Below are 56,887 nucleotides of genomic sequence, written 5' to 3' on the forward strand. Positions count from 1 at the left end.
TTTCAATATCAATATCATTTGCAGCTGATAGCGGCTGCTCAACATCCCAACTGGGTGGTGGGAGTGCAGTGCTTAAACGTTTAAAGTCAACTGTATTTTCAGTATCTTGAAATTGACCACTAAGCTGCTTAACTTTTTCAACCAGTTCCGCCTTAAGATCAGTATGCTCTTTTCCAGTATAAGATAGCGTAATAATCTTTTCCAACTCAGCACAATAAGCTATTTGACTTGTTAGCTTATCGGTATTGATTAAATGTTCAATCCCCCGTTTCCTTTCAGTCGCATCAGTAGAGTAAAGATATCTGTTCTGTCCCTGCTCAAGGTAGTTCAACAGAGAGAAATTTTTTAGGAAATTATCACCAAGTACATCTTCTAATGCTTGAGAATCAAGACTCTTACCAAACTCATTGGAGTCGAGACTATTTATTTCGTAAAGCTTAAAAATAGAAAAATTATCAGGTGCATTATTATCTGGATTCGATAAGTCGGCCACGCTAGCAACACGAGCCAGAAAAATTGACTCTCCCGAGTCTTGATTTATAAGCTCCGCTCTAATCGCGATATCACCTTCTTTTTTTCTGTTCCAGTATATATTTTCTTCAAACTGTCTTTTGCGGGATCTTTTTGCCACTGTTGCTTCATTTGTATTTATAATTCGCTGTATGATGCCAGTAAACAAAAGCTCCAAAGCATCAAATATGCTAGTTTTTCCAAAACCATTAGGACCATCCAAGGTGATCATGGAGGCAGTTCGAAAATCGATCGATGTATTTTCGAATGGTTTGAAGTTTTCAATCTTAAGACTGGATATTTTCCACTTCTTCATGAATCAGACTCTCGATTAATTTGGCGGCATCAATCCCAGCTGCAGAATCATTAAAAATTCTGACATGAAGATCGGTCAATTTTTTCTCGGCAAGTGCTTCATCTACATAAATATCAAGCGGCTTCAGCGAACTTTCCTTAACCGGAACCTTTACAAAAGGAAGTTTTATAAAAATCCTCGCCGCGACACTATAAATAGTGGGCAACAACGGTTCATCTCGATAATCTGCAAACATCCTATCATCGACAACCACCGCTGAAATGCTGTCAAAACTGTGCCCCTCTAACAACCTAAGTTCTTCTTCACTATAATACAAAAAATATTTTTTAAAATAATATGGATTCTCTTCAATACCAAACACCTTACCCTCTATTTCATTAAAGTCAGCTCGGCGCTTCAGCTTATACAACACAATGAGATCGGTGTTTTTATCAAAAGCGGGATCAGACTTAAAAACTTCAGGAGCATGTAATAGCACTAATTTGTTCAGTACCTGCGGTGATGGAACATTCGTACACTCGACCACAGCGAGGAATCGTTTCCTATCTCCACTGTGTTGGCTAAAATAAGTTAAAGACTCATATCCGATACCCTCAAGGCTAGCTGAAATTCCTCCTGCCGAGTAATCTATGGCGTCATTCGGAATGTTAGAATCATCGTCGTTGTCAAATACAGTAAATTCGTGCCCTAAGGCAGCCTGTAGAACAATATCCTTAATCATTCAACTTCACCTTCGCTTCTTCCCTTGAAATAATTGTTGCATCAAAGGCCTTAGTAATTTTATTACGATCCTTACCCATCAACGAAAACTCTTCTTCTACCGCATCCCGCGAAGCTCCAGTAGCTGTACAAAAGCGCTCGGCGGGTGAAAAAATATTTGCTCTGGCTGCGATCAACCATTGATATTCAACTAATATATCTATCAATTCTGGATCGCTTTTTAGCTGTTCCATAAGATCTTCAGCAAACCTACTCTCCCGTCGAGCATTGTCCGCCGAAATTGCTGTCGGCAAATAAAAATCTCCAGCGGAGCACCTATAGTAAGGGGGTTTCTGCTCACTCAGTGGTGCTCTATCTATCTCGTAGATCACATCCACATAATCATACACACTGTTCTCACTTACAATCATTGTGGAGGACCCAAGACATAACGACTTCCACAGCCATGTAAATGGAGTATCACCCAATTCTTTAATTTGATCGTAAACAGCCGCAACTTTTCGGATAGCAGTCTTATCGGCTGTTTTTTCCATTGAATTGGTATACCCATACAACGATTTACAAACAGCCATCCGCGCCTGAAACATTTTGTATACAAGGTCGTCTTCATGGGTAGCGGAAAGACATAGTAGTTCAACGATTTTCGCGCTTTTCAACGTTTGAGTGAACGCTGCCTCGGCGGCGGTCATTAACCCATCCTGATTGCACGCATGTATATATATTACTTGAGCAGCGATATGGCTTTGCAGAGCTTCGAACTTTAACTTTATTAAAAAGTCACTACAAGGCAAGCCTACAGAGACCAAGTAATTCTCAATTTTCGATTTTATTTTTAATTCGACATCTTGAAGATGACAGTACGGAAGCCCATCGTAAGTATAAAATTTGACAACGTGCCCATTACCACCAATAAAGTCAGCGGCGTCATCAAGACGTACGGATGTATGAAAGTATCTTTGGGTAGTGTTATCACACAACTTAGAAGTGGACGCAGCTTTTTCTAGAGCCTCCTTATAGGCAGCTCTTTTATTATCTGCCAGTGCTTTTACCTGATGCGTGGAAACTGCGACGCCATTTTCAATTATCGCAAAATCATCAATGCTATCAATTTGCAATTCAAACGACATTTTATTAAGCAAGCATTCTATGGAATGGTAGAGAGCTAAATGCCCCTGGTAAATAAACCCACTCCATGTAGGCGCAGCTGTATGAGGGTGAGAGGCAGCCAATTCCGACATTTAATATGTCCCAGGCAAATTGATAGATAGAGTCAGAAGTTATTCTCTGACCTAATAAAATAAATCATATAGATTCTGTATCCGATGTTCGGACTTTTGTCGCGTGCGCCCAGCGGCGTTGTGAGAACGTCCTTAATTGTCATTTTTATTCATTCCTTTGTGCAATATCACTATGATATCACCAAATCTAACATACCTATCGGACAGAACAGAAGGGTAGGCCAAACTTCCGCACGGGGCTGCAGCATTTTCCTAGGTTGGGCTTACGCCCCTAAAATCGCGACTTTAAGGCCGTACCTCACAAGGCCTACTTCAGCGCACGGTCCCTGCCGAGCATGTTAATAAACTCTGAAGCAACAAGTATTGGAGTGGAGCCCCTCTTCCAATTCCCACGCTCTACGGGGATAGAGTTAGAGGTAGAGAGCTAAAAACCTATAACAAAACTTCATATTAAACATATAGTTGACTCATGATTCGACTCCTGGTGCCGCACCATACGCAACACCGAAAGAGGCTCACCGCAAGGTGGGCCTTTTTTGTTTCTGGGGTTTAAGTCCTGATGGGCAACGGCTAGGTTTGTCAGCACGGCTTACATCTGAGCAGCAATGCGATGTAGTGCAGGTTTCTATCTCGGGGACATTATGCTCAAGCAGCTCAACATGCTCCGCGAGTTGGAAATATTGCTGGCCGACAAGCCGCTCGACACCGCCTTCTTTGGCCTGCATGCCAGTGACAACGGCATTACCGTGCAACAAGGCGCCAGCCTTTATGACATTGGCGACATCACCGCCCTGGAAGAAAGTCTTCAGCAGTCCGACCGCTATCTGGCGCTGGAGGATTAAACCTGCCGGTACTGGATGTCGACGGCTTGACCTTCACCTTCCCCGCCACATGGCAAGCCAGCAAGTTTGATGAATGGGCCTTTTACAGGCAACACTTCCTCAAACTGCGCGATCACTTGCAAGCCGTGGATATTCTGGTGCTATCGCCAGACCAAATAGCCTTTATGGTGGAAGTCAAAGACTACCGCCATCCTGAGGCTGGCAAGCCTTCAGCGTTAGCAGAAACCATCGTCAATAAAGTCTTATGCACCTTGGCTGCGCTGCTTCCAGCCAAGCTGCATGCCAACACGCCCATCGATGAAAAAAACATGAGCAGTGCTGTGCTGCGTTGTGAAAGGCTCCAGGTCATTGTTCATATAGAACAACCGGCTGCCCGCCCACCACGCGTCGATCTCGCCGATCTAAAGCAAAAACTCAAAAGCAAACTGCGCGCCATAGACGCTCACCCAAAGATAGTGAGCATGGCCAAACCTCTTGCAATGGCCTGGCACGTAAGCTGATGGCGCATTTCCATGTCCAGCGCAGGCCAGTCGGGCTGCCCCGTTCAGCGGGCTAATCCAGCACCATCAAAGGTGTGCGCAACTCACGAAGCGGCGTTCTGCGGTGTAGGCGGCCGCCAAACGGTTCAGTGCCGTATTGGCAGCAGCGGCCAGAGGCTGAATTTCGCTCACTTTTCACCTTTGCGCGGCTTGATCCACGCGCCCCCCCCCAAGGCCGCAGAAGATGGTTATCGCCATTCAATAGTGTTAATTAGCCATCACCTCCTTTACTATTCCCGCGCTTTTATGCGTGGCGCTTGGCCATCATCCGGCACAGAAAAGATCACGCATGGAAGCGCCTGGATTATCAGCCGATGTTTAAGGAAGAATTTGTGTCCCCTGTTCTATTCCGTAAAAGCCTGCTTGCCCTCGCCATCACCACCTGCGCCCTGCCTGTTTACGCGCAAACGCTGCAACTGACCGATGCGGGCCTGACCCTTGAGCGCCAGCAGTTCAGCGATAACGTCGAAATCACCGGCGCGATGAATCACACCCAACGCGATGCCGAAGCGATTCACGTGCTGGGGTCGGACTTCGCCAAAGACCTGGTGTTCAACGCCACCATCACCTCCAGCAACAGCTCGGGGGGCGGCATCGACATGGACAGTTGGTACAACCCGAACCCTTCGAACGGGGACGTGGCCTGGGCCAACAATACGATCGGCGGCAACCTGATCAACAAAGGCAGCATCAGCTCCCAAGGCAACGGTTCCACCGGTTGGTTGATCGACCCGGCCGTGGTCGGCGGTGATGTGATCAACGCAGGCTTGGTGAGCGCCAAGGGCGATCCTGAGGTGGGCGTGGATTATCGCGACGTAAGCCGTGCCGTCTATATTTCCGGCTCGACGCACATTAAAGGCGATTTCAAAAACACCGCTTCGGGCCAGATCATCGCCCAAGGCACTGACGCCAAAGCCCTGCAAATGGAAGGCGGCCAACTCGACGGACGCCTGATCAACAACGGCCTGATTCAGGTGACCGGTGAAGGCAGCACGGCCATCGACGTGACCAGCTCCGAACGCTGGAACGGCGTGAATAACATCAATGACCGCGCCGACGTACGCGGCATCGAGAACAACGGCACCCTCATTGCCACTGGCGAAGATGCAGAAGGCATCCGTGCCGATGGCGTGAGCTTTGCCAGCGAAGACGCGCACATCGTCAACAATGGCCTGATTCAGGCGCAAGACGCTGCCATTGTGATCGGCGGTTTCGACATTGATGGTGCCCATCAGGGCGGCGCGCTGCGCGTGGTCAACAACGGCACCCTGGTGTCGCAAGACGAAGCCGTAGACGCTTCGGAAAGCGACGGCCGGGTGTTCTTGACCCTGGGTGACGGCAGCAAGACCACCGGTAACCTGATCGACCTGAGCCTGATCGAAGTGAGCGGCAATGCCGCGTTCACCGGCACCGACACCACTGCCGATGGCGCCAATATCCGCATGAAAAATGGCGGCTGGATGGATGTCGGCAGCCAGGCGGCGCCCGCGCACCTGGACCTCGGTCTGCCCCACACCACGCTGGATGGCAACCTGTACGTGGCAGGCAACTCCTCGTTGGGCCTGAACCTGAGCAGCGCCACCGACGCCAACCGCGCGGTACTGGCCGTGAGCGGCACAGCTGAATTCGGCAAGGGTTCGCAGATTCAACTGGCCGCCAAAGGCAACGACTTCCGCGCCGATGGCACCACCTACACGCTGGTTCAAGCCAAAGACCTGCAAGACAACGGCCTGACGGTCACTAGCAGCTCTTCGTTGCTCAATGTCGACAGCTACGTGGTTGAGAACAACCAGATCGTGAGCAAAGTCACCGCCAAAGGCGCGGCTGAAGTGGGCAACGTCATCGCTGACATCGGCGGCTCGCACAACGCGCAGCAAGCGGGCGCCGCCTTCACCGAAGTCACCCGCCAACTGGCACAGTTGAGCCCGCAAGACCCGTTGTTCCAGCACTACGTCAACGCCTCGAACAACCCTGAAGCGTTGAAAAAACTGGCCGAGCAACTGGCACCTGAAGTCAACGGCGGCGCGACGCAAGCTGCGACCACCAGCCAATCGTTGATCAGCAACGTGACGGGCAACCGTACCGGCGGCGGTCGCGGCCTGTCTTCCGGTGACACCCTGAAAGACACCGGCGTATGGGTGCAAACCCTGTACAGCGACGCCAATCAGGGTATGCGTGATGGCGTGGCCGGGTTCAATGCCTACAGCCGCGGTATCGCGGTCGGCGCTGACGGCAAGGTCAACGATCAACTGACCCTGGGTCTGGCGTACAGCTACCTGAACACCGATGTGAACGGCAAGGCGGGCAGCAAAACCGAAGTCGATAGCCACGCGTTCACGCTGTACGGCGGTTTCGAGCAAGGCAACTACTTCGTTGACGCGGCGCTGACCTACGGCATGAACGACAACGACAGCCAGCGCACCATCGGCAACACCAAGGCCAAGGCCGATTACGACAGCAACCTGTTCGGCGTGAACCTGGTCGGCGGTTACACCTACCACATCACCCCCGACCTGCTGATCGAACCTCGCGTCGCCGCCCGCTACAGCCTGGTCGACATCGATGGCTACCGCGAAAAAGGCTCCTCGGCAGCGCTCAAAGTCAAAGACCAGCGCTACGAAGTGGCTGAACTGGGCGCAGGCTTTCGTGTAGCGGCCAGCTACCCGCTGGGCCAAGGCACCCTCACCCCGCAAGCCAAACTGATGGCCTTCCACGACTTTGCGGCAGACGAAGCCAGCAGCACCTCGACGTTCACCCTCGGCAACACGCCGTTCGTGACCAGCGGTGCCAAAGCCGTGCGCAACAGCTACGAAGCCGGCATCGGCGCCGACTACCGTCTGGGCGCTGTGACCGTGGGCCTGAACTACGACTACGTCGGCAAATCAGGTTTCGACGCCGACACCTTCTCGGCCAAAGTGCGTTACGACTTCTGATGACCCGTACCGACCTCAACCCGCACTCGCGGGTTGGCGTCTGGCTGCAAGGCTTGGCGCTGTTGATCAGCGCCTTGCTCAGCGGCTGCCAGTCGCCGCTGCAAGCGTTGCAGGATCAAGCCTTGATCCGGCATCAACACCTTGAAGTTATCCACACCCCCACTTTCCCGCTGATGCTGGGCATGCCTTCGCCAGCACCGGTTTCACCGCGCCTTCGGGTTTATCTGGAAGGTGACGGCCATGCATGGGCCACGTCCCGTCAACCCAGTCTGGACCCCAGCCCACTCAATCTGATGATGGCCAAACTGGCCTTCAGCGACCCCACGCCCAGTGTGTACCTGGCGCGCCCGTGTCAGTTTGTCAGCAGCCAAGCCTGCACACCGCTGATGTGGACCGACCGGCGTTTCAGCCCCGAAGTCCTGGCGAGCCTCGATCACGCGCTGGATCAAATCAAAGCACGACTGGGCAATCAGGACTTTGAGCTGGTGGGCTATTCGGGTGGCGCGGCGTTGGCGTTATTGCTCGCCTCTCGACGCGATGACATTGCGCAAGTGCAAACCCTGGCCGGCAATCTAAGCCCGCGCCAATGGGTGGCGCTGCACGACCTGCGCCCGTTGACCGGTTCGCTGGAGCCACTGGATGAACGCCAGCGTCTGGCGCACGTGAAGCAGCGTCATTTTGTCGGCAGCGAAGACCGGGTGGTGCCGCCCCCGTTACTCGACCGCTACCGTCGCACTCTCGGCGAGGCGCGCTGCGTGCAGTCTATCGTGGTACCCGGCGCCCGCCACGGCGAAGGGCTGGAGCAGGCATGGCGCACGTGGCGCAATCAACCCCTCGTGTGCCAACCCTGAACGGCGCATGCAAAAACGCCCCGACCGGTGATCCGGCTCGGGGCGTTTTTCGTTCAGCTGTCCGGCCTGTTCAACAGGCCGGTGGCATCAGAACACGTTGATCGGGTAATCAACGAACACGCGCAACTCGTTACCTTCTTTGTTGTACTTGTCGGCGTTGTTCGACACGCGCAACCAGGAACCGCGAACCCGCACGCTCAAGTCTTTAACCGGGCCGCTTTGTACAACGTACTTGGCCTGGTTGTAGATTTCGCGCTCGGTGCCACGGCCACGGTCGGAACCGTCGTCGATGTTACTGCCGCGCACGTAGGCGATGTTGTAGGTCAGGCCCGGAATGCCCACGGCACCGAAGTCAAAACCATAACCGGCTTGCCACGAACGTTCGTCCTTGGCGTTGAAGTCAGACCAGTAGGAGTTGGCCAGCAAGATGGTGTTGCCACCGTCACCCACGCCGCCCGCGTTGCGGTAGCCGCCGTACGGGTAGCCGATTTCACCGGTGCTTTGCTGGTACGCCAGGATCAGCGAGTGAGCGCCAAACGCGTAAGTGGTCGCCAGGCTCCAGATCTTGTTGTCCTGGCCGTCGACTTCCAGCACGTCGCGCGCGTAGTCGGAGTTGACGTGGGTGCGGTAGCCATTGAAGTCAAACTTCAGCGACTGTTTGTCTTGCAGTGGCAGCACGTAGGTCATGCCCAGGTATTGCTTGCGCAGCACGTCTTCCATGTCGGAGGCGTACAGCGAGGCCGAGAAATTGTCGGTGAACTTGTAGCTGCCGCCGAACACGTTGATGCTTTTCAGGTCGCCGCTGTCACGGGCCTCAGCACTCTTGCGCGACTCCGCCGTGAAGCGACCGACGTTGATTTCCAGGCCGTCGATTTCTTTGGAGGTCAGCAAGGTGCCGGTGAAGCTTTCTGGCATCAGACGCGAGCTGTCATACATCAGCACCGGCAGCTCAGGCATTTGGTCACCGTACTTGAGCACGGTGTTAGAGATGCGGAACTTGACCGCAGCGCCCGCTTTGGCAATGTCTTTGGCCGCTTTGCCGCTATCGCCCACTTTGAAGAAGTCGATACCGCCCGCGCCGCTGAGGTTACCCTCGCTGCCCAAACGCAGTGCGTAGATGCCGAATGCATCCACACCCACACCCACGGTGCCCTGAGTGAAACCGGAGGTGAACGTACCGAGGAAGCCTTGGCCCCACTCAGCTTTACGGTCCACACCGTTTTTGTAGTCACGGCTAATGTAGGCGTTACGCGCCAGCACATTCAGATGGCTGTCTTCTACAAAGCCTTTTGCGTCAGCTTGATCGTTAGCCATGGCCTGGGTAGCACTGAGTACGCCCAAAGCGAGAAGACCTATCCGTTTGTTCAACATATTATTTTCCTTATTGCTGGATAAAGGCGCGCTGTGGGTTTCAAGCTGAAACATTGAGTGGTGGTTGCTTCACATAAACAAAAAAGGCCGACATGAGGGTTTCATGCTGGCCTTTCAAAGAGTTGGTGTATGGCTTAGCACCACAGGCGTTGGCTGGAATCCTAGCCGCCGTTACATCTTGGTGTCAATTTGATGAAACTTCTTTGATCTTCCAATGTCTGGCGCAGGCTTGACCCTCGCATCAGTATTACGCATCACAGCCCGTCGGGCCGCAGGCGGGCGACGGGTTGGCAGCGTCATTGCCCGGGGTCGCGTCCTGTTGTCGCAGCCAGGCTGCAAACGCCTCGGGCTTGCCCAGCCAAGGGTTCAAATCGACCACTTGATACTGCCCCGCACGCTCCAGCACCAGTGTGGGAAACCCTTGCCCGCCGACCTGCGCCAACAACCCGCGACTGGCCTTGAAGTGTGCCTGCGTAGGCGCTCCGTTGACCGCGTCATAGGCCGCTAAAAACTCATCGGCTTGCAAGCCCATTTCTGCGGCCACAGCCATCAGCACATCTTCATCCGCAATGCGTCGGCCTTCGACGTAGTGCGCGGTCTGCAAGCGCCCCAGCAGTTCAAGGCCGCGGCCTGCCAACTGTTCAGCCGCCAGCACCGCCGTGGTCGGCGGGGCCGAGTCAAACACCGCCGTGGTGTCACGCAGCAAGCCTTCAAAGTACGCCTGGCCGAAGGGCTGGCCGGTGTATTGGGCAATGCGCCGGTCGTGCGGCATCACATAGTCACGCAATTGCGCTGACACCGGGCGCCGGTGCGCGCCGGTCATCATCCCGCCGCCATGACCCACCACGGGCAAGGTCTGGCGGGCTGCGTCGATCAAGGGCTTGGCGCCGTAGCACCATCCGCACAAAGGGTCGTAAATGTAATGCAAGGTTGTAACAGCGGTCATGAACAGTTCCGAGAGGGAGAGGTAAAAACAGCACGCAGACTAGCGCCGCAGAAGGCCCAGAAAAACGCTGGAATCCTGTTTAGAGTGTTTCGCGGATCGTGCAGATCCCGTGTTTATAGGCGGTTTAACGTTTAAGTAATATTTAGAAACATACTTTCCGGCGAAGCGACTGGTAATGATAAACATCCACTAACAAGAACTATTACCATTCGCACCCTAAAAAATAGAACCCGCCTTAACCTTCTCGGAAGTTTCTCAACCATGCGTTCTCCCTGCCGCTTCACACCCCTCAAACTGGGACTGTGTGCCTGCCTGTACGTCGGTTTCAGCTCCGCTGCCACCACCCTTCCCGAAACCTCGGTCAATGCCGCTGAAGCCGAGGCGGATGACCCGCGCGTCAAAGAGGTCACCACCGCAACCCGCACCTCAACACCGGCGCGTTATGTGCCGCAGGCCATCGACTCGGTCAAAACCAGCAACGTGCTGGATTACGGAATCAACAGCCTTGGCCAAGCCTTGAGCGGTATCCCCAACGTCAGCAGTACCGCAGACACCCGTTTCGACAGCCTGCGCATTCGCGGCTTTGACGCCAGCAACGATTTTTATCTGGATGGCATTCGCGACGACAGCCAGTACGTGCGCGACCTGCACAACATTGAACGCATTGAGGTGCTCAAAGGCCCGGCGGCAGTGCTGTATGGCCGGGGCAGCCAGGGCGGCATCATCAACCGCGTCAGCAAGATGCCGCAGTTCGGGCGCCGCTCAACCGTTCAGGCCCAAGGCGGCACGGACGATTTGCGCAGCCTGTACGCCGACCTCAGCGTCGACCCCAGCGACACCCTCAGCCTGCGCCTGAACATGGGCAACGAAGACAAAAACAGCTTCCGCGACAACGTCAGTGGCAACCGCCAACTGTTCGCGCCCTCGATGAGCTGGCAAATCACCCCCGACCTGAACTGGTTGGTGCAGTACGAATACAGCCGTTACAACCGCACCCCGGATCGTGGCATTCCAAGCGTTGGCGGTCGCCCTGCCGATGTCAGCCGGGGCACCAGCTACGGCGGGCAAAACGATTTCATCGACGACAAAACCCAAACCCTGCGCTCCAAACTCAGTTATGAGTTAAGCGATAACTGGCAACTGCGCCACACCTTGGGCATCTTCAAACTCGACAGCCAGTTCGAAAACACCTACCTGACCGGCTACGACGCCAAAACCCGCAAGGTCAACCGTCAAAGCTGGCAACAGGACATGACCACCCGCAACATTTTCAACAACCTCGAAATCGAAGGCGGGTTTGAAACGTTTGGCCTGGAGCATCGTCTGCTCACCGGTCTGGAGCTGGGCAGCCAGCGGCGTGATCCCAAGCTGTACAGCGCCAAGGGCGTGCCGGGGGTCGACTTGTACAACCCCGATCGCCGCCTGCGCCCTACTGGCGCAATGTTGATTTCCAGCGACAACCACACCGAAGTCGAAAGCCAGGGCCTGTATGTACAGGACCAGATTCGCCTCAACGACCAATGGCAAGTGCTGGCCGGTTTGCGCCATGACCGCTTTGAAGTCGACTCCACCAGCAACCTGAAACACCTCTCCGAAACCCGCAACAGCCAAGGTACCAGCCCGCGTCTGGGCGTGGTCTGGACCCCGTTGCACAATCACTCGTTCTACGCCTCGTGGACCAAAACCTTCTCCCCGGTGGGCGGTGGCTTGATCGGTATCACGCCGGGCGCCGCAGGCAACAGCAACGACCTGAGCCCCGAACTGACCAAGCAAAAAGAAATTGGCGTAAAAAGCGACTGGATGGACGACCGCCTGAGCACCACGCTGGCGGTGTATGAGCTGGAGCTTTACAACCGTCGTACCAAAGACCCTGAAAACCCGGAAATCACCCTGTTGTCGGGCTTGCAACGTTCACGCGGCATCGAGCTGACGGCCAGCGGCAAACTCGGCGGCAACTGGTACTTGCGCGGCGGCGTGGGCGTGCAAGACGCCACCGTGGTCAAAGACAACAACGGCTTCGAAGGCAAGCGCATCAATGGCGTGGCCAAGCACAACGGCAATGTGTTCCTGACCTGGAAACCGGAAATGGGCTGGTATGCCGAAACCGGCCTGACACTGGTGGGTCAGCGTTATGCCGACAACCAGAACACGGTGGTATTGCCGGGCTATGGCCGTTGGGATGCTCTGGCGGGGTATCGGGAAAAGGACTGGGAAGTCAGCGGCGCGTTGACCAACCTGACTGACCGTGACTACTACGCTTCAGCCACCAGCGGTTCGCAAATCATGCCGGGCGAACCCCGCAGCCTGGTGGTGACGGGCAAGTACAGCTTCTGACCCCCCCTCACCTGAAGTCGCTGGCGAAGGCTGCGATGGGCTGCGCAGCAGCCCTGAAAGGCGCCGCCTGTGCCAGCGACTACCGCTCAATTCATCCATACACCCGACAGGGCCTCCAATTCTGCCTCGCTGAACAACCCGGCCGGGTAGCGTTCGCGAAGAATCTGATAGGCAGACTGGCCTGGCTTGTTGCAGGGTCCTTTGCGTTTAAACCAATTGGCCAGAACGATAAGCGACTCACGACTCACCGATTGTGGCCGCGAACCTCGCTCGCAAAATACGTTCATGACAGCGCTCTCCAGGTACTTGAGCGGCAAATGTACTCAAGGTGTGTGACAGAACATCGCCGCGCAGCGCGCAACGTGCCCAGACATGGCTCCCTTCAAGATTTTTAACAAACTCTTTTACAAAATTTATACCAACTTTTCGAATAACCTTTTGATCTGGAACAAAAAACCCGCCGTTCTTGCGAACGGCGGGTTTTTATTTCGCCAATCAGGCGGGGAGGAGTCTAGATCAAGCCTTGTGTGGCGCAGGCTGCTGTTGGGTCAAGCAATGAATATTGCCGCCGCCCAACAACAATTCACGCCCTGGCACCATCACCACTTCGTGCTGCGGGAAGAGGTTTTGCAAAATGACTTTGGCCTGGGCGTCCATCGGGTCATCAAAGCTGGGGGCGATAATGCCGCCGTTGACGATCAGAAAGTTCACGTAAGAGCCGGCCAGACGCTGCGAGGGGTGACGGTCCTGGCTGCCAGCCACTTTGTCGACGCCATCGCACTCTTCCTGGGTGGCGTACATCGGCCCCGGAATCGGCATTTTATGCACCACAAACGGGCGGCCCTTAGCATCTGTGCTGGCCGACAGCACTTTCATTGCGCCGTGGCAGCGCGCGTAGTTGGGGTCGCGCTCGTCATCGGTCCAGGCCAGCAACACTTCGCCTGGGCGTACGTAGCAACAAAAGTTATCCACATGACCGTCGGTTTCGTCGTTGAACAGGCCGTCCGGCAACCAAATGATGGTGCTCACGGCCAACTGCGCGCGCAGCACGTCTTCGATTTCTTCACGCGACAGGTGCGGATTGCGATTGCGGTTGAGCAGGCACTCGGCGGTGGTGATCAGCGTGCCTTCGCCATCCACATGGATCGAGCCGCCTTCGAGTACAAAGCCTTCGGTGTAATAACGCGGGCACCGTTCGATTTCCAGCACCTTACTGCCCACCTGCCGGTCGCGATTCCACGGCGCATACAAACCGCCGTCAAAGCCGCCCCACGCGTTGAAATCCCAGTTCACACCGCGCACTTCGCCGCTGTCGTTGATCACGAACGTCGGGCCGCTGTCACGCACCCACGCGTCATCGCTGGACATCTCGACCACCCGAATATTGGGCACATCCAGGCGAGCGCGGGCGTTTTCGTACTGCTGCGCCGACACACACACGGTCACCGGTTCAAACCGGGCAATCGCCTTGGCCACGGCCACATGCGCAGCTTGCGCGGGCTTGGCGCCTAACCGCCAGTTGTCCGGGCGCTCAGGCCAGATCATCCAGGTTTGGGTCTGTGGCGCCCATTCGGCCGGCATGTAAAAACCGTCAGCGCGGGGCGAACTGTGCAAAAGAGTGGTCATTTAAATCAGGACTCCAAAAATCCGTCGAGGTTTGATTGAGCCATTGGGCGGCCAGCGGCGAAAGAACAGTGGACGCGGGACAGGGGCACGTCAACACGCCACCGCCTTATAGACGATAAATATCCATATTAAAAACCATTTCAGAGAAACGGCCGCTAAAAATGAATAATTTTACCGATATAAATCGATAAAACAGCGTAGCGCCTCTCGCTCAGCCTTTCACGCAACGAGGGCGGGCGCACACTTGCACTTGCACCGCCTCGCGCATGCCCACAAGCTATGCGCCAAACGTTTTAAGTCCGTCAGGGAACAAGGAATATCCATATGCGCATTTTAGTCACCGGCGGCGCCGGTTTTATTGGTTCGGCTCTGATCCGTCATCTGATCCAGAACACCGGGCACGAAGTGCTCAACCTCGATAAGTTGACCTACGCCGGTAACCTGGAATCGCTGCAAAGCATTGCCACCGACACCCGTTACGAATTTGTGCAGGCCGACATCATCGACCAGGCCACCGTCAGCGCTGTCATCGCACGCTTCCAGCCAGAGGCCATCATGCACCTGGCGGCCGAGTCCCACGTTGACCGTTCGATCGACGGACCTTCGGACTTTATCCAGACCAACATCGTGGGCACTTACAGCTTGCTGGAAGCCACCCGTGCGTACTGGCTCACACTGGCAGAACCGGCAAAAAGTGCGTTCCGCTTCCACCACATTTCCACTGACGAAGTGTATGGCGACCTGCACGGCGTCGACGACCTGTTCACCGAAACCACGCCCTACGCGCCAAGCTCGCCGTACTCGGCCTCTAAAGCGGCTTCGGACCACCTGGTGCGCGCCTGGAACCGTACCTACGGCCTGCCGGTGTTGCTGACCAACTGCTCCAACAACTACGGGCCGTTCCACTTCCCGGAAAAACTGATCCCGCTGGTGATTCTCAATGCCCTGGCGGGCAAACCGCTGCCGGTGTACGGCAACGGCCTGCAAGTGCGTGACTGGCTGTTCGTCGAAGACCACGCCCGTGCCTTGCTCAAAGTCGTGACCGAAGGTGTTGTGGGCGAGACCTACAACATTGGCGGCCACAACGAGCAGAAGAACATCGACGTAGTGCGCGGCATCTGTGCCCTGCTCGAAGAGCTGGCGCCACAGCGTCCGGCTGGCGTTGCACAGTTCGCAGACCTGATCACCTTCGTCAAAGACCGTCCGGGCCACGACCAGCGCTATGCAATCGATGCCAGCAAGATCGAACGCGAGCTGGGCTGGGTGCCTGAAGAAACCTTCGAAACCGGCCTGCGCAAAACCGTGCAGTGGTACCTGGACAACCTGGAGTGGTGCAAACGCGTTCAGGACGGCAGCTACCAAGGTGAGCGTCTAGGCTTTACAGAACCTAAAGACCTGATTGCATGAACACGGGCTCGCCAAAATTGAAAATTCTGATCAGCGGTAAAACCGGTCAAGTCGCACGTGAACTGCAAATCCGTCTTGCTGATTTGGGCGAGCTGGTGGTGCTGGGGCGCGATGAACTGGACCTGAGCCAACCCGAACACATCCGGGCGCAGGTTCAGGCCCACGCGCCCGACCTGATCATCATCGCGGCTGCCTACACGGCCGTGGATCAGGCCGAAAGCGAGCCCGAGGTGGCCAATGCGATCAACGCCACAGCGCCTGGCATCTTTGCTGAAGAAGCCAAAAAACTGGGTGTCCCGTTGATCTACTACTCCACGGACTACGTGTTCGATGGCACAAAAGAAGGCGCCTACACCGAAGACGACGCAACCAACCCGTTGAACGTCTACGGCCAAAGCAAGCTGTTGGGCGAAAAAGCCATTGCTGCAACCGGTTGTGACCATCTGATCCTGCGCACCAGTTGGGTGTACTCCTCCCACGGCAAAAACTTCCTGCTGACCATGCAGCGCTTGCTGCAAGAAAAGCCTGAACTGCGCATTGTGGCTGACCAGATTGGCGCGCCCACGTGGGCCGGCACTATTGCCCACAGCACGCGCCAGTTGATTGAGCGTTGGCAGGCAGGTGCAGCCGCAGCCTGGGGTACGTATCACCTCACCGCCCGCGGCGAAACCTCATGGTTCGGGTTTGCTCAAGCCATTGGCGAACAACTGCTGGCGATGGACAAAACGTGTGCGCTGCTCCAAGCCATCCCGTCGAGTGCCTACCCGACCCCGGCCAAACGCCCGCTCAACTCACGCCTCGATTGCAGCCGTCTTGCAGATCAATGGCATGTCACGCAACCCGACTGGCACACCGCGCTGCGCGAGTGCCTGGCCGAGCAAGGTTAAGCCTGCGCCTTAACCGCAGGTATACTGCGCCGTACTTTTGCGGCGTAGTTTGATGATGATTAAACCCCCTCCCGTTCCTCCCAGACCTCGCTGGCGCAGCCTGGCGTTACTGGCCCTGTGCCTGGCGCCGCTGTTATGGCCGTTGCAGCATCTAGCCGAGCGCTATTACCGCAGTGAACTGGCCGGGCAAAATCGTCAAACCCTCGACCTCTACGTGGCCAACCTGCTGGGCACGTTGCATCGCTATGAAGTGCTGCCGCAAATTCTCGGCGAGTTACCGGCGTTGCGCGCTTTGCTGGCCGACCCGGAAAACCCGCAAGTTCTGAGTCACGCCAACCAGTTGCTCAAAGACATCAGCAACCAGACCGGGGCTGAGGTCATGTACTTGATGGACGCTCACGGCGACACGCTTGCCGCCTCCAACTGGGACATGCAAGACAGCTTTATCAGCCGCAACTTTGCCTTTCGCCCGTATTTCAGCGAAGCGATGCAAGGCCAACTCGGGCGTTTTTTCGGTCTGGGCACCACCTCGGGTAAACGCGGTTATTTCTTTGCTGCGCCCGTGACTGAGGGCGACAAAAAAATCGGGGTGCTGGTGGTCAAAGTTGACCTGGACCACACCGAACGCCTGTGGGGCCAAACCCCCGAACAACTAATGGTGACCGACCCCAATGGTGTGGTGATTCTCACCTCGCGGCCCGAGTGGCGCTTCAGGGCGACCCGCGATTTGTCACAGGAAGAACGCCAGTCCATTTTCGCCATCCTGCCCTACCCGACCCGCGACCCGAAGCCATTGGCGCTGAACCTCGCGGCCTGGCAGGTGCAAACGCAAAAAATCGACGAAACCGGCTGGAGCGTGAACATCCTGGCGCCGCGCACCTTGATCGACCGCCCGGTGCGCACCGTGCTGGCCATCGGCGGCGCCACGTTGCTGGTGGTGATGCTGTTGATCGGCCTGATGATGCAACGTCGGCGCCATTACCTTGAACGTATTGCGTTTGAAGCCAAGGCCCGGCGCGAGCTGGAAATGCGTGTCGCCGAGCGCACCAGCGACCTTGAAGGGCTGAACCGGCGCCTGCGCGAAGAAGTGCTGGAGCGTGAGCACGCCCAGCAAGAGTTGGTGCGCGCGCAAGACGATCTGGTACAAGCCGGCAAGCTGTCGGCCTTGGGCACCATGTCGGCGAGCATCAGCCACGAGCTGAATCAGCCGCTGGCAGCCATCCGCAGTTACGCCGAAAACGCCGAAGTGTTGCTTAACCATCAGCGCATCGAAGACGCGCGCGGCAACCTCAAACTGATCAACGAACTGACCGGGCGCATGGCCTCGATCATCGCTCATTTGCGCGCCTTCGCCCGCCGCGACCGCCACGCCCCCGAAAGCGTCGCCTTGCAGCCCGCGCTGGATGACGCGCTGGCCCTGCTGGCCAAACGTCGGCGCAGCATGGAAGTCGAGCTGATCCGCGATCTGCCCGCCGCCACGCTGTGGGTAGAAGCCGGTGAAACACGTTTGCGCCAAGTGCTGGGCAACCTGCTGGCCAACGCCCTCGATGCGTTGACCGAAAAAGGCCCGCCACGGCGCCTGTGGCTGAGTGCCGAATCCACGCCCGAAGGCGTCACTGTGTGCATCCGCGACAACGGTCCCGGTTTCTGCATGGAAGCCTTGGGCCGCGCCGGTGAGCCGTTTTACACCACCAAAACCCGCACGCAGGGTCTAGGCTTGGGCCTGGCCATTTGCGACACCCTGATTCGTGCCTTTGGCGGCGAGCTGCTGTTTGCCAATCACAAGGAAGGCGGCGCTTTAATCACCCTACGACTGCGCGCAGGCGCGCCGGGCGTCAGCCTGCAAGCTTCAGAGGACTCCAGGTCATGAGCCAATTCATCGACGCGAACGTGCAAGTGATCCTGATCGACGATGATCCTCACTTGCGCCAGGCGCTGTATCAAACCCTCGACCTGGCCGGGCTCAAGGTGCTGCCGCTGGCCGAGGCCACCGGGCTGGCCGAACGCATCGAGCGCAACTGGCCGGGGATGGTGGTCAGCGACATCCGCATGCCGGGCATGGATGGGCTTGAGTTACTCAACCAGTTGCACACCCAAGACCCCGAATTGCCGGTGTTGCTGATTACCGGTCACGGTGATGTGCCGCTCGCGGTACAGGCCATGCGTGCCGGGGCTTACGACTTTTTGGAAAAACCTTTCGCCAGCGACGCGCTGCTCGAGGGTGTGCGCCGGGCCTTGGCCTTGCGCGCACTGGTGCTCGACAACCGCAGCCTGCGCATGGCCCTGAGCGACCGTCAGCAACTGAGCACGCGTCTGGTCGGGCTGTCGGCGCCCATGTTGCGCTTGCGTGAGCAGATCGGCGCCTTGGCTGCCACCAAGGCCGATGTGTTGATCCTGGGCGAGACCGGCTCGGGCAAAGAAGTGGTCGCACGCGCGCTGCATGACTTGTCCAGCCGCAGGGATGGCCCGTTTGTGGCGATCAACGCCGGGGCGCTGGCCGAATCGGTGGTTGAAAGCGAACTGTTCGGCCACGAACCGGGCGCGTTTACCGGCGCGCAAAAACGCCGTATCGGCAAATTCGAATTCGCCAACGGCGGCACCTTGTTCCTCGACGAAATCGAAAGCATGAGCCTGGATGTGCAGGTCAAACTGCTGCGCATGCTGCAAGAACGCGTCGTTGAACGCCTGGGCGGCAATCAATTGATCCCGCTGGACATCCGCGTCATCGCTGCCACCAAAGAAGACCTGCGTCTGGCTGCCGATCAAGGGCGCTTTCGCGCTGACTTATATTACCGCCTCAATGTGGCCCCACTGCGCATCGCCCCGTTGCGTGAGCGCGGCGAGGACGTGTTGATGCTGTTCAAATATTTTGCCGACGAGGCCAGCGCCCGCCACGGCCTGACCCACAACGTACTGCAAGCATCACAGCGCGGGCTGTTGCTGCGCCACACATGGCCGGGCAATGTGCGCGAGCTGCAAAACGTCGCCGAGCGCTTTGCGCTGGGGCTTGAGCTGGCCCTGGACAATGAATCGGGCGAGGCCCGGCCTGAAACGGGCCTTGAAGACGGCGGCACACTGAGCGCGCAGGTCGAGCATTTCGAAAAAAGCCTGATCACCGCTGAACTCGCACGCTCGCACAGCTCCATGCGCAGCCTGGCCGAAGCGTTGGGCGTGCCGCGCAAAACCCTGCACGACAAGCTGCGCAAGTACGGGCTGAATTTCGAAAGCGCCAGCCACGCGCACACCGATGAACTGGATTGATTTGACCCAAGAGGCCCTGATGAACCGCGACAGTCGTTACCTGGAATCCGTCCTGCACCACGACATTCCGCTGACCCGTGACATGGGCCTCAAAGTGCTCAGTTGGCACGCTCACCAATTGCAGCTGCACCTGCCGCTAGATGCCAACATCAACCACAAAAGCACCATGTTTGGCGGCAGCCTGTACTGCGGCGCGGTGCTGGCGGGTTGGGGCTGGCTGCATTTGCGGTTGCGTGAAGCGGGGGTTGAAGGCGGGCACATCGTGATTCAGGAAGGCCAGATCAGCTACCCGCTGCCCGTGACCCAAGACGCCATTGTGCTGTGCGATGCGCCGTCAGAGGCTGCGTGGAACAAATTCCTGGCCATGTACACACGCCACGGCCGGGCGCGCCTGACGCTGGACACCCGCGTCATCAATGCCGAGGGCGAAGCAGACGCGGTGCGGTTCAGCGGGCAATACGTGCTGCACCGTTGATTGCGTAGCCACCGATCGCAGCCTGCGATTGCACCCAATGCCCTTGTAGTCGCTGCCGCAGGCTGCGAAAAGGCCCGCCGGGCCTTCAATCAACCCCTGCGCGTCAGCCCTGAACCAACGCTAACAACGTCTCACGCCAGGGCGCCTGCGCGGGCAACGCCAAAAACGAGGCGTTGAGCAACGATTCGCGTGCCGGGTACGTGAACGGTTGACCATCCAGCTGCAACACCACTCCGCCTGCCCCCTCAAGCACACCTTGTGCGGCGGCCGTGTCCCACTGCGACGTCGGGGCCAAACGCGGATAACAATCTGCCGCGCCTTCGGCCAGCAAACAGAACTTCAGCGAACTGCCGACGCTGGTCAACGTCAACTCACCCAAGTGTTCACTCAAGCCTGCCAGCAAGGCTTCTTGCTCAGGGCTGGAATGACGACGACTGGCCACCACGGTCAACGACTCGCCCGCAGGCACAACAGTGCGCACGCGGATCGGTTTAATCTGCTCACCGTCAGCGCGCCAAGCCCCGATTCCCGCACCCCCGTAGTAACAACGGCCGCGGGTGGGCATCGACACCACACCAAACACCACGCGGCCATGCTCGATCAGCGCCACATTGACGGTGAACTCTTCACTGCCAGAAATGAACTCTTTGGTGCCATCGAGCGGGTCAACCAGCCACCAGCGCGTCCAACCGGCCCGCACGTGCTGCGCGATATTGGCGTCTTCTTCAGACAACACCGCAATGCTGGGGTCGAGCGCTTTCAGCCCATCAACCAACACATGGTGCGCGGCCAGATCGGCGGCCGTCACCGGCGAGTCATCCGCCTTGGCCGTCACGGCCACATCGGCGCGCCAAAACGGCAAAATGGCATCGCCCGCCTGGTGCACCAGTTGAATCACGCCTTGAATCAATTCAGGAAGGGCGCGGCTCACAGCGTAAACACTCCACGCTGGGTCAGCAGGTCACGCGCCAGATACAGCGCAGCCAATGCACGGCCTTCGCTGAATTGCGGGTTTTGGACCAGGTTCGACAGCTCGCGCAAGTTAACCTTGTCGACCCGCATCGGCTCCGGCTCGTCGCCTTCCAGGCGCGACTCATACAGGTCGGTGGCCAGCACCACTTGAATTTTCTGGCTCATGTAGCCCGGCGACAGCGACAGCTCAGTCAGGTGTTCCAACTGACGGGCACCAAAACCGGCTTCTTCTTTAAGCTCACGCTCGGCCGCAGCCAAGACGTCTTCGCCCGGCTCGATCAAGCCTTTGGGCAGCGACACTTCGTATTCATCGGTGCCGCCGCAATATTCTTCGACCAAAATGGCGTGCTCGGCGTCGATCATCGCCACGATCATCACCGCGCCATAACCATTGCCGCGCCCCACCAGGCGCTCATACGTGCGCTCAACGCCATTGGAAAATCGTAATTGCACTTCTTCGACACGAAACAATCGGCTACTGGCAACAATTTCACGGGCGAGTACGGTGGGTTTTTGGCGCATAGCGGCTCCTCAATATGAACGGGTTACTATACCCCGGCTTTTGTGATTGTTTTGGTCGGATGTTTTTCAACGGTGGGAGAAGTTTTGCATGACAGCGTTACCTTGGCGCGACATTGATACCGTGCTGCTGGACATGGACGGCACATTGCTCGACCTGCATTACGACAACCACTTCTGGCTCGAACATTTGCCCAACCGCTATGCCGAACTGCACGGCATCAGCCGGGCCATGGCCGAACTTGAACTGACACCGCTGTTTGAGCGCAACGCGGGCCAACTGCAATGGTATTGCCTGGACTTTTGGAGCACTGAGCTGAAGATCCCGGTGCGCGAGCTGAAACTCGAAACCGCGGACCTGATCGCCTTGCGCCCGGACGCCGACACGTTTTTAGCCGCCATCAAGCAGGCGGGCAAGCGGGTGATTCTGATCACCAACGCGCACCGTGATTCGCTGTCGCTGAAAATGGAGCGTATCGAACTGGCGCCTTATTTTGAAAGGCTCATCAGCTCCCACGACTATGGCTACCCCAAAGAGAGCCCACAGTTCTGGGATGCCTTGCAGGCTGATATCGGCTTTGAACCGGGCCGCAGTTTGTTTATCGACGACACCTTGCCGATTCTGCGCAGCGCACGGGACTTTGGCGTGGGGCATCTGCTGGCGGTCAAACAGCCGGACAGCAAAAAAGGCCCGAAAGACACCGAGGAATTTGCCGCGCTGGAAGATTACCGCGAGTTGCTGGAAGGTCTCTAAACCAGTGACCCTGTAGGTGCGAGCATGCTCGCACCTACAGGGTCATGGGGTTACTCAGGAATACGCAGTGTTTGCCCCGGGTAAATTTTGTTCACGTCTTTGAGCATCGGTTTGTTGGCCTCAAAGATTTTGTTGTACTTGTTGGCATCGCCATACACCTGAAGCGAAATAGCACTCAGGGTGTCGCCCTTTTTAACCACCACAAAACGCGAAGCCACAACCGTAGGGCCGGTGACGGTGATGTGATCTTCAACGCTGGCCACACCTACAATATTGCCCGCGGCCAGAATGATTTTTTCTTTCTCTTCCTGGGTCGCGACCTCGCCCGTGAGCGTTACTTTTTCGCCCTCAACCGTAGCGTCGATGTTGGGGTTGCCCAAGCCTACTTTCTCTACGTGCTTCTTGAGTTCATCCGAGGCATTGGCTTTGCCCGGTGTCAGCAAGTCGATTACTTTTTCGCCCGCTTCCTTGATAAAGCTAAAAATACTCATCGTTCACGCTCCTAGGGTTGGAATAGCCAGACACAGAGCGTAGACCAACATTGGCCAGGCCGGTTCCCGCCCAAGCGCGTTAGAATCGCCCCACGATTGACCTGCGGAGCGACGATGGACATCAAACAACTGAAATTCCTGATCGCCCTGGACGAAACACGGCATTTCGGCCAAGCCGCCGCCCGCTGTCACATCACTCAACCTACGCTGTCGATGCGTTTGCGCAGCCTTGAGCAAGAGCTGGACCTGCAATTGGTCAATCGCGGCCAACGCTTCGAGAGTTTCACCGCACCCGGGGAACGGGTACTGGCGTGGGCCAGAACAGTGCTGGCGGCCTACGACGGCTTGCAAGCCGAAGCCGCCGCCTGTCGCGGCAACCTGATCGGTACGCTGCGTTTAGGCGTGGTGCCGCTGTCCAGCTTTGACCCGCTGCCTTTATTGCAACAACTGCACACCGCGCACCCCGAGCTGCGCTTTGAACTCTCAGCGCTCAGCTCCGAGCAGATCCTGGAGCAATTGGCCCGCAATCAGCTGGATGTCGGCGTGTCCTACCTCGACCGGCTTGACCACGAGCGCTTCGACTCCCTGGCGCTGGGCGAGACCCGCATGGGCCTGTTATACGACCAACGGCACTTCGACTTCGGCGAGCAACCGCTGAGCTGGCAAGCGTTGATCCAACTGCCCCTGGCCCTGCTCAGTGGCGGCATGCATTTTCGCCAGTCTATCGATCACAACTTCCACAGCCGGGGTCTGACGCCGCAACCCTTGCTACAAACAGACGCAGTTCATCAACTGTTACAAGCGGTGCACGGTGGATTGTGTTGCGCGGTGATGCCGCTCGACAGTGGCCTTGAGGCGCTCACCGACGACCTGCGCCTACACCCCATTGCAGACGCGCAGACCCTCGCGCCACTGGGTTTAATCATGCGCCGCGAAGCGCCCCGCTCGGCGTTGGCAGAGGCCTGTTTTGCGCTTAACCGAATATCATCAAACCCTTCTTGATCGACGGCATCTATCAATAGATCAGCACTAGCGATTAGACGTGACACAGTGTCGCGCCTACCCTTAGGGCTGATTAAACCGTCGGTACTGCCTTATGAACGCCAAGCGCCCCACGTGCGCGGCGCCCGCCTCTGTTTCGCCCGCGCCCGCAGCCAGCCAAACCTATCAGTACGTCACGCTGGACCACAGCCAGGGTGCTCAAACCGCCCTTGCCGAAGAAGTCGCGCTGGCCATTGCCTTTAACGGCATCAACCAGGCCGTGATGCTGGTCACGCCCACCGACCTTGAAGACTTCATTGTCGGTTTCAGCCTGGGCAGCGGCATCATTCAAGAGCCCGGCGAAATCTACGACCTCAAGCTCACTGGCTCAGGTTCGGCGCAGTATGCACAGGTCGAAATCGCCAGCCGCGCGTTCTGGAACCTCAAACAGCAACGCCGACAACTGGCGGGCACCAGTGGCTGCGGCCTGTGCGGCGTAGAAGCGGTCGAGCAAGCACTTCCAGACCTTAAGGTATTGCCCGGCGCGCCCCTGCCGCCCGCGCAATGGCTGGAAGGCTTGCGCCAGCGCATCAGCGATTTCCAGCCCTTGGGCCAACACTGCGGCGCCGTGCATGCGGCGGTTTATATGGACGCTCAGGGCAAGCTGTTGATGGGCCGTGAAGACATCGGCCGCCACAACGCGCTCGACAAACTGATAGGCGCGCTGGTGCGCCAGAACATCGACATGAGCGGCGGCGCCGCGATTGTGACCAGCCGTTGCAGCCTTGAGCTGATTCAAAAAGTGTTGCGAGCGGGCATCCAGACCCTCATCAGCCTGTCCTCGCCGACCGGCCTGGCGCTGCAATGGGCGCGCCGCCACAACCTCAACCTTATTCATCTGCCGCAAAAAAGCGCGCCACGGGTCTATAGCCCGGCGCAGGAGAACCTCGCGTGAGCACTCACCATCAAGCCGACCAAACCCCAACCCCACGCTACAAGCCCTACAAAGGCCCGGCAGGTGGCTGGGGCGCGCTGATCAGTGTGGCGCAAGCCTGGTTGACCAGCGACAACGCCCTGAAAAACCTGCGCATGATGCTCAAGACCAACCAGAACGGCGGCTTTGACTGCCCCGGCTGTGCATGGGGCGACTCGCCGGAAAGCGGGCTGGTCAAATTCTGCGAAAACGGCGCCAAAGCCGTGAACTGGGAAGCCACCAAGCGCCGTGTCGATGCCTCGTTTTTCGCCAAACACAGCGTGACGGCGTTGCTGGAACAAAGTGATTACTGGCTCGAATATCAGGGCCGCCTGACCGAACCCATGCGCTACGACACCGCAACCGACCGTTATGTGCCGGTGACGTGGGACGCTGCGTTCGCGCTGATCGCCAAGCACTTGCTGAACCTGTCCAGCCCTGACCAGGCAGAGTTCTACACCTCGGGCCGCGCCAGCAACGAAGCGGCGTATTTGTACCAATTGTTTGTGCGCGCGTTTGGCACCAACAACTTCCCCGACTGCTCGAACATGTGCCACGAAGCCAGCGGCGTAGCCCTGGCGCAAAGCATCGGAGTGGGCAAAGGCACCGTGACCTTCGACGACTTTGAGCACGCCGACGCCATTTTTGTGCTCGGTCAAAACCCCGGCACCAACCACCCGCGCATGCTCGAACCACTGCGTGAGGCGGTCAAACGCGGTGCCCAGGTGGTGTGCGTCAACCCGTTGAAAGAACGTGGGCTTGAGCGTTTTCAACACCCGCAGCACCCGCTCGAAATGCTCACCAACGGTGACCGCCCTACCAACACCGCTTATTTGCGCCCGGCGCTGGGCGGCGACATGGCGCTGTTACGCGGCATGGCCAAGTTCCTGTTGCAATGGGAGCGCGACGCGCAAGCGGCAGGCGAACCCGCCGTCTTCGATCACGCCTTTTTGAATGAACACACCGCAGGCGTGCTGGACTACATCGCCGGCATTGATGAGACCCCGTGGGAGCACTTGGTCGAACAGTCCGGGCTGACGCTGGTGGACATCGAACGCGCGGCGCGCATGTACCTCAAGGGCAAGAACGTCATCATGTGCTGGGCAATGGGCATTACCCAGCACCGGCACTCGGTGCAGACCATCCAGGAAATCGCCAACCTGATGCTGCTGCGCGGCAACATTGGTCGCCCCGGCGCGGGCCTGTGCCCCGTGCGTGGCCACAGCAACGTGCAGGGCGACCGCACGATGGGCATCAACGAACGCCCGCCTGTTGCCTTCCTCGATGCGCTGGAGCGCCGCTTCAAATTCAACGTACCGCGTGAAAACGGCCACAACGTGGTCGAAGCGATCCACGCCATGCTCGAATCACGCGCTAAAGTCTTCATCGGGCTGGGAGGCAACTTTGCCCAAGCCACGCCCGACAGCCCGCGCACCGCACAGGCGCTGCGCAATTGTGCCCTGACCGTTCAGATCAGCACCAAGCTCAACCGTAGCCATTTGATGCACGGCAAAGAAGCGCTGATCCTGCCGTGCTTTGGCCGAACTGACATTGATATTCAGGCTCAAGGCCCGCAGGCCGTCACCGTGGAAGACTCATTCAGCATGGTTCATGCCTCCAACGGCCAGTTGCAGCCGCTGTCGAACCAGATGCGCTCTGAGCCAGCGATCATCGCCGGTATTGCTGCGGCGACCCTGGGCACCCACCCGATTGACTGGAGCTGGATCGTGGGCGATTACAGCCGCATCCGCGAGCTGATCGCCGACACCATTCCCGGCTTCAAGGATTTCAACACCCGCGTGCAGCACCCTGGCGGTTTCTATCTGGGCAATTCGGCGGGGGCCCGTCAGTGGAACACTGCGTCGCAACGCGCGAACTTCAAAGCCAACGTACTGCCGCATGATCTGGTGGATGAGCGCACCCGCGCAACGGGCCGTTTGCCAGACCTGATCCTGCAGTCCATGCGCTCGCACGATCAGTACAACACCACCATTTACGGGCTGGACGACCGTTATCGCGGCGTCAAGGGTCAACGTGACGTGTTGTTCGTCAACGAAGCCGACATCATTCGCCTGGGCTTCAAACCGGGGCAAAAGGTCGACATCGTTTCACTCTGGGATGACGCCCATGAGCGCCGGGTGAAGAACTTCACCTTGTTGGCGTTCGATATCCCGGCAGGACAAGCAGCCGCTTATTACCCGGAAGTGAACCCGCTGGTGCCGCTGGAAAGCACAGGCGACGGCAGCCACACGCCCACCTCCAAGTTTGTGGCGATATGCCTTGAAGCCGCCACCGCGTCGCGCTTGATCATGGCCAAGGCCAGCTAACCCCCCGGCCCGCAGGCTGCGAGCTTTTGATCCTGTAAAGCTCACAGCCTGCGGCGGCTCCTACAGGAAACGAGTGTTTCACGGGCACAAAAAAGGCCGCTTTCATGCGAAAGCAGCCTGTCCGAACCTGTAAACAGACCCTCGGAAATTGATTAAGTTCCCTATCAAAAACAATAACTTAGCGAATTGTGTACAACTCGTGCTACTGGTCGGATTTCGATTGTAACCAACCGCGTACAGCCTCAGGATCGCGCCGTCATCCCTTTGAGGCTCACTTATGAAGCTCACCTCGATTCTCTTGTTGTCCCTTGGCCTGGTCAGTGGCGCAGCCTTGGCCGGTGGCACCACCGAAGCCGGTGTAGGCGGCGCATTAGGCGGGGTTCTTGGCGCCGTGGTTGGGCAACAACTCGGCGGCTCGACCGGATCGGCCATTGGCGCAGGCGTAGGTGGCGCGGCCGGCAGTGCTGTAGGTGCCGACAAACGCAGTCGCGGTGAAGCGGCTATTGGCGGCGCACTCGGCGCAGCGGGCGGTAACGTATTGGGCCGCAGCGTAGGCGGCAACACAGGCAGCCTGGTGGGTGCAGCGGCTGGCGGTGGCGCGGGCGGTGCTCTGGGCAATTACATGGGCAACAAGAGCGATGCCGATGATCGCCGTTACCGGGACCGCGATAATCGCCGTTATTACCGCGACGACAACCGTGGACGGGGCCATGCCTACGGCCACCGTAAAAAGAACAAGCATCGTCATCACTGATGATTGCTAACGGGAGCCCACAGAGGCTCCCGTTTTTGTTTTAACCACTGCTCGGCTCATCGCTACGTCCCTTCTACTCACCGCCAAATTGTTTCAATGCATTACGCCCGCTGCTTTGGCGTCAATCATGCAACCTGCATGACCCAGTAAAACAATCAGGCTTTTAACATATTGATAAATAAAGTAATTAGTTAAAACGCCTGATTGGCACAACCCCTGCAATCTCCTGAGTGAAGGCTGCACTTCTCACCATTTCAGGAGCACAACAACAATGATCGGGACTACTGAGAACTATCCCGCTGCCCTGCAAGACTCTTCAGGCCACAGCGGTGTGTCCTGGGGCGCCATTTTTGCAGGTGCCGCCGCTGCCGCTGCTTTGTCCTTACTGCTGCTGATGCTCGGCGCAGGCTTGGGCTTTTCAGCTGTTTCACCCTGGGCCGGTGAAGGCGTAGGCGCCAAGGGTTTGGGCATTACCGCCATCATCTGGCTAGCTGTCACGCAAATCATTGCCTCGGGCATGGGCGGTTATTTGGCCGGTCGCCTGCGGGTCAAATGGGCCAGTCTGCATGGCGATGAAGTGTATTTTCGCGACACCGCGCACGGGTTTCTGTCGTGGGCCGTGGCCACCCTCGTCACCGCCACGTTGATCGCAGGTTCGGTCAGCAGTGTGATTGGCAGCGGTGTGCAAGCCGGGGCCAGTGTGGCATCCGGTGCAGCAACTGCCATGAGCAGCGCAGCCGGGAGTGCCGCAGGTAGCAGCGCGAACAACGGTTCGGGCAGCAGCTCGGATTACTTTATCGACACGCTGTTTCGCGATGATCGCGGCACCGCTGTCAGCGAAGACGCTGCACACGGCATCGTCACACGCATCTTCGTACGCAGCCTTGGCAATGATGGCCAACTGAGCGCAGACGACCGTACCTATTTGGCGCAAATCGTTGCTCAACGTACCAACCTCACTCAGCCAGAAGCCGAACAACGGGTTGATCAGGTTTACGCCAAGGCCCATCAAGCGGTTGAAGAGGCCAAGGTCAAAGCCAAGGAAGCCGCTGACACCGCTGCAAAAGTTGCTGCCTGGACCACCTTGTGGATGTTCATCACGCTGTTGATCGGTGCGTTCTTTGCCAGCCTGTGCGCCACCTTCGGCGGTCGTCGCCGCGACGCGGTGACTTATATCGACCACACCACGACCACCACGGTTGTCCGTTAACTCAGGAGAATAAAAATGCGCTCATTACTGCTGCTGTTCCTCGGCATTCCCATCCCAATCATCATCTTGATTGCGCTGTTTGTTCACTGACAGCACACCAACGGCCTTCCTTGTGAAGGCCGTTTTTGTTTCAGCGCCTTACACCGGCAGGCACGTAGTCGATTTGATTTCAGAAAGCGCGACAATCGAGTTCACTTCCTGAATGCCCGGCACCATCGACAGTTTTTCGAAGAAGAAACGCTCATAGGCCTCGATGTCAGAGGTCACGATACGCAACAAAAAATCCACCGAGCCCATCAACACGTAGCACTCCAGCACCTCGGGGAAACCACGAATCGCATCAGTGAATTCGGTGAAGTTGGAACGCCCGTGGGCGTTGAGTTTGATTTCGGCAAATATTTGCGTGTTCAGGCCGATTTTCTTGCGATCCAATAATGTCACCTGCCCACGAATGATGCCTTCATCTTTCATCCGTTGAATCCGGCGCCAGCACGGTGACTGCGATAAACCGACCTTCTCAGCGATCTGTGCGCTGGACAGCGAAGCGTCCTCTTGCAGCAGGGCCAAAATTCGTCGGTCGTAAGCGTCCAAATCGCCTTGCATAAAAATTCCTGATTATTGACCAGCAATGAATTGTTTAAGTCTTTTTCGATCAAACGTTGATCATCATAGATAAATAATTTCTGACCGCGCATGTGATTATTTCTCCAGCCAACTCTGGAGTCATTGCATGCCGTCTCTCAACGCCTTATCCCCCTCGCCACGTGCCGACGTGTGGGCCGCGAATGCCACGCCGTGCACCGTGCGTTTTTGCATTGTGGCCGAGGCCGAAGCGGACGTGCTGTGCCGCACACTCAACCTGTTTGCCTTGCAGCAATTGATTCCGCAGCAGGTGGAAGTCATGCGCGACGACGACCTGCTGCGCATCGAAATCGTCAGCAATGAGCAAAGCTGGCACCGCGCTCAAGTGATTGGCGAAAAATTGCGCAACCTGGTGAGTGTCTGCGAACTGGAGCTGTATCAGGTGCAAGGCCGCACTATGCCTGTGCTGGCGTGTTCGCAATAGCTCGCAACTAATGGCGAACCCGAGCGCTCAAGGCGCGGCTAGGCTTTGGCGTACCTGGCCAGACAAGGATCTGTCTGTGCCTGTGCAGTACAAGGAGTATTTATGCACACCACGTGTACGCCCGATCGCCCGCTTGATCTCGAACCGTTGCTGCCGGGGCTGCTGGCCCACGGCCTCATCACGCCAACACACGCCGACCAGGCCCTGAAGCGTTATCGGGCGGCTCCCAACAACGGCGTACACCCGTTGATTTTCCTGGCGGCGCAACAGTTTGCCGACCTCAGCCGGCCCGGAAAAACCTTGACCCTTGAAACCCTGACGGCCTGGCTTGCCCTGCACTACGGGCAGCCGTACGTGCGCATTGACCCGCTGAACATTGATGTTGCCAGCGTGACCGGGTTGATGTCGTTCGCGTTTGCCCAGCGCCATCAAATACTGGTGATTGCGGCGGACCGCGACGCCATCACCATCGCCAGCGCACAGCCTGATGTCGGCAGTTGGGAGGCCGATCTGCGCCAGGTTCTCAAGCGGCCCATAAAACGGGTCATTGCCAACCCTCTGGAGATCGCGCGGCTGGGCTCTGAGTTGTACAAACTGGCCAAATCAGTGACGGGCGCAACGCTCAATGATCAAAAAACGTACAAAGCGTTGCCCCTCAAACCGTCGCCCGATATAGAGAGCAACAGCCAGGAACACGATGCCAACGATGCTCATATCGTCAACATCGTTGACTGGTTGTTTCAGTACGCGTTTGAACAGCGTGCCAGTGATATCCACATCGAGCCGCGTCGCGAACAAGGCGGTGTGCGCTTTCGCATTGATGGCGTGTTGCATAACGTTTATCACTTCCCGGCACAGGTCACGACAGCGATTGTCAGCCGCCTCAAAAGCCTGGGGCGCATGAATGTCGCCGAAAAACGCAAGCCGCAGGACGGCCGAATTAACACCAAAACCCCGGCAGGCACTGACGTGGAGCTGCGGCTCGCCACGTTGCCCACCGTGTTTGGCGAAAAAATAGTGCTGCGTATTTTTGACCCGCAAGTGGTGCTAAAACGCTTCGATCAGCTGGGCTTCAGCGTGCAAGACATGCAGCGCTGGCAACACATGACCGCCCAGCCCAGCGGCATCATTTTGATCACCGGCCCCACAGGTTCAGGCAAAACCAGCACGCTGTATGCAACGCTCAAACAACTGGCCACGCCTGGCGTCAACCTGTGCACCCTCGAAGACCCTATCGAGATGATTGAGCCCGCGTTCAATCAAATGCAGGTGCAACCCGGCATCGACCTGACCTTTGCCAGTGGCGTTCGCGCCCTGCTGCGCCAAGACCCGGACATCATCATGCTGGGCGAAATACGCGATCTTGAAACCGCCGAAATGGCGATTCAAGCGGCGCTCACCGGGCACCTGGTGCTCTCCACACTGCACACCAACGATGCGCCCAGCGCCATCAGTCGCCTACAAGAACTGGGTATAGCGCCCTACCTGATCAAAGCCACGTTGCTGGGCGTTATGGCCCAGCGACTGGTGCGCACGCTGTGTGCCGAATGCAAGACCCCTCAGCCACTGTCGTTAAGCGACTGGCAACACTTCGCCCCGACCTGCCCGGCCCCTTTGAGCCTCTACCGTGCAAGGGGTTGCGCGCACTGCCGACAGACCGGTTACAGCGGGCGAGGCGGCATTTACGAAATCATGCTGATGAGTGAAAAGCTCAAGGCATTGATCACGCCAGACACCGATTTAAATCAGCTGCGGCGCACTGCCTGTGACGAAGGCATGCGCCACCTGAGGCTGGCGGGCGCGTATCAAGTCGCCGCTGGCACCACCACACTGGAAGAAGCATTCAGGGTCACGCCGCACGTCTGATGCCGCATTAATGACTAAATGTTGCATCGTTAAGTGCCCTCGCGGAACTAGACTGCTATAACCCGCATCAAATCGTACAGATCACTTATTCGGAGTCACCCATCATGCGTCTCAAATATGCTGTAGTCGCCGCCGCGCTGTTGACCCTGCCTGTTGGCTCTGTAATGGCTGACAGCTTCTGGCGCAACGTGCTGTCTTCCGGTGCAACCACCGGCTCCACGTATCTGACCTTCAAAAAGGACCGCAAAGTCATTGCCGCTCAAGACGATGCGGGGAGCTTCGTGGCCAGCAATGGCGCGATCCGTGGCCCGTATCTGGAGTCTGCCATGCAGCAAGTCCGCGCGGACAATCCGAACCTGAAGGTCAGCGACATGGACTTGGCCAACGCCATCCTCGCCAAAAACGCGACCGCTGAATAAACACCCGTGTCGTTGCTGCCGCTGGCTGCGAGCGCCTGGTAACAGGTCGCAACCAGCGGCAGCGACTTCACAACATGCTGTGTTTCATTCAGCCCCCATACAGAAATATCACCTGATGTGAGCCATCCTCTGGGTATGATTTGTGCCATGTGCTATTGCTCTATGGTCACTCACAACCCACTCACATCGGACGTCACGCCTCTATGAGCTCGCTGCCTTTCCTGCCGTTTTCCAAACCAACCATCGATGAAGCCACTATTGCGGCCGTGGGCGACGTGTTGCGCTCGGGCTGGATTACCAGCGGACCAAAGGTGCAAGCCTTCGAAGAGCAACTCTCGCAATACTTGGGCGGCCGCCCTGTACGCACGTTCAACTCGGGCACCTGCACCATGGAAATCGCCCTGCGCATTGCAGGCATTGGGCCGGGCGATGAGGTCATCACCACCCCGATTTCATGGGTGGCGACCGCCAACGTGATTATCGAAGTGGGCGCCACGCCGGTGTTTGCCGACATAGATCCGATCACCCGCAACATTGATCTGAAAAAAGTCGAAGCCGCCATCACGCCGCGTACCAAAGCAATCATTCCGGTCTACCTGTCAGGTTTGCCGGTGGACATGGATGCGCTGTATGCATTGGCCAAAAAGCACAATCTGCGGGTGGTCGAAGATGCAGCCCAAGCCCTCGGGTCGAGCTGGAATGGCGAACGCATCGGCGCCCGTGGCGACTTTGTTTCGTTCAGCTTTCAGGCCAACAAGAACATCACCTCATCCGAGGGCGGTTGCCTGGTACTGAACAACGAGGAGGAAGCGCGCCTGGCCGAAAAATATCGCCTGCAAGGCGTTACCCGCACCGGTTATGACGGGCTGGATGTTGATGTACTCGGCGGCAAGTTCAACATGACTGACATCGCAGCGGCCATAGGTTTGGGGCAGTTCGCGCATATCGAAGCAATCACTGCGCATCGCCGTGAACTGGCCAAGCACTATTTCGAATGCTTTGGTCCTGATTTTGAGGCCGAGTATGGCGTTCAACTGCCCGTGGCTGATTTCAACAATACCAACTGGCATCTGTTCCAACTGGTGTTACCAGAGCGTGAAGATGGCCAGCCAGCTCGGGCTACCTTCATGAAAGACATGCAGGCACTCGGCGTGGGGGTGGGCTATCACTACCCCTCAATTCACTTGCTGAGTTTGTATCGTGCGCGGGGTTTCAAGGAAGGCATGCTGCCGATTGCAGAGCGCGTAGGTCGCTTGATCGTGTCGTTGCCCATGTTTACAGCAATGACCAAAGCCGATGTGCAGCGCTCGGTTGAGGCAGTGAAAGCGGTGCTCAAGGCCCAATAAATGATTGCTGGGCCCTGCAGGCGCGAGTTAACGCTCGCGCCTGCGGGTTTACGGGTTACTCGCCGATGGCGGCTTTGTAGCCTGCGGCATCCAGCAATTTATCCAGCTCGGCGGTATTGCTCGGCTTGAGTTTGAAAATCCAGCTGTCGTAGGGGTCGCTGTTTACCTGTTCAGGGTTGTCGGCCAACGCTTCATTCACTGCAATGACTTCGCCAGACACTGGGGAGTAGATATCCGAGGCCGCTTTTACCGACTCCACCACACCCGCCGTATCGCCCGCCGCAAACACTTTGCCGACTTCGGCCAACTCAACAAAGACCACATCCCCCAAGGCTTCCTGAGCGTGGTCGCTGATACCGACCGTGACGGTGCCATCAGCTTCCAGGCGCGCCCACTCGTGACTTTCAGCGAAGCGCAGTTCAGCGGGGATAGTGCTCATATTCAGTGTCCTCAAGAAGAAATGTCAGCGGCTCGCGTACGGCGCCAGCCTGCCAGTAAACGTTAGATCAAGGCTTTGCCCAGACGAACAAACGTGGGTTTCACCACGCGAACCGGATACCACTTGCCACGTATTTCGACTTCAGCACGATCAGCCGTGGCCATCGGAACACGCGCCAGAGCAATCGATTTGCTAAGCGTAGGAGAGAAACTACCACTGGTTATCTCCCCTTCGCCAACACCAGCGATACGAACGACCTGATGTGCACGTAGGACACCTCGTTCCTCCAGCACCAAACCCACCAGTTTGAGTTGCATGCCCGCCGCTTTTTCAGCCTCCAGCGCTTCACGACCGATGAACCGGCGCGAGGCGGGTTCCCAAGCAATGGTCCAGGCCATGTTGGCGCAAAGTGGCGAGACAGAGAGGTGAATATCTTGCCCATAGAGGTTCATGCCGGCTTCCAGGCGCAAGGTGTCACGCGCCCCTAACCCGATGGGAGAAATACCTGCCCCCACCAAATCGTTGAAAAAACCGGGAGCCTGATCGGCGGGAAGCAGGATTTCCAGGCCGTCCTCACCGGTGTACCCGGTGCGGGCAATAAACCAGTCGCCATTGCTCTGCCCTTCAAAGGGCTTGAGCTGCGCAATAAGTTGACTGCGCGCCTGGCTCACCAGCTCGGCCACTTTATGCCGTGCCTGCGGGCCCTGGATCGCCAACAAGGCAAGTTCGGCGCGCTCTTGCAGTTGCACGTCATAACCTTGGGACTGGGTCGTCATCCAGGCCAAATCCTGTTCACGGGTGGCCGCGTTGACGATCAGGCGGTAACCGGCGTCCATCAGGTAGACGATCATATCGTCGACCACGCCGCCTTTCTCATTGAGCATGGCGCTGTAAAGCGCGCGGCCCGGGGTATTAAGTCGTTCGACGTCGTTGGCCAGCAAGCGCTGTAACCATTCCTTGGCCTGAACCCCAGTGACGTCAATCACGGTCATATGCGAGACATCAAATACGCCGCAGTCCTGGCGCACCTCGTGGTGCTCCTCAACTTGCGAGCCGTAATGCAAAGGCATATCCCAACCGCCAAAATCGACCATCTTCGCGCCAAGGGCGAGATGCAGGTCATACAAAGGCGTACGCTGTCCCATGGGTTCCTCCTTCCGGGCTTGGCGAAGGTGCGGACAGGCGTGCAGAGCGCTTCAAACCACATAACGTAGCTTTCTGACGCTGCGCAGGGAACCTGGCCTGATTGACAGACCGCACCGAATGCCGCGCATTGTAGCCGCATGCCGGGGGGCTGGCACCTAACCGATGCGATGGGCTGAGCGTCTAATCAACCCGATGACCGGCAACAAACCCACCAGGACCAACGTCAGTGCGGGCAGAGAAGCCCGTGCCCACTCGCCTTCACTGGTCATTTCGAAGATGCGAACGGCCAGCGTGTCCCAGCCAAAGGGCCGCATTAGAAGGGTGGCGGGCATTTCCTTAAGCACATCGACAAAGACCAACAGCGCAGCACTCAGCGTGCCCGGCAGCAATAACGGCAGATACACTTTGAAAAACAGTCGCGGGCCACTCACCCCCAAACTGCGCGCCGCTTCGGGCAAGGACGGTCGAATACGCGCCAGACTGTTTTCGAGCGGGCCATAGGCCACTGCGATGAATCGCACCAGATACGCCATCAGCAAGGCCGACAGGCTGCCCAGTAGCAGCGGCTTGCCCGCCCCGCCCAACCAGCCAGACAGGGGAATGACCAGTTCGCGGTCCAGGTAACTGAACGCCAACATGATCGAGACGGCCAACACGGAACCCGGCAAGGCGTAGCCCAGATTCGCCAGGCTGACCCCGGCGCGAATGGCCTGCGTGGGCGCCTGACGTCGGGCGAACGCCAAAACCAACGCCACACTCACGGTGATCAACGCCGCCATGCTGCCCAAATACAAGGTGTGCAGGATGAGGCCGGTGTAGCGCTCATCGAGATCAAAGCGCCCGCGCTGCCAGAACCACACCACCAGTTGCAGCATCGGAATCACGAACGCGCAGGCAAACACCAGTGCGCACCAACCGCTGGCCAGCCAGGCCTTGGGACCTTTGAGGGCATACAAGGCCTTGGTGCGCGGGCGCTCATTGCTGGCGCGGTTGGCGCCCCGGGCACGACGCTCGCCGTAAAGCACCAGCATCACCACCAACAACAGCAAACTGGCCAATTGCGCAGCGGTGGACAGGCTAAAAAAGCCATACCAGGTCTTATAAATAGCCGTGGTAAAAGTGTCGAAATTGAACACCGACACCGCGCCGAAATCGGCCAGGGTTTCCATCAGCGCCAGCGCCACACCGGCACCAATCGCCGGCCGTGCCATCGGCAATGCCACTCGCCAGAATGCCTGCCACGGGCTTTGGCCCAGCACCCGTGCGGCTTCCATCAGGCCTTTGCCCTGCGCCAGGAACGCCGTTCGTGCCAGCAAATAGACATACGGGTAAAACACCAGAATCAGCACAATGATCACGCCACCGGTGGAACGCACGCGGGGCAATCGCAGCCCCATGCCAAACCACTCGCGTAGCAGCGTTTGCACCGGCCCGGCGAAATCCAGCAGACCGACGAATACAAACGCCAGCACGTAGGCTGGAATCGCAAACGGCAGCATCAAGGCCCAGTCCAGCCAGCGCCTGCCGGGGAATTCACACAGGCTGGTGAGCCATGCCAGGCTGACCCCGAGCAGCGTGACCCCGATACCCACCCCAACGATCAATGTGAGCGTGTTGCCCAACAGCCGCGGCATTTGTGTGTCCCACAAATGGCTCCAGATCTGGGTGTCCACGCTTTGCCAAGACAGCAACAAGACGCTCAAGGGCAGCAGTACCAGAGCGGCAATGGTGAATACCAGCGGGTACCAGCGACGTTGGGCAGGATGGGCCACGAAAAACTCTCGAAAGGTGGGCAAGGCGAGGGATTGTATGTTGCGTAGCTACACGATGTTCGAAGCGTCTTTCAACAGAATCAAAAGCCCCTCACCCTAACCCCCTCCCGGGGGAGAGGAGACTGACCGCGTGTGGTCTCACGTTCATCACCCTCTCCCCAAGCGAATGAACTGAGCGCATGCAATCTCAAACACACTTCAATCAGCTCCCTCTCCCTCCGGGAGAGGGTTGGGGTGAGGGCTTGCTGCACTTCACACCCATCAATTCCAGCCAGCACGGTCCATCATGCGGATCGCTTCAGCCTGGCGCTTGCCTGCCACTTCAACCGGCAAGGCATCAGCCTTGAACTCACCCCAACTGGCCACTTCGGTAGAAGGCGGCACGCTCGGGTTAGCCGGGAACTCTTGGTTAGTGCCCGCAAAAATCGACTGTGCCTCAGGCGTGGTCATCCATTCAACCAACGCTTTGGCCGCTTCAGGGTGCGGCGCGTATTTGGTCAGGCCAATGCCCGACAGGTTGACGTGAACACCCCGGTCGGCCTGATTGGGCCAAAACAACTTCACCGCCAGATCCGGCTTCTGCTTGTGCAAACGGCCGTAGTAGTACGTGTTAACGATGCCCACGTCGCACTGCCCGGCGTTGATTGCTTCCAACACCGCAATGTCATCCGAGAACACGTCTGTGGACAGGTTGTTGACCCAGCCCTTGAGGATTTCTTCGGTTTTTTCAGGACCGTTCACCTCAATCATGGTGGCGGTCAGCGACTGGTTATACACCTTCTTGGCCGTGCGCAGGCACAGGCGGCCTTCCCAGTTTTTGTCAGCCAATGCCTCGTAGGTCGACAGTTCTTCGGGCTTAACCCGGTCGGTGGAATAGGCGATGGTCCGGGCGCGCAGGCTCAAACCCGTCCATTCGTGGGACGAGGAGCGGTATTGAGGCGGGATGTTTTTGTCGATAACGGGCGAAGTGAACGGTTGCAGGATGCCCATCTGCTCGGCTTGCCACAGGTTGCCGGCATCGACCGTGAGCAGCAGGTCGGCGGTGGCATTTTGGCCCTCAGCCTTGATGCGCTGCATCAGCGGCGCTTCCTTGTCGGTGATGAACTTGACCTTAACCCCGGTTTTGGCGGTGTAGGCGTCAAATACCGGCTTGATCAGCTCATCGATACGCGAGGAGTACACCACCACTTCATCGGCAGCAGAAACACCGCTGGCAAAAACGGTGAGGGCCAGGGCAGTCAGTAGACGCTTGGGTGCCAACATGAGGGGCGGTCTCTCTCAATGCGAATCGGGCGTAAATGGTAGTGAATCACATTTGCCATCTCAACCTAACTCGCCCCGGAGGCGTTACCAGATGTTGCAGAAAGCCTCTGTAGCCGCTGCCGCAGGCTGCGATAAGGACCGCAGGCCCTTCGCTTTTAAAGAACGGGGTCGCTGCGCAACCCATCGCAGCCTGCGGCAGCGGCTACAGACATTTAAGCCTTGGCCAACGGTGGCAGGTCGCCGGTGAGGCCCAGCGCCTGGCGCACGAACAGGGCTTTGGCTTCGGGCATCTGATTCACCCATTTCAAGCCGCTGTTGCGCAGCAGCCGGGCGCTTAACGAGTCGGCCTGAAACAACCGCTGGAAACCTTCCATTGCGGCCATCAGTGCCAGATTGTGAGGCATGCGACGCCGCTCGAAACGGCTCAACACTTTGACATCCGCCAACCGCTCACCACGATCAACCGCGTGCAAGATCACCTGCGCCAGCACTGCTGCGTCAAGGAAGCCCAGGTTGACGCCCTGCCCGGCCAACGGATGAATGGTGTGGGCCGCATCGCCAATCAGCGCCAGCCCCTCAGCCACGTAGCGTTTGGCATGCCGTTGACGCAGCGGCACGCAAACCCGTGAATCGGCGCTCAATACAGGGCCCAGACGCCCTTCAAACGCCAGCGCCAGTTCGCGGCAGAACGCGTCATCCTCCAGTGCCATCAAGTGCTGCGCTTGTTCGGGGGTGGTGGACCACACGATCGAGCACCAGTCTTGCTGGCCGTCACGCTGCAAGGGCAAGAACGCCAGCGGGCCGTGATCGGTGAAGCGTTGCCAGGCGGTCTGCTGATGCGGTTGAGCGCAGCGCACGCTGGCAACAATGGCGTGATGCATGTAGTCCCATTCGCGGGTCTGGCAACCGGTCAGACGTCGCACAGCCGAGTTGGCGCCGTCGGCGGCAATCACTAAGGGCGCACGCAGGGTGCGGCCATCGGCCAGGGTCAGCAGCCAGTCATCGCCAGAGCGGCGCATTTGCTCAAGACGGGCATTGGCCAGTAATTCAATGTCCACGCCCTGCAAACTGTCGAGCAAGGCGTCTTGCACTACGCGGTTTTCGACGATGTGGCCCAGCACCTCGGCATGCACACTGACGGCCGAGAAGTGGATCTGGCCGGTGCCGCTGCCGTCCCACACGTGCATGTGCGAATACGGGCTGACGCGGCGAGCGACAATGCCGTCCCATGCACCAAGGCGTTGCAAAATGCGCTGGCTGGCCGCCGACAAGGCGCTGACCCGAGGCTCGAAGGCGTCGTCACCCCTGAACGGTTTGACGCTCAGCGGCCCGCCGTCGAGCAGCACGATTTTCAAACCGCTGTCTTTGAGCGCCAGCGCCAAGGCGCTTCCGACCATTCCGGCCCCAACAATCAGCACATCTGCGCGCATTTCCATGCTTTAAGCCTGTCTCGTGAGCAGCATTCGCCGCACCTGAATAAAAATGGACCGACACGGGACGTATTCGCCCCGGTCGTCATCAACTGTCTGCGCGAGTCCCCAGCCCCATCGCCTGACGGGCAAACCAGCGCTTGGCCGGTGGTAGCAGATCAAGGCCCAGCAAGCCAAGGTTGCGACCGAACGAAATCAGGGTCTGATCGCTGCCAAACAGGCGTGTTACCTGATCCGAGAAGCCGATGGTCAGTTGCTGATCGAGTGTTTGGCGCTGTTGATAACTCAGCAAAGTGGCGAAGTCGCCGAGTTTTTCATCACTCGCCAGCAGCGTCCGGGCCAAGGCGTCCGCGTCCCGCAACGACAAGTTAAAACCCTGCCCGGCAATCGGGTGCAGGCTGTGCGCAGCGTTGCCGAGCACCGCAAGGTGCGGGCGTACTTGCTCTTGCGCCTCGATCAACGTGAGCGGGTACAAATGGCGCGCCCCCACCTGTTTGAGGGTGCCCAGGCGATAGCCAAACACGCCCTGCAACTCGCTGAGGAAGCGGCGCTCATCCAGCGCTGCCAGACGCTCGGCATCCATACCTAGCCGGGTCCAGACCAGCGCACAGCGGTTTTCGGGCAACGGCAGCAATGCCATCGGCCCTTCTTCGGTGAAGCGCTCGAAGGCCATGCCGCCGTGGGCTTGGCTGGGGGTGATGTTGGCGATCAACGCGCTTTGGTCATAAGGGCGCTTGCTGACATGAATGCCCAACTGCTCGCGCAGCCCCGAACGACCGCCGTCGGCCAGTACTGCCAGGTCGCAGTCCAGCGTGGTTTCATCGTTCAAGGTCAGGCGGTAGCCGTCTTCGAGAGGCTGCATGCGGGTCACTTCGGCCGGGCAGCGCCAACTGATCACGTCCGGGTCCAGGCCCTTCCACAAGCACTGGCCCAACCAGGCGTTTTCGACCACATAACCCAGCGCAGGGACACCTTCTTCAAGCGCCGACAACCGTGCGGTGGAGAAACGACCACGGTCAGAAACGTGAATATCCTTGATCGGCTCGGCACGGGGGGCGATGGACTGCCACAGCCCCAGCCGCTCATAAATTTGCCGCGCGCCATAGCTCAGCGCCGACGAGCGGGCGTCGTAGCTCGGCTGGTAGCTGTTGCCGGGGGCAAAAGGCTCGATCAGGACGATCTTCCAGCCCCGCGCCTTGGCCCCGGCTTGCAACGCCAGCGCAAGGCTTGCGCCCACCAGGCCGCCACCAATGATTGCCAGGTTGGTGCGACTCATGCCACGCGCGCCTTTGCCGCCGCCATCAAGGCTTCGATGTCAGCGACGGTTTTGGGCACGTCGCCGGTCAGAATGTCACAGCCATGTTTGGTGACCACTACGTCGTCCTCGATCCGCACACCAATGCCGCGCCATTTTTTGGCGACATTCAGATTGTTCGGGCTGATGTAAATACCGGGCTCAACGGTGAGGGTCATGCCTGCTTCCAGCACGCGCCACTCTCCACCGACCTTGTATTCACCCACGTCATGCACATCCAGCCCCAGCCAATGTCCGGCGCGGTGCATGTAAAACGCTTTATAGGCCTCGCTGGCAATCAGCTCATCCACCTCGCCCTGCAACAAGCCCAAATCAACCAGACCTGCTGTAATCACCCGAACCGTGGCCTCGTGCGCCTGGTTCCAGTGCTTATTGGGCGCAATATCGGCAAATGCTGCTTCTTGCGAAGCCAACACCAATTCATAAATTGCTTTTTGTTCCGGCGAAAATTTCCCGCTTACGGGAAACGTTCGGCTGATGTCACTGGCGTAGCAGTCGATCTCACAGCCCGCATCAATCAAGACCAGATCGCCGTCTTTAAGCAGGGCGTCGTTCTGCTGATAGTGAAGAATGCAGCTGTTGTCACCCGACGCGACGATTGAGCCATAGGCCGGCATTTTCGCGCCGCTTTTACGAAACTCGTAATCCAGCTCGGCTTCAAGGCTGTACTCATGCAAGCCTGCACGGCTGGCTTGCATGGCACGGACATGCGCACGGGCCGAAATTTGCGCCGCGTGGCGCATGACTTTGATTTCTGCCACCGATTTATACAGGCGCATGTCATGCAGCAGATGATCCAGAGCAACGAATTCGTTGGGCGGTTGCGCACCCAGGCTGGCCTTGGAGCGAATGGTGTTGATCCACTCCATCAAGTGGCGGTCGAATTCGGGGTTGCTGCCCATCGCCGAATACACCCGCTCGCGGCCTTCAATCAGGCCCGGCAGGATGTCGTCGATGTCGGTAATCGGGAACGCGTCGTCCGCGCCAAAGTCACGTATGGCGCCTTCTTGCCCTGCGCGCACTCCGTCCCACAGCTCGCGCTCAGGGTTGCGCTCACGGCAAAACAACACGTATTGGCCATGAGCCCGACCCGGGATCAACACAATCACGGCTTCAGGCTCAGGAAAACCGCTCAGGTACTGAAAATTGCTTTCCTGACGGTACACGTGCTCAACATCTCGATTGCGAATCGCCACCGGCGCCGCAGGCAATATCGCGATGCTGTTGGGCTCCATCTGCGCCATGAGCGCCTTGCGGCGACGTGCGTATTCCGATTTCGGGATATGGATCATGGGCAGACGGGTTTCCTCTTGGCGGTCGATCAGTGCAACGAAGGCTTGACTGGAGCAGGCTCAGCCGTTTTTTTGGTTTCGGTGAACAGCAGCAGCGGCGCGACGCGCAAGTATTCCATCACTTCCATATAGTCGCTTTCACCGTCTTCGGACTCTTCCAGGGCATCTTGCACCTGGGCGATGGCGGCCAGGTCTTGCAGCACTTCCTGGCCCTCAACGCTCAAGTCAACGCCCTGAGAGTTAAGGCCGAAGCCGGACAGGAAACCCTGGCACCACTCGCCCAATGCAGCAGCGCGGTCGGTCAGTGATGCGTCATCGCTCGGCAACAGCAGCACGACGGTCATATCGTCACCGGTCAATTCACCTTTGACCATCTCTTGCAAACCGATCAGGGCATTGCGTACGTTGTCACTGATTTCATTTTCGTGGAACAGCTCTTTGGCATCGGCCAACCAGCTGTCGGCATCGAAGCCTGCGCCGGCACAACTGCGCCCCAGCAACAGGCCGTGCAGTTCAGCAGGCGAAACGTTATGGCCGTTGTTGGTCAGCAGGGCGGCAAAGGCGTGATACGGGGAGTTCTGAATAGGCATGGTCAGCTAGGCGCCAAGCGGCGCTATGTCTAGAATGGAGGGCTTGTATCCTAGCATCGGCAGGCGAGCCAGACCATCGAGGCGTCAAAGCGCCTGATGGTGACCATCCATCAGAAAATACACAGTAGGACACAATGGAAGACACCGACCTGCATGAACTGATGGCTAGACTCGAACGCCTGATTGGCCGGGTCGAGCAACTTAAAAGTCAAAACGGACTCTTACTAGCTCAAGAAAAGACTTGGCGCGAGGAACGCGCGCACCTCATTGAAAAAAACGAAATCGCCCGACACAAGGTGGAATCGATGATTTCGCGCCTCAAAGCCCTGGAGCAAGACTCATGAGTTCAAGCAATAGCGTCACTGTGCACATCCTCGATAAAGAGTATTCGATCATGTGCCCCCAGGAAGAGCGCACCAACCTGGTGAGCGCGGCCCGTTATCTGGACGGCAAGATGCGCGAAATTCGCAGCAGCGGCAAAGTGATTGGTGCCGATCGTATCGCCGTGATGGCCGCCCTCAATATCACCCACGACCTGCTGCACAAGCAGGAGATCGCCGAAGTTCAGACCAGCAGCTCCACCCGCGAACAGGTGCGCGACCTGCTTGACCGGGTCGATCTGGTGCTTGCCACTGATCCGAACGAACGTCAGAGCTGATTCAAAAGGTTTCTTTGGGGTATACTCGCGCCACTCCCTGGAGTATTCGCCAGTTAGCGATGTCCCTGAGCCGATTCGCACTACCCTGGAGCTTGCACGTTGGACCGGTGTGCATGTCCGCTCGACGGAAAGCCTTAAGGTCTACTGCAACTTCCACCTTGAACTTTCGGGTTCAAGGGCCAAGCCGACAGCGGTACGTCGGGGAGCCTGATTTCTTAGCGCAATGCCAGCTTTGTGCTGGCATTGGCTTTAACGAGTTGACCGTCCGGTGACTCGACCTTGAACAGCACGCCACCATGACCGAACCTGCGTCGCCTACCCGCCCGCAACTTCGCCGACTGTTGCGCAATGCCCGCCGCGAACTTTCTCCCTGCGCGCAACGCCTGGCAGCCCGTGGCCTGTATCGACAACTGGCACAGCATCCGCTGTTTCGCCGCGCCAAACACATCGCACTCTACCTGCCCACTGACGGTGAAATCGATCCGCGCGTGTTGCTGCGCGAAGCACAGCGCCGGGGCAAGGCCGTGTACCTGCCCGTGCTCAGTGCCTGGCCGAAGACCAAAATGGTGTTTCAGCGCATCGCACCCGACGAAACATTGATCCCCAACCGCTTTCGTATCCTCGAACCGCGTATTCACCGCGCACGTCAACGCAAGGTCTGGGCGCTCGACCTGGTGTTGTTGCCATTGGTGGGGTTTGATGCAACAGGCGGACGACTGGGCATGGGCGGCGGCTTTTATGACCGCAGCCTGGCGTATCTGACACGGCGCCAATACTGGCGCAAGCCAACGTTACTGGGCCTGGCCCACGAATGCCAAAAGGTCGATAGCCTGATGCAAGCCAGTTGGGATGTGCCGCTACAAGGCACCGTCTCGGACAAACAGTGGTACGTCGCCCACCTACCGCCAGGGCATCACGACCGGCGCGATGCCTGAACACTGTTTTTAACACACGAACATTTAGCGCTTAAAAGGTGGGACTTGCTGTTGAGCCAGTTCAATCGGCGCATCGGTCGAGTTGGACCAAAGACTTTGCGCATACCCCGTTGTAACCACGCCCAAACCGAACAAAAAAGCCAATACCCACAGTACATCCGGTTTGCGTTTCATCGATTGCCCCCCTTCAGGCAAATCAACACGATGACAGCAACGGTTTTTGTTATAGGCCGTGCAGCAGCGTCAAGCTTAAAATCCCGGCATTCTGCGACAACCTGTTAAGACACGCAAACGATGACGTCAACCGGCTGTCGGTTTAACAAAATGTTTCAAGAAAAACTTTCACACCGTGTTTCAGGAGAAGAAAAATGGCCTATTGGCTGATGAAGTCCGAGCCTGACGAGTTCTCTATCAAAGATTTACAGCGCAGGGGCGAAGCGCGCTGGGACGGCGTGCGCAACTATCAGGCGCGCAACTTCATGCGGGCGATGGCGGTGGGCGATCTGTTCTTCTTCTATCACTCCAGTTGCCCCCAACCGGGCATTGCCGGCATCGGGCGCATCATTGAAGCGGCTTATCCTGACCCCACGGCACTCGACCCGCAAAGCCATTACTTCGACCCCAAGGCCAGCGCCGAGAAAAACCCGTGGAGCGCATTGCAGGTAGCGCACGAGCAAACGTTTGCCAAGGTGATCAAACTCGACTACCTGAAGCAACAAACCGCACTGGCTGAAATGCCGCTGGTACAAAAAGGCAGCCGTCTTTCCGTGATGCCCATAACCGATGAGCAGTGGGCGGTGGTGATGGGGTTGTTGTAATACCCCAACGTATGGCCGCTGACGGTGGCTGTGAAAGTGACGGGCTGCGGTCCCCTTCGCCGTCTTGGGCTGCGACCTCAGAATTTACCGGGCAACAACCGATATAAGCGTCTACCCTTTGCCCTTCCTTTGACTGGCATCAAACCGCCAAGGCAGTGAGACCGTCAAACTAGAGCGCTCTGTGACACAGGATGTCGGCATGTCGAAGAATCACCGTATTTCCCATTATTTCGTTATTCCTTTGGCAATCCTGCTGATGGCAGCAGGTGGGTTCGGTTACTGGAAATCCCAGCATGACCGCCTCCCTGAAGGCATCAGCATGGGCAACGGCCGACTCGAGTCCACAGAAGTACAAATTGCCGCCAAAATCCCGGGGCGCCTCGCCGATGTACTCGTGGACGAAGGCGACCGTGTGACCAAAGGCCAACTGCTGGCCCGCATGGACACCCGCACCCTTGAAGCATCACGCAACCAGGCGGAAGCCGAAGTGTTGCGCGCCCGCCAAACCCTGGCGGCCAATGAAGCTAACGTGCAGTTGCGCCAAAGCGAAAAACTGCTCGCCAGCCAAGAACTCAAACGCTTCCGCCAACTGGCTCAGCGCGGATTTGCCAGCGGCCAACTGCTGGATCAGCAACAAGCGCGCTTTGACACCAGCAACGCCGCCGTGGTCGCCGCGCAAGCCCAAGTCGCCGCAGCCAGGGCTGCTATCCACGCCAACGAAGCACAAGTGGCGCAATTCACCAGCGAAATAGATGACAGCAGCCTGCGTGCGCCCATCGACGGCGTGATTCAACTGCGCCTTGCCGAGCCCGGCGAAGTGCTGGGCGCAGGCGGACGCGTATTTATGATGATCGACCCCAGCGACCAGTACATGAACCTGTACCTGCCCGCCTCGGTGGTCGGCAAACTGACAGTCGGCGCCCAGGCGCGGATCGTGCTCGATGCCCTGCCCGATCAGGCACTGCCTGCCAAAATCAGCTTCGTCGCGGCCAAGTCACAGTTCACCCCCAAAGAGGTCGAAACCCGCGACGAGCGTCAAAAACTGGTGTTCCGCGTCAAATTGCGCCTCACCGACCCCAGCGCCGTGCCGCAAGCCAAACCGGGCATGCCGGGCGCCGGGTATGTGCGAACCGCCGACGTGGACTGGCCGGCTAATCTGCAATGAGCAACCTGGCGCTGAACGCCAGTGGCATCAGCCACCGGTATGGCAAGCAGCAGGCACTGCGCGATATCTCGTTCAGCCTGCCCAAAGGCACCCGTTGCGGGCTGATTGGTCCGGATGGCGCAGGCAAATCCAGCTTGCTGGGCCTGATTGCAGGGGTCAAAAAACTGCAACACGGCGCCCTTGAGGTGCTCGGCGGCCCGATTGACGACCGCCACCACCGCAACACGCTCTACCCGCTGATTGCCTTTATGCCCCAGGGCCTGGGCGGCAACCTGTACCCGGAGTTGTCGATCAGCGAAAACATCCGTTTTTTCGGCACCCTGTTCGGCCTGTCCAAAGACGACTGCGAACAGCGCATGGCCAACCTGCTCAAGGCCACTGACCTCGAACGTTTTGCCGAACGCCCGGCGGGTAAGCTGTCAGGCGGGATGAAGCAAAAACTGGGGTTGTGCTGCGCGCTGATTCACGAACCCGACTTGCTGATCCTCGACGAACCCACCACGGGCGTCGACCCGCTGTCACGCCGACGTTTTTGGGAGTTGGTCGACGATGTTCGCAGCCAGCGCCCTCAACTGACCTTGCTGGTAGCCACCGCCTACATGGAGGAGGCCGAGCAGTTCGAGCACTGCTTGATGCTCGATCGCGGCACATTGATTGCGTCCGGGCTGACCCCCGCACTGGCAGGGGTTACCGCCACTGGCAAACTCGACGCTGCGTTCACGCACTATCAGGGCGATACGGGCCACAGCAATGAGCCGCTGGTCATTGCGCCGCGCACTCACGGCAACAATGACATCGCCATTGAAGCCCATGACCTGACCCTCAAATTTGGCGATTTCACGGCCGTAAACAAGGTTAGCTTTGCCATCGGCCGCGGGGAGATTTTCGGTTTTCTCGGCTCCAACGGCTGTGGCAAAACCACCACCATGAAAGTCCTGACCGGGCTGATGCCCGCCACCGAAGGCAGCGCCAAGTTGCTCGGTAACCCGGTGGACGCCAAAGATTTAGCCACCCGCAAACGCGTGGGTTTCATGTCGCAAAGCTTCTCGCTGTACGGCGAGTTGAGCGTGCGCCAAAACCTGGTGCTGCACGCACAGTTATTCGACTTGCCCAAGGCAGACAGCCGCGCGCGCATCGAGGAACTGATCACGCGTTTCGACCTTGCAGAAATTGCCGATCAGCAGTCCGGCGAATTACCACTGGGCCTACGCCAGCGTTTATCGCTGGCGGTCGCGGTGCTGCATCGCCCCGAGGTGTTGATTCTTGATGAGCCGACTTCCGGCGTCGACCCGGCAGCGCGTGATGATTTCTGGCGGTTGCTGATTGAACTGTCGCGGGATCAGGGCGTGACGATTTTTTTGTCCACCCACTTCATGAACGAAGCCCAGCGCTGCGACCGCATTTCGTTGATGCACGCCGGCAAAGTGTTGGCATGCGACACCCCCGATGCGCTGCAACAACAGTTCAAGGGCGAGACGCTGGAAGCCGCGTTCGTCACCTGCCTGGAGCAGGCCCAAAACGAACAGGGCGCCAGCGCGCAGCCCACCGCCGAGTCAGTCCAACGCCCGGCTGTTAACGCGCCACCACCGCCGAGCAAAAGCGGGTTCAGCCTGTCGCGTTTGATTGCCGTGGCCAGCCGCGAGTCCAAAGAGCTGTTGCGCGACAAAGTGCGCATGGCCTTCGCCTTGTTGGGCGCGGTGTTCATGATGGTGATCTTCGGATACGGCATTTCGCTGGACGTGGAAAACCTCGCGTTCGCCGTGTATGACCAGGACCAAAGCCCGCAAAGCCGCGCTTACCTCGAAGCCTTCCGCAGTTCGCGCTACTTCGAAGAGCATGCGCCGATCCAAAGCACTGACGAACTGCATAAACGCCTGCAACGCTCGGAGATAAAAATTGCGTTGGAAATCCCCCCCGGATTTGGCCGCGACCTGTACGCCGGACGCCAGCCCACGGTGGCGGCATGGCTGGATGGCGGCATGCCGTTTCGCGCTGAAACCAGCCGCAACTATGTCGAAGCCGTGCACACGGCCAACCTGGAGCAACTGGCCGCCCTCAGCAGCTTGAAGCAAAACAAACAGGCTGGCGCCAAACTCGAAACCCGTTTTCGCTACAACCAGGATGTGGTCAGCGTCAACGCCATTGGCCCTGGCGTAATGGCGCTGATCCTGGCGTTTATTCCGGCCATGCTCACGGCGCTGGGCATCGTGCGCGAAAAAGAACTGGGTTCCATCACCAACTTTTACGCCACACCACTGACCCGGCTTGAGTTCTTGCTGGGCAAACAGGCGCCGTATCTGGCAGTGAGCCTGGTCAACCTGGCGTTGTTGGTGGCCATGAACCGCTGGCTGTTTGGTGTGCCCTTTAAAGGCAGCGGCTTGACGCTGGCGCTCGGCGGGCTGCTATACGTGCTGGCGACCACCAGCATGGGCTTGTTGATTTCTGCCTTCACCCGCACCCAAATCGCGGCCATTTTAGGCACGATGATCATCACCAGCCTGCCAACGATTCAGTTCTCGGGCCTGATTGTGCCGCGCTCCTCGCTGGACGGTTCGGCCGCACTGATGGGCATGCTGTTCCCGGCCGGGCATTTTCTGGACATCGCCGTCGGCACCTTCACCAAGGCTTTGGACGTGCGCCAACTGTGGCCGCAATGCCTGGCGCTGCTGGGGTTCTTCGCGGCCTTTACCGGTTTGAGTTTGATCATGCTCAAGAAGCAGGAGGTGTGATGCACAAGCTCTCGCATATCCTGCGCCTTGGCCTTAAAGAACTCACCAGCCTGCGCCACGACAGCGTGTTGCTGCTGTTTTTGCTCTATGCCTTCACCGTTGCGATTTACATGCCTGCGGCGGGTTCGATCATTGGCGTGCACAACGCCAGCGTCGCGATTGTCGATGAAGACCACAGCGCCCTGTCACGCAAACTCAGCGAATCATTGCTGCCACCCGAATTCAAACCCCCACAGGCTCTGCCCTACGATCAACTGGATGCGTCGATGGACGGTGGCCAATACACCTTCGTGATCAACGTGCCCGCCAACTTTCAGGCTGACCTGTTAGCCGGGCGTGAGCCGGGTGTACAGGTCAACGTGGATGCAACGGCCATGAGCCAGGCGTTCATGGGCGCTGGGTATATCGGGCGGATCTTCCAGCGCGAATTGCTCGACTACACCGGGCAGGCCAATGCGGCCGCCAACACCCCGGCATTGATCAGCGCGCGGGCACTGTTCAACCCCAACCTGGAGGGCGGCTGGTTTTTGGCAGTGATTCAGATCGTCAACAACATCACCATTCTGGCGATTGTGTTGACCGGTACGGCGCTGCTGCGCGAGCGCGAACACGGCACCCTCGACCATTTGCTGGTGCTGCCGCTCACAGCGCTGGAAATCATGCTGGCCAAGATCTGGAGCAACATGCTGGTGGTGGTGCTCTGCACCTGGGTGTCGCTGGAAGTGATCGTTAAATGGGCGCTGGGCGTACCGCTGGCGGGGTCTTTGGCTTTGTTTCTGGGCGTGACGGCGCTTTACCTGTTTGCCAGCACCGCGCTGGGGATATTTCTTGCGACACTGGCCCGTTCAACGCCCCAGTTCGGACTGTTGGCGATCCCGGTAATCATCCCCATGCTCTTGCTCTCGGGCGGCAGTACGCCGCTGGACAGCATGCCTGAGTGGCTGCAATGGGTGATGCAGTGTTCGCCGTCGACTCACTTTGTGAGCTTGAGCGCAGCGATTCTGTTTCGCGGTGCCGGCATCGAGGTGGTGTGGCCAGACTTGTTGGCACTGACGGCAATCGGGCTGTTGTTCTTCGCCATCGCGCTCAGCAGGTTTCGCAAAAGCCTGGCCTCATAACGCAACCCCTATAGGCACCGGGCCTGCTCACGGCCCGTTCAGTGCCTACAGAGCGTGCGTTTACTGAACAATCAAATTGTTGAACAGCAAATCATCGATCTGCGGCTTGCCGGTTTCATCCGTCATCACCTGCTGGATCTGCTTCAGGGCCTCCTGACGCAGTTTTTCCTTATTCTCGACATTGCCCAGGGTTTCGCTGGTCTGCTGGGTGAACAAACCCACCAACTGATTGCGGATCAGCGCATCGTTGGCCTTGACCAGTTTGGCGGCTTCATCGCCCGTCACGCGCAGGGCAATATCCGCCTTGTACACCTTGAGTTTCGGGCTGCCATCCAGACCGTAATTACCCACAAATGGCGGGCTCAGGCTGATGTAGCTGACCTTGGTGTCACCCTCTTTGGCTTCTTCGGCGACTGCTGCCATCGGCAAGGACAGGGCCAGCATCAACATGATCCACGCTTTCACAATTCGCTCCTTAGTACGGTTTGCGGGCAAGCATACGGGGCTGCTTACGGGCCTATCCACTGTTATCGGCCAGTGTTTACAGAAAAGTAGCCCATTGAGACCAATGCGCGCACCCGTGTCAGGTCTGCGTACTGGGCACCCGTAATGCCTGCACGCTCTGCGGTAACGCCTCCACAAACGGGCGACTGACTTTTTTCTGACAGGTGCGTGTGGTTTTGATCATGCCCTGTGAAAAATCAGACATCACGTCCGAGAATTGTTGGGCAGACAGTTTTTTCTCGACATACAGGTCGATCAACCGGTGCTGAGTAACCGCAAACAAGGTGAGCTGAGTGAGCGGTACATTTATATTTCGCCGCCTGTGTTGGGCGATTTCATTATTGAGCTGAAGGCAGGTGGCACCGCCAAGGTCGAATGTGCGTATGTCCCCCACCGCTGCACGCCCTTCACCCAAGCTCAACACCAGCCACGCGATCATCTCAACCTGCTTCGGGCTATCACCCTCAAGCGGCCAGCTCGAAAACCGCCACTCACGAATAACATCTTGGGTGGCGCTCGAAAACGCCGGATGAGCGCTGTAAAAAATGTTCGGATCAACCACCGAACCCTCCGCGCTCACCATAACGTGCACCCGGACTAAGCCGCTCATACCCATGCGTTGCAACTCAGTGGGGTATTGAGGCTCCACCTGGTAGATGAGCGATGGCGCAAACGTATCCGCACCCGCGTTTAAGCACATCAGTAACCCGACCAACACCACTAAACACTTCACTGCCATGCCCCACATTTGCTGATGCGCCAGGTCCACGCAGAAGCGGTCAATAATAAAAATGTGTAGCCAATTCTTGCAGGTCATAGGCTCCGAACCTCTCGTGGGAGGCTTCCGATCAAACCGCTCGCACAGCCCTTATAAACATCAGAACAGCGGCTTAATCTGTCGGTTTCAGGGCATTTCCCACATTTGAAACCTGTATTGGGCAGCGGGTCGTTTTATACCTGTGCGACATGTTCATAAGTGAACATGCCATGTGAGTTGTTTCCCTTCGTTTCAGATGAGAAGACCTGTCATTTTCGGTAACGAAAATGTAACGTTCGGGCCCGCCGATATAACAAGAAATTTGGAGCTCTTGAATGTTTGCTTTTTTCCGACCTGCCGCACATCAGGCCCCGCTGCCTGCTGAAAAAATAGACAGCACTTATCGACGCCTGCGATGGCAGATTTTCGCCGGTATCTTTTTTGGTTACGCAGGCTATTACCTGCTGCGTAAAAACTTCTCGCTGGCCATGCCGTACTTGATCGACGAGGGCTACACCCGCGGTCAATTGGGCCTTGCCATGTCGGCGATTGCCATCGCTTACGGCTTGTCGAAGTTCCTCATGGGCCTGGTGTCCGACCGCTCCAACCCGAGGTTCTTTCTGCCCTTTGGTTTGCTGATTTCAGCGGCCGTCATGTTCATTTTCGGTTTCGCACCTTGGGCAACGTCCAGCGTCACCATGATGTTCATTCTGCTGTTCATCAACGGCTGGGCGCAGGGCATGGGCTGGCCGCCCAGTGGCCGCACGATGGTGCACTGGTGGTCGCAGAAAGAACGCGGCGGTGTGGTCTCCGTGTGGAACGTGGCGCACAACGTGGGCGGCGGTCTGATTGGCCCGCTGTTCTTGCTGGGTATGGCCTGGTTTAACGACTGGCACGCAGCGTTTTACGTACCGGCCACCGTGGCGCTGCTGGTGGCGCTGTTTGCCTTTGTGACCATGCGCGACACCCCGCAGTCCGTCGGTTTGCCGCCGATTGAGCAATACAAGAACGATTACCCGGCCGGTTACGACGCAAGCCACGAAGACGAATTCAGCGCCAAAGAGATTTTCGTCAAATACGTGCTGCGCAACAAAATGCTGTGGTACATCGCCCTGGCCAACGTGTTCGTTTATCTGCTGCGCTACGGCGTGCTCGACTGGGCGCCGACGTACCTGAAAGAAGCCAAGCATTTCACCGTGGATACCACGTCGTGGGCGTACTTCTTCTATGAGTGGGCGGGTATCCCTGGCACGCTGCTGTGCGGCTGGATGTCGGACAAGATCTTCCGTGGTAATCGCGGCCTGACCGGCATTGTGTTCATGGCGCTGGTGACCGTTGCGACGCTGGTGTACTGGCTCAACCCGCCGGGCAACCCCACCGTGGACATGATCGCGCTGTTCTCCATTGGCTTCCTGATCTACGGGCCGGTGATGCTGATCGGTTTGCAGGCACTGGAACTGGCACCCAAGAAGGCCGCCGGTACGGCAGCAGGCTTCACCGGGCTGTTCGGTTACCTGGGCGGTTCGGTAGCGGCCAGCGCAGCCATGGGCTACCTGGTTGACCACTTCGGCTGGGATGGTGGCTTCGTGCTACTCATCAGCGCTTGCCTGTTGGCCATTGCGTTCATGATTCCCACCCTGCGCCACAAAAAAGAAGCCAGCGAAGAGCGTCATGCTTAACGCTTGATCGTTGTGCAGCGCTTGAGCCGCGCCTCCAGGTTTCGATCTGGCATGGCGTGGCTACGCAGGGCGCTTACGGTTTGCTCGACGTAATCGCGGGTGCTGCCGTAACGCCCGCTGGCGTTGGCCAGTACCTGATCCAACACGTCATCTGGCAGGTTGCCCGCATAGCTGGGCAAATGCCGCTCCAATACAAATCCCAACGCCTGAACCTGGCTGCCATCCTCAAGACGGCAGGTGAGCCAATGTGGCCGATAGGACGGCACCGGCATTTCGCGCAACCACAGCGCATAAAGTGCCGCATCGAGGTTTTCTTCCGCCAGCCGATAGGCAAAGCCGCTGCACGAACCACCGCGATCCAGCCCAAAGACCAAGCCTGGCCACTGCGGTGTGCCGCGATGTTCGTGAGACCACAAATACAGCCCGCGATGGTAGCCGTGCACACGGCCACGCACGCGTTCGACCGCTGCACATTCGGGTCGCCAGATCAGTGAACCATAAGCAAACAGCCACACCGGGCCACCTTTATGGCGCGCCATAGTGCCATGCAAAGAACGCAGCAATTGTTCGGGGGTCAACGGCGCCCCGAGGTCAAGTCGCGGGGGATAAGCAGAGGGCAGACAGGCAGATTCGATAACAGTCATAACAAATGAGGATGGGCCTTACGCGCCAGCATGAGTTAAACAACATCGCGTGCCGAATCTTATAGCACTAAAAAAGAAATGACTCGCGCCGCCAGATATATGGCCTGTCAGTGCTGTAAACCAACGCTACGCTCAGGTGTGTCTATGTTGATCTGTTCGGGTCAGGTTCAGGTTCCCCGCAACCAATGTCTCTATAGTGGCTCGCCACAGGCGCACGCCTAACTGCCAACAGAGGTCCACGCATGAAGAAATCAGGAATCTGTGGCTTGTTGATGTTGCTCAACGCCAGCGCCGCGATGGCGCAAGATGACACGCAAGAGAAAGACAAAGACTTTTGGTACGTACAAACCAGCGTCTACACCAAGCACTTTTCGCCCGACCCCGAGCACAATAACAACCAGGATCTGATCGGCCTTGAGTACCACGACCGGTCTGGATGGCTGGTGGGCGGGGCAACATTTCGCAACTCGTTTCGCCAGCGTTCGTACTACGCCTACGCCGGTAAACGCTTCGACAGCGACACGTACCCGGTGTATTTCAAGCTGACAGGCGGGTTGCTGGAAGGCTATCACGGCGAGTATCAAGACAAGATCCCGCTCAACCGCTTTGGGGTGGCGCCGGTCATTATTCCCTCAGTGGGCGCTCACTACGGGCCGGTCGCTGCCGAGTTGGTGTTGCTGGGGTTCAATGCAGCGATGATTACCACCGGATTGCGCTTTTAACGACAGGCGCACGTGATTCTGGCGGGCCAGCAACGCGTAGCCGCTGCCGCAGGCGGCGTCCGATTGCGAAGCAATCGTGAAGACTGTCTGCGAGCAGGCCCTTGCGACGGCTGCGTCATTGATCACAGCCTCGCATTACTCCTCAGTTACTACCTGTCTAGTGCGTTGGATCAGGGCCGCGGACAGTACGCGAATACATCGGCGCGCATTTGGTGAGCGTCCATCCCTGCATTCACCAAAGCATCGAGGGTGCCGTAAACCATCGCAGGCGAACCGCTGGCGTAAACATACACGCGGCTCAAGTCGCTGATGTCTTCGCACACTGCTTCGTGCAACAACCCACAGCGCCCCTCCCAACCACACAAGTCACTCACGACTTTGTGCAAGTACAGGTTGGGGATTTTTTGCCACGCGTCCCATTCCTCCAAGGTGTAGAAGTCTTCTGGACGACGCACACCCCAGTACAAGTGCACGGGGTACGGGAAACCCTCCTTACGGCAATGCTCGATCAGGCTGTGCATCTGCGCCATGCCTGTACCGGCAGCAATCAGCACCAGCGGGCCGTCCGGTAATTGGGACAAATGCGTATCACCAAACGGCAGTTCAACGCGGATCATGCCATTGCGTTGCAATTGTTCGATCAGGCTAAGGGCGCTGTCTTCGCGCACCAGCACATGCAGCTCAAGATCACGCCCGCTGTGCGGCGCACTGGCCAGCGAGAACGCGGACTTTTCACCGTTCTCGCGCTCCAGCATCACGTACTGGCCTGCGTAATAACGCGGCGCCTTGCCAGCCGGCGCGCGCAGGCGCACCCGCCACACGTCGCCGCCCACTTCTACGCACTCAACCAACAGACACGACACGGTTTTCACCGGCAACTCCCCTAACGCAAGCACACCGTCCCACAACACGATGCAGTCTTCCTGCGGCTGCGCCAGGCAGGTGTAAATCTCACCATGATCACGGGTCTCGCCCGCCTGCTGCACGCTGCCTTCTACCAGCAAGGCGGCACACACATGGCAATTACCGTTACGACAGCTTTGTGGGCATTCATAGCCCAAACGCTGCGCCGCATTCAAAATCGGCTCGCCAGGCAAGGTGTCCAACACCGCGCCTGATGGCTGCAAGGTTACTCGCATCAATCTATTCCTAATTGATTCCAGATGTCATCGACCCGGCGTGTCACCGCCTCGTCCTTGACGATGACTCGGCCCCATTCACGCGTGGTTTCACCCGGCCATTTATTCGTCGCATCCAGCCCCATCTTCGAGCCAAGACCCGATACCGGCGAGGCGAAATCAAGGTAGTCGATTGGCGTGTTTTCGATCATGACCGTGTCACGTTTGGGGTCCATGCGCGTCGTGATCGCCCAGATCACGTCATTCCAGTCACGCGCATTGATGTCGTCATCGGTCACGATCACGAACTTGGTGTACATGAACTGACGCAAAAATGACCACACGCCGAGCATGACCCGCTTGGCGTGGCCCGGATACGACTTTTTCATGGTCACAATGGCCATGCGGTACGAGCAGCCTTCAGGCGGCAGGTAGAAGTCGGTGATTTCCGGAAACTGCTTTTGCAGGATCGGTACAAACACTTCGTTGAGTGCCACACCCAGAATCGCGGGTTCATCCGGTGGACGGCCGGTGTACGTGCTGTGGTAAATCGGTTTGACCCGGTGGGTGATGCGTTCAACGGTGAACACCGGAAAGCTGTCCACTTCGTTGTAGTAACCGGTGTGATCGCCGTAAGGGCCTTCAGGGGCCATCTCGCCGGGGTGAATCACGCCTTCAAGGATGATTTCCGCGGTGGCGGGCACTTGCAGGTCATTGCCGCGGCATTTCACCAGCTCGGTGCGATTGCCCCGCAGCAACCCGGCGAACGCGTATTCGGACAGGCTGTCCGGCACCGGCGTCACCGCACCGAGAATAGTTGCAGGGTCTGCACCCAGGGCCACCGATACCGGGAACGGCT

At 57.9% G+C, this 56,887-nt stretch carries 54 protein-coding genes and 1 other RNA gene (2 of these 55 cut by a window edge); 30 read left to right on the forward strand and 25 right to left on the reverse strand.

From position 1 onward, the window contains the following. The 3 genes in view from TU86_RS12700 to TU86_RS22150 are tightly spaced (each overlapping or abutting the next) and all read right to left on the reverse strand, a layout consistent with a single transcriptional unit that may run on beyond the window. Positions 1–826, reverse strand: partial view of an AAA family ATPase gene (locus TU86_RS12700; protein ID WP_048364656.1) — the start only. Its footprint begins 1,502 nt before the window's first position; 826 of the gene's 2,328 nt are visible here — the first part of the coding sequence; its start codon is at positions 824–826; its stop codon lies off the left edge, out of view. After that, on the reverse strand, positions 798–1,547 hold the full coding sequence (locus TU86_RS12705; RefSeq protein WP_053076018.1) for an ABC-three component system middle component 1: 750 nt from the start codon (positions 1,545–1,547) through the stop codon (positions 798–800). Before TU86_RS12705 ends, TU86_RS12700 begins: the two co-directional genes overlap by 29 nt. Continuing rightward, positions 1,540–2,784 (reverse strand): ABC-three component system protein, encoded by a 1,245-nt coding sequence (locus TU86_RS22150; RefSeq protein ID WP_157395903.1) that lies wholly within the window; start codon positions 2,782–2,784, stop codon positions 1,540–1,542. Before TU86_RS22150 ends, TU86_RS12705 begins: the two co-directional genes overlap by 8 nt. 659 nt (positions 2,785–3,443) lie before the next feature. Between TU86_RS22150 and TU86_RS12715 the strand changes: the two genes are divergently transcribed. The 4 genes from TU86_RS12715 (at position 3,444) to TU86_RS12730 (ending at position 7,949) form a co-directional block, all read left to right on the forward strand. Then, positions 3,444–3,626 carry a hypothetical protein gene (locus tag TU86_RS12715; RefSeq protein ID WP_157395904.1) on the forward strand — a complete coding sequence of 61 codons (183 nt, stop codon included), beginning with the start codon at positions 3,444–3,446 and terminating at the stop codon, positions 3,624–3,626. A gap of 26 nt (positions 3,627–3,652) precedes the next feature. After that, positions 3,653–4,126 carry a hypothetical protein gene (locus TU86_RS12720; protein ID WP_204369777.1) on the forward strand — a complete coding sequence of 158 codons (474 nt, stop codon included), beginning with the start codon at positions 3,653–3,655 and terminating at the stop codon, positions 4,124–4,126. A 371-nt stretch (positions 4,127–4,497) separates the two neighbouring features. Continuing rightward, the gene (locus TU86_RS12725; protein ID WP_053076021.1) at positions 4,498–7,098 is read left to right on the forward strand and encodes an autotransporter family protein; all 2,601 of its coding nucleotides are present in this window, start codon (positions 4,498–4,500) and stop codon (positions 7,096–7,098) included. After that, complete coding sequence (locus TU86_RS12730; RefSeq protein WP_048364659.1) at positions 7,098–7,949, forward strand: dienelactone hydrolase family protein; 852 nt, start codon at positions 7,098–7,100, stop codon at positions 7,947–7,949. The genes TU86_RS12725 and TU86_RS12730 overlap by 1 nt, the downstream gene beginning before the upstream one ends. 87 nt (positions 7,950–8,036) lie before the next feature. On the opposite strand, the gene TU86_RS12735 is transcribed toward TU86_RS12730, so the two are convergent. Together TU86_RS12735 and TU86_RS12740 are read right to left on the reverse strand one after the other, a co-directional pair. Beyond that, on the reverse strand, positions 8,037–9,320 hold the full coding sequence (locus TU86_RS12735) for an OprD family porin (protein WP_048364660.1): 1,284 nt from the start codon (positions 9,318–9,320) through the stop codon (positions 8,037–8,039). A gap of 247 nt (positions 9,321–9,567) precedes the next feature. Continuing rightward, complete coding sequence (locus TU86_RS12740; RefSeq protein WP_048364661.1) at positions 9,568–10,266, reverse strand: DsbA family protein; 699 nt, start codon at positions 10,264–10,266, stop codon at positions 9,568–9,570. Positions 10,267–10,527: 261 nt separating this feature from the next. Here TU86_RS12740 and TU86_RS12745 point away from each other — a divergent pair, with 261 nt between their 5' ends. Then, positions 10,528–12,600, forward strand: a complete 2,073-nt coding sequence (locus tag TU86_RS12745; RefSeq protein ID WP_048364662.1) for a TonB-dependent receptor — start codon at positions 10,528–10,530, stop codon at positions 12,598–12,600. Positions 12,601–12,686: 86 nt separating this feature from the next. Here TU86_RS12745 and TU86_RS12750 read toward each other — a convergent pair whose 3' ends face one another. Both TU86_RS12750 and aguA read right to left on the reverse strand, forming a co-directional pair. After that, positions 12,687–12,887: a hypothetical protein gene (locus TU86_RS12750; protein WP_048364663.1), complete on the reverse strand. Its 201-nt coding sequence runs from the start codon at positions 12,885–12,887 to the stop codon at positions 12,687–12,689. A gap of 229 nt (positions 12,888–13,116) precedes the next feature. Then, positions 13,117–14,226, reverse strand: coding sequence for an agmatine deiminase (gene aguA / locus TU86_RS12755; RefSeq protein WP_048364664.1), 1,110 nt, complete (start codon positions 14,224–14,226; stop codon positions 13,117–13,119). Positions 14,227–14,550: 324 nt separating this feature from the next. Between aguA and rfbB the strand changes: the two genes are divergently transcribed. Genes rfbB through TU86_RS12780 form a run of 5 tightly spaced genes read left to right on the forward strand, consistent with a single transcriptional unit; the run spans position 14,551 to position 20,256 of the window. Beyond that, positions 14,551–15,633 carry a dTDP-glucose 4,6-dehydratase gene (gene rfbB, locus TU86_RS12760; protein WP_048364665.1) on the forward strand — a complete coding sequence of 361 codons (1,083 nt, stop codon included), beginning with the start codon at positions 14,551–14,553 and terminating at the stop codon, positions 15,631–15,633. Continuing rightward, complete coding sequence (rfbD, locus tag TU86_RS12765; protein WP_048364666.1) at positions 15,630–16,520, forward strand: dTDP-4-dehydrorhamnose reductase; 891 nt, start codon at positions 15,630–15,632, stop codon at positions 16,518–16,520. The genes rfbB and rfbD overlap by 4 nt, the downstream gene beginning before the upstream one ends. Positions 16,521–16,575: 55 nt before the next feature. After that, on the forward strand, positions 16,576–18,390 hold the full coding sequence (locus tag TU86_RS12770) for a sensor histidine kinase (RefSeq protein ID WP_048364764.1): 1,815 nt from the start codon (positions 16,576–16,578) through the stop codon (positions 18,388–18,390). Next, positions 18,387–19,781 (forward strand): sigma-54-dependent transcriptional regulator, encoded by a 1,395-nt coding sequence (locus TU86_RS12775; RefSeq protein WP_048364667.1) that lies wholly within the window; start codon positions 18,387–18,389, stop codon positions 19,779–19,781. Before TU86_RS12770 ends, TU86_RS12775 begins: the two co-directional genes overlap by 4 nt. Positions 19,782–19,800: 19 nt before the next feature. Further along, a complete protein-coding gene (locus TU86_RS12780) occupies positions 19,801–20,256 on the forward strand; it encodes a thioesterase domain-containing protein (protein WP_048364765.1) in 456 nt (151 codons plus the stop codon). Between the two features lie 103 nt (positions 20,257–20,359). On the opposite strand, the gene cysQ is transcribed toward TU86_RS12780, so the two are convergent. Further along, positions 20,360–21,187, reverse strand: coding sequence for a 3'(2'),5'-bisphosphate nucleotidase CysQ (gene cysQ, locus TU86_RS12785; protein ID WP_048364668.1), 828 nt, complete (start codon positions 21,185–21,187; stop codon positions 20,360–20,362). Further along, positions 21,184–21,750, reverse strand: coding sequence for an ADP compounds hydrolase NudE (gene nudE / locus TU86_RS12790; protein WP_048364669.1), 567 nt, complete (start codon positions 21,748–21,750; stop codon positions 21,184–21,186). Before nudE ends, cysQ begins: the two co-directional genes overlap by 4 nt. An 88-nt stretch (positions 21,751–21,838) precedes the next feature. Here nudE and yrfG point away from each other — a divergent pair, with 88 nt between their 5' ends. Further along, on the forward strand, positions 21,839–22,501 hold the full coding sequence (yrfG, locus tag TU86_RS12795) for a GMP/IMP nucleotidase (RefSeq protein ID WP_048364670.1): 663 nt from the start codon (positions 21,839–21,841) through the stop codon (positions 22,499–22,501). Positions 22,502–22,551: 50 nt separating this feature from the next. Here the strand turns inward: yrfG and lysM are convergent, their stop codons facing one another. Then, on the reverse strand, positions 22,552–22,992 hold the full coding sequence (lysM, locus tag TU86_RS12800) for a peptidoglycan-binding protein LysM (RefSeq protein ID WP_048364671.1): 441 nt from the start codon (positions 22,990–22,992) through the stop codon (positions 22,552–22,554). 114 nt (positions 22,993–23,106) lie between these two features. Here lysM and TU86_RS12805 point away from each other — a divergent pair, with 114 nt between their 5' ends. From TU86_RS12805 to TU86_RS12825, 5 genes are all read left to right on the forward strand, one after another. Beyond that, a complete protein-coding gene (locus TU86_RS12805) occupies positions 23,107–23,994 on the forward strand; it encodes a LysR family transcriptional regulator (protein WP_048364672.1) in 888 nt (295 codons plus the stop codon). A 94-nt stretch (positions 23,995–24,088) separates the two neighbouring features. After that, entirely contained in the window at positions 24,089–24,928 is an 840-nt protein-coding gene (gene fdhD, locus TU86_RS12810) for a formate dehydrogenase accessory sulfurtransferase FdhD (protein ID WP_048364673.1), read from the forward strand. Then, positions 24,925–27,273: an FdhF/YdeP family oxidoreductase gene (locus TU86_RS12815; RefSeq protein ID WP_048364674.1), complete on the forward strand. Its 2,349-nt coding sequence runs from the start codon at positions 24,925–24,927 to the stop codon at positions 27,271–27,273. The genes fdhD and TU86_RS12815 overlap by 4 nt, the downstream gene beginning before the upstream one ends. A gap of 277 nt (positions 27,274–27,550) precedes the next feature. Further along, positions 27,551–28,027, forward strand: a complete 477-nt coding sequence (locus tag TU86_RS12820) for a glycine zipper domain-containing protein (RefSeq protein ID WP_048364675.1) — start codon at positions 27,551–27,553, stop codon at positions 28,025–28,027. A 271-nt stretch (positions 28,028–28,298) separates the two neighbouring features. Next, positions 28,299–29,237 carry a hypothetical protein gene (locus TU86_RS12825; RefSeq protein ID WP_048364676.1) on the forward strand — a complete coding sequence of 313 codons (939 nt, stop codon included), beginning with the start codon at positions 28,299–28,301 and terminating at the stop codon, positions 29,235–29,237. 138 nt (positions 29,238–29,375) lie between these two features. Here the strand turns inward: TU86_RS12825 and TU86_RS12830 are convergent, their stop codons facing one another. Continuing rightward, positions 29,376–29,840: an Lrp/AsnC family transcriptional regulator gene (locus TU86_RS12830; RefSeq protein WP_048364677.1), complete on the reverse strand. Its 465-nt coding sequence runs from the start codon at positions 29,838–29,840 to the stop codon at positions 29,376–29,378. Between the two features lie 127 nt (positions 29,841–29,967). Here TU86_RS12830 and TU86_RS12835 point away from each other — a divergent pair, with 127 nt between their 5' ends. The 4 genes from TU86_RS12835 to TU86_RS12850 all read left to right on the forward strand — a co-directional run bounded on the left by TU86_RS12835 (position 29,968) and on the right by TU86_RS12850 (position 33,934). After that, positions 29,968–30,303, forward strand: coding sequence for a hypothetical protein (locus TU86_RS12835; protein ID WP_048364678.1), 336 nt, complete (start codon positions 29,968–29,970; stop codon positions 30,301–30,303). Between the two features lie 102 nt (positions 30,304–30,405). Beyond that, complete coding sequence (gene tfpB / locus TU86_RS12840) at positions 30,406–32,169, forward strand: type IV pilus assembly ATPase TfpB (protein ID WP_048364679.1); 1,764 nt, start codon at positions 30,406–30,408, stop codon at positions 32,167–32,169. 104 nt (positions 32,170–32,273) lie between these two features. After that, the gene (locus TU86_RS12845; RefSeq protein ID WP_048364680.1) at positions 32,274–32,588 is read left to right on the forward strand and encodes a DUF2388 domain-containing protein; all 315 of its coding nucleotides are present in this window, start codon (positions 32,274–32,276) and stop codon (positions 32,586–32,588) included. A gap of 203 nt (positions 32,589–32,791) precedes the next feature. After that, positions 32,792–33,934, forward strand: a complete 1,143-nt coding sequence (locus tag TU86_RS12850) for a DegT/DnrJ/EryC1/StrS family aminotransferase (RefSeq protein ID WP_048364681.1) — start codon at positions 32,792–32,794, stop codon at positions 33,932–33,934. A gap of 55 nt (positions 33,935–33,989) precedes the next feature. Here the strand turns inward: TU86_RS12850 and gcvH are convergent, their stop codons facing one another. From gcvH to TU86_RS12890, 8 genes are all read right to left on the reverse strand, one after another. Next, positions 33,990–34,373 carry a glycine cleavage system protein GcvH gene (gcvH, locus tag TU86_RS12855; RefSeq protein WP_048364682.1) on the reverse strand — a complete coding sequence of 128 codons (384 nt, stop codon included), beginning with the start codon at positions 34,371–34,373 and terminating at the stop codon, positions 33,990–33,992. A 62-nt stretch (positions 34,374–34,435) separates the two neighbouring features. Beyond that, the gene (gene gcvT / locus TU86_RS12860; protein ID WP_048364683.1) at positions 34,436–35,518 is read right to left on the reverse strand and encodes a glycine cleavage system aminomethyltransferase GcvT; all 1,083 of its coding nucleotides are present in this window, start codon (positions 35,516–35,518) and stop codon (positions 34,436–34,438) included. A gap of 156 nt (positions 35,519–35,674) precedes the next feature. Further along, positions 35,675–37,291, reverse strand: coding sequence for an ABC transporter permease (locus tag TU86_RS12865; RefSeq protein WP_048364684.1), 1,617 nt, complete (start codon positions 37,289–37,291; stop codon positions 35,675–35,677). A gap of 261 nt (positions 37,292–37,552) precedes the next feature. Further along, positions 37,553–38,554 (reverse strand): extracellular solute-binding protein, encoded by a 1,002-nt coding sequence (locus tag TU86_RS12870; protein ID WP_048364685.1) that lies wholly within the window; start codon positions 38,552–38,554, stop codon positions 37,553–37,555. 212 nt (positions 38,555–38,766) lie between these two features. Beyond that, a complete protein-coding gene (locus TU86_RS12875) occupies positions 38,767–39,984 on the reverse strand; it encodes a 2-octaprenyl-3-methyl-6-methoxy-1,4-benzoquinol hydroxylase (protein ID WP_167337968.1) in 1,218 nt (405 codons plus the stop codon). Between the two features lie 88 nt (positions 39,985–40,072). Further along, positions 40,073–41,260 (reverse strand): 2-octaprenyl-6-methoxyphenyl hydroxylase, encoded by a 1,188-nt coding sequence (gene ubiH / locus TU86_RS12880; protein ID WP_048364687.1) that lies wholly within the window; start codon positions 41,258–41,260, stop codon positions 40,073–40,075. Next, positions 41,257–42,591, reverse strand: coding sequence for a Xaa-Pro aminopeptidase (pepP, locus tag TU86_RS12885; protein ID WP_048364688.1), 1,335 nt, complete (start codon positions 42,589–42,591; stop codon positions 41,257–41,259). The genes ubiH and pepP overlap by 4 nt, the downstream gene beginning before the upstream one ends. 29 nt (positions 42,592–42,620) lie before the next feature. Further along, positions 42,621–43,181: a YecA/YgfB family protein gene (locus TU86_RS12890; protein WP_048364689.1), complete on the reverse strand. Its 561-nt coding sequence runs from the start codon at positions 43,179–43,181 to the stop codon at positions 42,621–42,623. 134 nt (positions 43,182–43,315) lie between these two features. Here TU86_RS12890 and TU86_RS12895 point away from each other — a divergent pair, with 134 nt between their 5' ends. The 4 genes from TU86_RS12895 to TU86_RS12905 all read left to right on the forward strand — a co-directional run bounded on the left by TU86_RS12895 (position 43,316) and on the right by TU86_RS12905 (position 44,774). Continuing rightward, entirely contained in the window at positions 43,316–43,525 is a 210-nt protein-coding gene (locus tag TU86_RS12895) for a TIGR02449 family protein (RefSeq protein ID WP_048364690.1), read from the forward strand. Beyond that, positions 43,522–43,839 (forward strand): cell division protein ZapA, encoded by a 318-nt coding sequence (locus TU86_RS12900; RefSeq protein ID WP_048364691.1) that lies wholly within the window; start codon positions 43,522–43,524, stop codon positions 43,837–43,839. Before TU86_RS12895 ends, TU86_RS12900 begins: the two co-directional genes overlap by 4 nt. Positions 43,840–43,870: 31 nt before the next feature. Continuing rightward, a non-coding RNA gene (ssrS, locus tag TU86_RS22480) (6S RNA) lies at positions 43,871–44,048 on the forward strand. 87 nt (positions 44,049–44,135) lie between these two features. Next, entirely contained in the window at positions 44,136–44,774 is a 639-nt protein-coding gene (locus TU86_RS12905) for a 5-formyltetrahydrofolate cyclo-ligase (RefSeq protein ID WP_048364692.1), read from the forward strand. A 24-nt stretch (positions 44,775–44,798) separates the two neighbouring features. Here TU86_RS12905 and TU86_RS23065 read toward each other — a convergent pair whose 3' ends face one another. Next, a complete protein-coding gene (locus TU86_RS23065) occupies positions 44,799–44,948 on the reverse strand; it encodes a hypothetical protein (protein WP_087148757.1) in 150 nt (49 codons plus the stop codon). A 194-nt stretch (positions 44,949–45,142) separates the two neighbouring features. On the opposite strand from TU86_RS23065, the gene TU86_RS12910 reads away from it, so the two are divergent. From TU86_RS12910 to TU86_RS12925, 4 genes are all read left to right on the forward strand, one after another. After that, positions 45,143–45,592: an EVE domain-containing protein gene (locus TU86_RS12910; protein ID WP_048364693.1), complete on the forward strand. Its 450-nt coding sequence runs from the start codon at positions 45,143–45,145 to the stop codon at positions 45,590–45,592. 199 nt (positions 45,593–45,791) lie between these two features. Beyond that, on the forward strand, positions 45,792–46,757 hold the full coding sequence (locus TU86_RS12915; RefSeq protein ID WP_048364694.1) for an HlyD family secretion protein: 966 nt from the start codon (positions 45,792–45,794) through the stop codon (positions 46,755–46,757). Next, a complete protein-coding gene (rbbA, locus tag TU86_RS12920) occupies positions 46,754–49,486 on the forward strand; it encodes a ribosome-associated ATPase/putative transporter RbbA (RefSeq protein WP_048364695.1) in 2,733 nt (910 codons plus the stop codon). The genes TU86_RS12915 and rbbA overlap by 4 nt, the downstream gene beginning before the upstream one ends. Continuing rightward, entirely contained in the window at positions 49,486–50,604 is a 1,119-nt protein-coding gene (locus tag TU86_RS12925) for an ABC transporter permease (RefSeq protein ID WP_048364696.1), read from the forward strand. Before rbbA ends, TU86_RS12925 begins: the two co-directional genes overlap by 1 nt. Positions 50,605–50,664: 60 nt before the next feature. On the opposite strand, the gene TU86_RS12930 is transcribed toward TU86_RS12925, so the two are convergent. After that, positions 50,665–51,069 carry a flagellar basal body-associated protein FliL gene (locus TU86_RS12930; protein ID WP_048364697.1) on the reverse strand — a complete coding sequence of 135 codons (405 nt, stop codon included), beginning with the start codon at positions 51,067–51,069 and terminating at the stop codon, positions 50,665–50,667. A gap of 118 nt (positions 51,070–51,187) precedes the next feature. Next, entirely contained in the window at positions 51,188–51,925 is a 738-nt protein-coding gene (locus TU86_RS22155; RefSeq protein WP_053076020.1) for a TonB family protein, read from the reverse strand. A 275-nt stretch (positions 51,926–52,200) separates the two neighbouring features. On the opposite strand from TU86_RS22155, the gene glpT reads away from it, so the two are divergent. After that, positions 52,201–53,544: a glycerol-3-phosphate transporter gene (gene glpT, locus TU86_RS12945; protein ID WP_048364698.1), complete on the forward strand. Its 1,344-nt coding sequence runs from the start codon at positions 52,201–52,203 to the stop codon at positions 53,542–53,544. Here the strand turns inward: glpT and TU86_RS12950 are convergent. Further along, positions 53,541–54,188, reverse strand: a complete 648-nt coding sequence (locus TU86_RS12950) for a gamma-glutamylcyclotransferase (protein WP_048364699.1) — start codon at positions 54,186–54,188, stop codon at positions 53,541–53,543. The two genes, glpT and TU86_RS12950, sit on opposite strands and share 4 nt — an antisense overlap. 272 nt (positions 54,189–54,460) lie before the next feature. On the opposite strand from TU86_RS12950, the gene TU86_RS12955 reads away from it, so the two are divergent. Next, complete coding sequence (locus TU86_RS12955; RefSeq protein WP_048364768.1) at positions 54,461–54,910, forward strand: hypothetical protein; 450 nt, start codon at positions 54,461–54,463, stop codon at positions 54,908–54,910. A 170-nt stretch (positions 54,911–55,080) separates the two neighbouring features. Here the strand turns inward: TU86_RS12955 and TU86_RS12960 are convergent, their stop codons facing one another. Together TU86_RS12960 and ubiD are read right to left on the reverse strand one after the other, a co-directional pair. Further along, positions 55,081–56,049 (reverse strand): CDP-6-deoxy-delta-3,4-glucoseen reductase, encoded by a 969-nt coding sequence (locus tag TU86_RS12960; protein WP_048364700.1) that lies wholly within the window; start codon positions 56,047–56,049, stop codon positions 55,081–55,083. Continuing rightward, a protein-coding gene (gene ubiD, locus TU86_RS12965) for a 4-hydroxy-3-polyprenylbenzoate decarboxylase (protein ID WP_048364701.1) crosses the window boundary here: on the reverse strand, positions 56,049–56,887 show its 3' portion. The gene runs 628 nt beyond the window's last position; 839 of the gene's 1,467 nt are visible here — the last part of the coding sequence; the start codon falls outside the window, past its right edge; the stop codon is at positions 56,049–56,051. Before ubiD ends, TU86_RS12960 begins: the two co-directional genes overlap by 1 nt.

This window comes from Pseudomonas weihenstephanensis, from assembly GCF_001043055.1.
Classification (GTDB): Bacteria; Pseudomonadota; Gammaproteobacteria; order Pseudomonadales; family Pseudomonadaceae; genus Aquipseudomonas; species Aquipseudomonas weihenstephanensis.

Bases quoted from the DNA above. Each gene is read 5' to 3' on its own strand.
- TU86_RS12900 (WP_048364691.1), top strand. From the start codon at position 43,522: ATGAGTTCAAGCAATAGCGTCACTGTGCACATCCTCGATAAAGAGTAT.
- rbbA (WP_048364695.1), top strand. From the start codon at position 46,754: ATGAGCAACCTGGCGCTGAACGCCAGTGGCATCAGCCACCGGTATGGC.
- TU86_RS12735 (WP_048364660.1), bottom strand. From the start codon at position 9,320: ATGTTGAACAAACGGATAGGTCTTCTCGCTTTGGGCGTACTCAGTGCT.
- TU86_RS12915 (WP_048364694.1), top strand. From the start codon at position 45,792: ATGTCGAAGAATCACCGTATTTCCCATTATTTCGTTATTCCTTTGGCA.
- gcvH (WP_048364682.1), bottom strand. From the start codon at position 34,373: ATGAGCACTATCCCCGCTGAACTGCGCTTCGCTGAAAGTCACGAGTGG.
- TU86_RS12770 (WP_048364764.1), top strand. From the start codon at position 16,576: ATGATTAAACCCCCTCCCGTTCCTCCCAGACCTCGCTGGCGCAGCCTG.
- TU86_RS12955 (WP_048364768.1), top strand. From the start codon at position 54,461: ATGTTGCTCAACGCCAGCGCCGCGATGGCGCAAGATGACACGCAAGAG.
- TU86_RS12780 (WP_048364765.1), top strand. From the start codon at position 19,801: ATGAACCGCGACAGTCGTTACCTGGAATCCGTCCTGCACCACGACATT.
- TU86_RS12820 (WP_048364675.1), top strand. From the start codon at position 27,551: ATGAAGCTCACCTCGATTCTCTTGTTGTCCCTTGGCCTGGTCAGTGGC.
- TU86_RS12750 (WP_048364663.1), bottom strand. From the start codon at position 12,887: ATGAACGTATTTTGCGAGCGAGGTTCGCGGCCACAATCGGTGAGTCGT.
- TU86_RS12805 (WP_048364672.1), top strand. From the start codon at position 23,107: ATGGACATCAAACAACTGAAATTCCTGATCGCCCTGGACGAAACACGG.
- TU86_RS12825 (WP_048364676.1), top strand. From the start codon at position 28,299: ATGATCGGGACTACTGAGAACTATCCCGCTGCCCTGCAAGACTCTTCA.
- TU86_RS22155 (WP_053076020.1), bottom strand. From the start codon at position 51,925: ATGACCTGCAAGAATTGGCTACACATTTTTATTATTGACCGCTTCTGC.
- tfpB (WP_048364679.1), top strand. From the start codon at position 30,406: ATGCACACCACGTGTACGCCCGATCGCCCGCTTGATCTCGAACCGTTG.
- nudE (WP_048364669.1), bottom strand. From the start codon at position 21,750: ATGCGCCAAAAACCCACCGTACTCGCCCGTGAAATTGTTGCCAGTAGC.
- fdhD (WP_048364673.1), top strand. From the start codon at position 24,089: ATGAACGCCAAGCGCCCCACGTGCGCGGCGCCCGCCTCTGTTTCGCCC.
- TU86_RS12905 (WP_048364692.1), top strand. From the start codon at position 44,136: ATGACCGAACCTGCGTCGCCTACCCGCCCGCAACTTCGCCGACTGTTG.
- TU86_RS12895 (WP_048364690.1), top strand. From the start codon at position 43,316: ATGGAAGACACCGACCTGCATGAACTGATGGCTAGACTCGAACGCCTG.
- TU86_RS12925 (WP_048364696.1), top strand. From the start codon at position 49,486: ATGCACAAGCTCTCGCATATCCTGCGCCTTGGCCTTAAAGAACTCACC.
- gcvT (WP_048364683.1), bottom strand. From the start codon at position 35,518: ATGGGACAGCGTACGCCTTTGTATGACCTGCATCTCGCCCTTGGCGCG.
- glpT (WP_048364698.1), top strand. From the start codon at position 52,201: ATGTTTGCTTTTTTCCGACCTGCCGCACATCAGGCCCCGCTGCCTGCT.
- TU86_RS12835 (WP_048364678.1), top strand. From the start codon at position 29,968: ATGCCGTCTCTCAACGCCTTATCCCCCTCGCCACGTGCCGACGTGTGG.
- TU86_RS12850 (WP_048364681.1), top strand. From the start codon at position 32,792: ATGAGCTCGCTGCCTTTCCTGCCGTTTTCCAAACCAACCATCGATGAA.
- TU86_RS12705 (WP_053076018.1), bottom strand. From the start codon at position 1,547: ATGATTAAGGATATTGTTCTACAGGCTGCCTTAGGGCACGAATTTACT.
- TU86_RS12745 (WP_048364662.1), top strand. From the start codon at position 10,528: ATGCGTTCTCCCTGCCGCTTCACACCCCTCAAACTGGGACTGTGTGCC.
- TU86_RS22150 (WP_157395903.1), bottom strand. From the start codon at position 2,784: ATGTCGGAATTGGCTGCCTCTCACCCTCATACAGCTGCGCCTACATGG.
- aguA (WP_048364664.1), bottom strand. From the start codon at position 14,226: ATGACCACTCTTTTGCACAGTTCGCCCCGCGCTGACGGTTTTTACATG.
- TU86_RS12875 (WP_167337968.1), bottom strand. From the start codon at position 39,984: ATGCGCGCAGATGTGCTGATTGTTGGGGCCGGAATGGTCGGAAGCGCC.
- pepP (WP_048364688.1), bottom strand. From the start codon at position 42,591: ATGATCCATATCCCGAAATCGGAATACGCACGTCGCCGCAAGGCGCTC.
- TU86_RS12960 (WP_048364700.1), bottom strand. From the start codon at position 56,049: ATGCGAGTAACCTTGCAGCCATCAGGCGCGGTGTTGGACACCTTGCCT.
- TU86_RS12910 (WP_048364693.1), top strand. From the start codon at position 45,143: ATGGCCTATTGGCTGATGAAGTCCGAGCCTGACGAGTTCTCTATCAAA.
- TU86_RS12870 (WP_048364685.1), bottom strand. From the start codon at position 38,554: ATGTTGGCACCCAAGCGTCTACTGACTGCCCTGGCCCTCACCGTTTTT.
- TU86_RS12740 (WP_048364661.1), bottom strand. From the start codon at position 10,266: ATGACCGCTGTTACAACCTTGCATTACATTTACGACCCTTTGTGCGGA.
- TU86_RS12715 (WP_157395904.1), top strand. From the start codon at position 3,444: ATGCTCCGCGAGTTGGAAATATTGCTGGCCGACAAGCCGCTCGACACC.
- TU86_RS12845 (WP_048364680.1), top strand. From the start codon at position 32,274: ATGCGTCTCAAATATGCTGTAGTCGCCGCCGCGCTGTTGACCCTGCCT.
- ubiH (WP_048364687.1), bottom strand. From the start codon at position 41,260: ATGAGTCGCACCAACCTGGCAATCATTGGTGGCGGCCTGGTGGGCGCA.
- TU86_RS23065 (WP_087148757.1), bottom strand. From the start codon at position 44,948: ATGAAACGCAAACCGGATGTACTGTGGGTATTGGCTTTTTTGTTCGGT.
- TU86_RS12730 (WP_048364659.1), top strand. From the start codon at position 7,098: ATGACCCGTACCGACCTCAACCCGCACTCGCGGGTTGGCGTCTGGCTG.
- TU86_RS12950 (WP_048364699.1), bottom strand. From the start codon at position 54,188: ATGACTGTTATCGAATCTGCCTGTCTGCCCTCTGCTTATCCCCCGCGA.
- rfbB (WP_048364665.1), top strand. From the start codon at position 14,551: ATGCGCATTTTAGTCACCGGCGGCGCCGGTTTTATTGGTTCGGCTCTG.
- TU86_RS12775 (WP_048364667.1), top strand. From the start codon at position 18,387: ATGAGCCAATTCATCGACGCGAACGTGCAAGTGATCCTGATCGACGAT.
- yrfG (WP_048364670.1), top strand. From the start codon at position 21,839: ATGACAGCGTTACCTTGGCGCGACATTGATACCGTGCTGCTGGACATG.
- TU86_RS12830 (WP_048364677.1), bottom strand. From the start codon at position 29,840: ATGCAAGGCGATTTGGACGCTTACGACCGACGAATTTTGGCCCTGCTG.
- lysM (WP_048364671.1), bottom strand. From the start codon at position 22,992: ATGAGTATTTTTAGCTTTATCAAGGAAGCGGGCGAAAAAGTAATCGAC.
- rfbD (WP_048364666.1), top strand. From the start codon at position 15,630: ATGAACACGGGCTCGCCAAAATTGAAAATTCTGATCAGCGGTAAAACC.
- TU86_RS12890 (WP_048364689.1), bottom strand. From the start codon at position 43,181: ATGCCTATTCAGAACTCCCCGTATCACGCCTTTGCCGCCCTGCTGACC.